Raw genomic sequence first — 53,655 nt, 5'->3', positions numbered from 1 at the left:
CGCTCCATTCATCCGGCCCTCCGCTGCGCTCCGGGTTCCCTCGCTCCGTTCTTGCTCCCGTGGGGACCGCGCTGTACGCCCCATCCTGGGGCGCAGCGCTCGACGGCCATCCATGGCCGTCGCCCCACTACGCAAGAACTACGCTCGGCCTCCTGAAGTCGCAATTTGTGTTGCCTGAACTACCGCGCGTTTAGAAGCAAGAGCAGAGCAAGAGCAAGAGCGCTTCGTTTTTAAGGCAGTTAATCCGCGCGGCCAACCGGCATATAGACACCCGGTGTAACCACCTGCCCCAAATCTATATGCCGAAAGTCCGGTTTCGCCCCCAACCGAGCATTGAAACGCACATTGAAGGTAAACGGGTCGTCCGTCGGCATATCCAGTGCCCGGCCATACAATGTGCTCACCGCTACACCGTCGTAGCCCATCAGCTTGAGCAGCGTGGGAAACAAGTTGTAATGGCTCGAGGCATTGCGGTTCTGCGCCAGGTGCGCCTGCCAGTCGAGGGTCTTCAGGCCCTGGCCCTGGATCACCACCAACGGCACCACGCCCTCTTCCGGCACCGGGTCGCTGTCACAGTGGGTGTTCAGCCCCGGGTTGCCGCGCTCATGCAAATCCTGACCATGATCAGAGGTATACAGCACCACGGCATGGCTGAGATCCGCCTGGGCAAACAACCGGCGGAAGAACTCACCGACATTCCACAGCAAGGTGTTCTGGTAGGCATTGCGATAGAGCACCCAATCCTGCGGGCTGCCAGCGAAGCCCTCGCGCGTGCCGGTGTCGGCAACATCCGCGAAGCGCCCACGAGGCAAGGCCGGCTTGAACGTCAGGAAATCGTCCGGGTACTTGTCATGCACCGGAAAGTGCGCGCCAACCTTGTTGATCACGATCAACTGCGGCTTGCCATCCCCCAGCAGCGCCACCAAACGTTCCAGCGCCGCCATGTCGCGCTGTACCACCGGCGTGTCGTCGAACTGAATGAACTGATCGATATCGCGCTTTTCGGCTTCAGTCATCAGGTTCTGCAAGTTGCCCCCAGTGCGCTGGCCGTCGATGTACACCGTGCCCAGCCCCGCCTGCTTGGCGTACTGCCAGATCGACGGCTGGGTGGTATTGATACGCAAATAGTCGTCACGCGTGCCGCCATAGCGCAGGGTCACATTGGTATCGGCACTGCAATTGGCAATCGAGGCGGCGTAGCCGAAATTGATGATATCCACGCCCGGCTGCGCCTGCGCCAAGTGGCTGGTGACCCCGGCCCGGGTGTTCAGGTCCAGGTAGTTGCCCGAGATGCTCTCGTCGATCAACAGCACGATATCGCGCGCCATGGGCGGCCCGACACGCGGCAGCGTCACCGGCTGACGTGGACCGACACGGTCGTGCACGGCCTCGTAGCCGAACAGCCCCAAATAAGCCAACGGTGTGTACATCACCGGCAGGCCCCGTGCGCCTTCCCCGGCGCGCACGAACAGAACGGCCATCAAGATCAGCACGCCCAGTACCGGTGCCAACGGTGGTATCGCGCGCGGTAAACGCGGCCAGTGTCCGGGACGCAGGCCAATACCCAGTAGCAGCAGCAACGCACGGCCAGCCGCCAAGGTTATGGCGTAGTGGTACTGCTGCACCGCCTCCTGGACGAAACCACCGGCATAGACCATGGACACGAACGCGCTATAGGTCAGGTACGAATCGGTAATCCGGTGATAAGCATCGAGGAACACCGCGCTCAGCGCCAGCGTCGCCGCCAGCAACCAGCGTAACCAGCCCGGGCGGGTCAACGCCGCCAGCAGCAATGCAACGACAAGGATTGCGAACATCCCCAGGAACAACACCAATGGCAGGCCAATACCCAAGGCTTCTATGCGCTCGCGGTAATAGGCCTGAAAGCTGGTCAGGTAAATGAGCAGCAGCAAAATCTTGATCCAGCTACGCATGTCCCGGTCACTCCCGTCATGGATTGCTCTTCAAACCGTAGCAGCTGTGAAACAAACCACAACGAGAAAAAGTCAATTTTCCGACGATATCCCGACGCCAGATTCTGGCACCCCTGAGTAGTCGCTGATGATTATCCCTATCGTCTACAGCCCGCTTATTCCGCTGCATCTAACCGTTCATCGGGACACGAAACGGCCAATTGCCAGCAGCTTTGTTCGCTAACACACGGATTGGAAAAGGGTTGGTGGCACATGGCCCGTTTACTTAGGGTCTGTAAATTAGACGAAACATGCCATTGCTTTGACGCAAATCCCCGGCGCTGAGCTATACCGAATTCACACCACTGTTTCATCTCCCTTACTCATCCATCGAGGCACAGCGCATGGACGTGAGCGTTTTTGGCACAGGTTATGTTGGACTGGTACAGGCTGCCGCCCTGGCGGACGTCGGCCACCGCGTGCTGTGCGTGGATGTCGATGCCCACAAGATCAACCAGTTGCGCCAGGGCGTGCCGCCGATCAGCGAGCCTGGCCTGTCGGATCTGCTCGAGGACAACATCAAGGAAGGCCGCCTGCTGTTCAGTACCCAGGCCAGCGACGCGGTCAGCCATGCCGGGCTGATTTTCATCGCCGTCGGCACCCCGCCCGACGAAGATGGCTCGGCCGACCTCAGCCATGTGCTCAACGTCACCCGGCAGATCGCCGCATTGATGGAGGCCGACCGCACCCTGATCATCAAGTCCACGGTGCCGGTGGGTACCGCCGACCAGGTCATGGCCCTGGCCCGCGACGAGCTGCAGCGCCTGGGCAAGAGCCAGTTGCAGGTGCGCGTGGTGTCCAACCCGGAGTTTCTCAAGGAAGGCAGCGCCCTGGCCGATTGCATGCGCCCTGACCGGATCATCGTCGGCACCCTCGACGAGTTGGCCCATGACCAGTTGGCCGAACTGTACGCGCCGTTCTGCCGCAACCACGAAAAACTGATGTTCATGGACAACCGCAGCGCCGAACTGACCAAGTACGCCGCCAACGCCATGCTCGCCACGCGCATCAGCTTCATGAACGAACTGGCCAACCTCAGCGAACACCTGGGCGCCGATATCGAGGCCGTGCGCCGCGGTATCGGTTCCGACCCGCGCATCGGCTACCACTTCATCTACCCCGGTTGCGGTTTCGGCGGCTCGTGCTTCCCCAAGGACATCAAGGCCCTGCTGCATACCGCCGCCCATAGCGGCATGCCGCTGCGCCTGCTGCAAAGCGTCAATGAGGTCAACGACCAGCAGCGGCGCATCCTGTTCGCCAAGCTCAAGCAACGCCTGGCGGGCCTGGCCGGCAAGTCCATCGCCCTGTGGGGGCTGGCCTTCAAGCCCAACACCGACGACATGCGCGAAGCCCCCAGTCGCTACCTGATGGAAGCGCTGTGGGCCGAAGGCGCCACGGTGCGCGCCTACGACCCCGAGGCGATGGATGAATGTCGGCGGCTGTACGGCTACCGCGACGACCTGCAACTGTGCGCCACCCGCGACGACACCCTGCAGGACGCCGATGCCCTGGTGATCTGCACCGAGTGGAAGAACTTCCGCGTGGTCGACTTCGCCCTGCTGGCCAGCAAGCTGCGCGCGCGGGTGATCGTCGATGGCCGCAACCTGTACAACCCCGAGCAAGTAGCCGCCCACGGCTTGCATTACAGCGGCATCGGCCTGCGCCAGGTCAGCCCGCAGGTGGATGCGCCATGAAGGTGCTGGTCACCGGCGCGGCCGGTTTCATCGGTGCCCATACCTGCCGCCGACTGCTGCTCGACGGCCACCAAGTGGTAGGGCTGGACAACTTCAACGACTATTACCCGCCGTCGCTCAAGCACGCCCGCGTGCACTGGGTCCGCCAGAGCGCCGGCGACTTCCCGCTGCACAGCCTGGACCTGGGCGAGCGCGATGGCATGGCCAGGCTGTTCGCCAGCGAGCGCCCCGAGGTGGTGGTGCACCTGGCCGCCCAGGCCGGGGTGCGCTATTCACTGCAGAACCCCCAGGCCTACCTGGACAGCAACCTCGCCGGTTTCCTCAACATTCTCGAAGGCTGCCGCCACCACCCGGTTCGCCACCTGCTGTACGCCTCGTCCAGCTCGGTCTATGGCGCGAACCAGCGAACCCCGTATCGGGTCGAGGATGCCGTGGACCATCCGCTGTCGCTGTACGCCGCCACCAAGAAGGCCAACGAGGCCATGGCCCATAGCTACAGCCACCTCTACGGCATCCCTTGCAGCGGCCTGCGCTTTTTTACCGTGTACGGCCCCTGGGGGCGTCCGGACATGTCGCCGATGCAGTTCGCCAGCGCGATCAGCGAAGGGCGACCGATCCAGCTGTTCAACCATGGCCGCCATCAGCGTGACTTCACCTACATCGACGACATCGTCGAGAGCCTGGTGCGACTGATCCCCAGGCCCCCGGTCGGCGACCCGCAGTGGGACCCGCTCAACCCCGACCCGGCCAGCAGCAACGCACCCTGGCGCCTGTACAACATCGGCGGGCAACGCCCGGTGGAGCTGCTCGACTACCTGGCGCTGCTGGAAAAACACCTGCGGCGCAAGGCAGTGATCGAGCTGCTGCCCCTGCAGCCGGGCGACGTGCTGGCCACCTGCGCCGATGCCAGCGCCCTGGCTCGGGTCACCGGATTCACCCCACAAATAGGCCTTGATGAAGGGCTCGGGCGCTTCGTCGCCTGGTTCAAGAGCTACTACTCGCCCGCCGCCAGCGAAGCGGCGCCCACGGGCGAGCAGCCAAATCAACGGAGGGCGATATGACAGGACAACCGAAAAGCGCGCAATTACAGGCGCTGTACCAGGACAAGCGCATGGACCCGGCGCACCGCCAGCGCATCGACGCGGCCATCCACATGCAGGGCCGCGGTTGGATCAGCGGCCGTGCCGGCGGTCGGCCCTGGACCTTGTCGCGGACCAACCGCGTGCTGTCGTGCCTGGCCGCGCTGGTCCTGCTGCTGCTGCTGTCGCCAGCGTTCCTGGTGCTGGCGGTGCTGATCAAGCGCTCCAGCCCGGGCCCAGTGTTCTTCGTGCAAAAGCGCACCGGCTACCGAGGCCGGCTGTTCGGCATGTACAAGTTCCGCACCATGGTGGCCAACGCCGAGGCGCTGAAGGACTCGGTACGTCACCTCAACAAGCACGGCGCCGACGCCATCGATTTCAAGATCGACAAGGACCCGCGCATCACCTCGGTGGGCGGCTGGCTACGCCGCAGCAGCCTCGACGAGCTGCCCAACCTGATCAACGTGGTCACCGGCGACATGCGCCTGGTCGGCCCGCGTCCCACTTCGTTCAACGCCTACCGCTACCACGACAACCACCTGGCGCGGCTGTCGATCTACCCCGGCATGACCGGCCTGTGGCAGATCTCCGGGCGCAGCGACATCGACTTCGACCAACGTGTAGAGCTCGATCTGAGCTACATCAACGAACAGAGCCTGATGCTGGACCTGAAGATCCTGCTCAAGACCCCGTTCAAAGTCTTCACTGGCCACGGAGCAAGCTGAGATGGACGGTTCATCCTCAAGAAGCCTGACAATCGCGACCCCAAGCGAGACCAACCTGACCGCCACCGTGCTCGACCTCGACCAGCGCACCCTGCTGCTGACCGCGGCCAACACCGGCAGTGGCACCAGCACCAGCGCCCTGGCCTTTGCCGGCCAACTGGCGGTGATGAGCGCCGGCAACGTGCTGCTGATCGACGCCAGCCTCAGTTCCGGCGGCCTCAGCCAGCAACTGGGCCTGGCCAAGTTGCGTGGCTACAGCGACCTGTTGTTCGACCAGGACACCCCACCCCTGGCTCAGGACTGCATCGTGCGCTTGTCCGACCAGCCGTTCGACCTGCTTCCGGCCGGTACCTGGAAGCGTGGCCGCGACCGCCTGGACCCTGAGCAACTGCGCGTGCTGCTGCACCAGCTGAGCAACCAGTACCGCTTCGTGGTGATCGACGGCGAGGCCATCTACGCCAGCGCCGACAGCCTGGTGATCGGCACCCTGGTCGACGGCGTGATTCTGGTGGTCAGCGCCGAGGAAACCCGCTGGGAAGTAGCCCAGGCCGCCGCCCAGCGCCTGACCCAGGCCGGCGCGCGGCTGATCGGCAGCGTGTTCAACAAGCGCAAGTACTACATGCCCAAGTGGCTGTACGAAAATCTTTGAGAGGCCGCACAGGATGAATGCCATGAGATACCCATCGATTGCCCTGTGCCTGCTGGCCGTGGCCGGCTGCGCCAGCCAGGACGACCGCGAGATGCCGGTGCAGATCCTCACCGCGCCGCCCGCCGAAAGCCAGGCCACCGAAGTTGCCCGCCGCGAGCAGGTGCTGCGTCCGCAGGACGTGCTGGAGGTGATCTTCCATGTCAGCAACCGCTCGGCCGGGGTGTACCGCATCCAGTCCGGCGACACTCTGGACCTGAACTTCATGGCCGCCAGCGGCCTGAACGGCAACCAGTTGGTGCAGCCCGACGGCAGCATCACCCTGCCCAGCACCAACGCCGCGGTACGTGTGGAAGGCATGACCCCCGCCGAGGCTGAAGGCGCGATCCGCCAGGCCTACCAGGACAAGCGGGTGTTCAAGCCCAACCGCGACCAGGTCACCGTGCGCGTGCTCAGCCCGATGACCGACGAGATCAACCTGAAGAACGCCCTGACCCACCCCGGTACCGGCATGAGCCGCGACATCACCGTGGGCAACGACGGCCGCGCCACCTTCCCGGAAATCGGCTCGGTGCCGCTGCAAGGCATGACCGTCAACCAGCTGCGCGACTATCTCAACCAGCGCTACGCCAGCCTCCCGGGGCGCATGAGCGTGGACGTACTGCTCAAGTCCACCGCCGCCAACGAGATCTATGTGCTCGGCGAGGTCGGCCAACCCGGCGCCTTCCAGATCCGCCGGCCGATCTCGGTGCTCGAGGCGCTGACCCTGGCCCGCGGCCCGACCCTCAAGGCCAAGCTCGGCTCGGTGGTGATCATGCGCCGCGAAGGCAACACCGTGCACGCCAAGCACTACGACGTCGACAAAGCGCTCTCCGGCGGTAGCCAACAACTGGCCTACCTGCAACCCGAAGACATGCTCTACGTGCCCAAGACCACCCTGGCCAGCGCCGCCGAGCTGTCCCGGCAACTGGCCGACGTGGTGCTGTTCCAGGGCTTTGGCTTCAGTTTCAGCTACCGCGTCGACAACAAAGAAAGCAACGACTGAGCGGGGGACGAACCATGATCACGCAACCGAAAGAAAACTATGTGCATGAGTTCTTCCGCATCTTCTTCGCCAATCGCCAGTTGGTGAAACGGGTGTTCCTGGTGTTCGCGCTGATCGCCGTGCTGCTGCCGCTGGTGCTCAAGCAGAGCTACGACGTCACCGCCGAAGTCATCGTGCAGTCGAAGAAACTCTCGCAGAGCGACACCTCCTCGGCCCTGTCGCAGCAGGCCGACCAGTTCATCCCGCCGTCGCTGGCCGATATGGAGACCGAAAGCAATATCCTGCGCTCGCCCACCCTGATCCGCCAGACCCTGGGTGAGCTGCGCAAGGAAGGCCACTACCCCGACGAGCCTGGGCTGCTGCGGCGCATGCTGCTCGACCCGCTGCGCCACAGCATCATCGAGCCGCTGCACCGGCTGTTCGGCAACGCCGTGGCCGATGACCGCGACACCCAGCTGGACGCCCTCACCGACCAGGCCGTGAAAGACCTCAAGGTCGAGACCCTACCCGGCTCCAACGTGATCTCGATCACCTACAGCGCCGCCGACCCCAAGCTTGGCACGCTGTTCGTCAGTCGCCTGCTGGAGAACTTCCTGACCAACCGCCAGGATCTGCAATCCAACGAGCTGCCCGAAACCTTCTACGAGCAGAAGAAGCTGCACTACCAGGCCCGCCTGGGTGACCTGGAAAGCCAGCGCCTGGGCCTGCTGACCGCCATCGGCTCGTCGGACCCGAAAGAGGAGATCACCTTCCGCCTCAACGCCATCAACACCGAGGAGCAGGCGCTCAACCTGCAACGTGACCGCCAGTTGCAGAACCAGAAGTGGCTGGACTACCTGCAAAGCAGCCTGGCCGCGGCCAACAAGGCGAAGCTGGCCGACTATGCGTTCCCCTACACCTTCACCACCACGGTCGACAACGTCGCCTTCGAGGACCGCGAGATCAAGCAGCTCGGCGAACAGCTGACCACCCAGCTGGCCCGCTACAACGGTGACGCCACGGTGTTCCAGCCAGGCTCAGACCAGATGGTCATGGCCCGCCAGCAGATCGCCCAGTTGCGCGCGCAGTTCCTCAAGATCGTCGAGAACCGCATCCGTGAACGCCAGCAGGACCTGGCCGTGACCCAACAGGTGATCGAGCAGAAGACCCAGCGCATCGCCGACTACAGCAAGCGCATCCTCCAGTTGCGCGAGACCCAGAGCAAGACCCGCCAGCTGGACACCGAGATCGATGCCCTGCACAAGGCCTTCTCCACCTACGCCCAGCGCTACGAGGAAAGCCGTGGCCAGGGCCTGCTCGACGGCAGCCAGTCCAACGCGCGCGTCCTCAGCGCCCCCTACGAGCCCACCGCGGCGAGCTTCCCGAAACCCGGCCTGATCATTCCATTCGGCCTGATCACCGGCTTGCTGCTGGCCATCGCCGTGGTCTATGTCAAGGAGTTCTTCGACCACCGCTTCAAGCATCCGGCGCAGATTGGTCACGAGTTGGGCTTGCCGGTGCTGCTGGTGATCAACGACCAGACCCCGGCCCTGTCCAACCCGCACAAGACCTGGTCGCTGCCACGCCTGTGGCACTGGGTGCGCAATTGAACGCGGCGCTGCGGGCCTGCGGGCGGCCGATCCTGCATCTGCTCAGCAGTGGCGGGTTCTACGGCGCCGAACGCATGCTCCTGGACCACTGCCAGGCCATGCCGGGCCAGCATCGGGTGCTGTTCCTCGATGCCCCGGCAGAGCTGGTGGCGCGTTTTCGCGAGGCTGGCGTTGCCTGCGAAACCTGCCATGGGCTACTGGCGGTGCTCAAGGTGCTGGGTGCGCAGCGCGGCCAGCGGCCGCTGGTCAACAGCCATAATTTCAAGGGCCAGCTGTTTGGCTGGGTCGGCGCCACCCTGTGGCGCCTGCCGATGGTCAGCACCCAGCACGGCTTCACCCCGCGCAGCCGCAAGCAACGCTTCTACACTTGGCTGAGCCTGCAGTTGTGCCGCACGCCGACGGTGGACACGGTGGTGTGCGTAGCCGAGAGCATTGCCCGTATCCACCGCGATGCCGGGGTGCCAGCGGCCAAGCTGCAGGTGATTCCCAACGGACTGCCTGAGATCTGTGAAGCGCAGGCAAAGGATGGCGTGGGCGCGGCACAGCCAGGCGCCGCTCCCTGGCTCGCCGCCTACGTTGGCCGACTGTCCAGCGAAAAAGGCCCCGACCTGTTCCTCGACACCCTGATCCCGGTGTGTCAGCGCCAACCGCGGGTCCACGCCGTGATGCTTGGCGAAGGCCCTGAGCGCGAAGCCCTGCAACAACGCATCGACGCTGCCGGCCTGGGCGAGCGCATTACCCTGCCGGGCTTCCAGCGCGACATGCGCGGCTGGATGAAACGCCTGGATGCCCTGGTCATCAGCTCGCGCACCGAAGGCACGCCGATGATCCTGCTCGAAGCCATGCAGGATGGTGTGCCGGTGGTGGCCTTCGGTGTCGGCGGCATCCCCGACGTGATCGAGCACGGCCACAACGGCTTGCTCGCCCGGCCCTTGGCCACGACCGAGCTGGGTGAACATCTCGAAGCGCTGCTGCAAGACCCCGAGCAGGCCGGCGAACTGGTCGCCCGGGCGCGCCAGACTCAACGTCAACGCTACCACCTGCCGACCCTGGCACAACGCTGGGCCCAGGTGTACCGGGGCACGGCCGAGGAGGTTGTCGCATGATCATTCCCCTGTCGCTGGTGGCCCTGGTGGCCTTGCTGAGCCTGGGTCTGCTGGCCAGCCCCTACCCGTTCCTGGCGCCCGGCGGCGTGATCGGCCTGGCCGGCGTGCTGGTGTTGTACCGCAAGCCGGCCTGGGGCCTGCTGGCGATCGCCACCCTGGTGCCGCTGGAAGGGCTGCTCAAGGACGGCCTGGTGTCCGGCGCCAAGCTGGTGGGCATCGGCCTGGTGCTGATCCTCAGCCTGCAACTGGCAGTGCGCCAACTCCCCGGCGAGCGCCTGCGCAGCAATCAATGGCGCCTGCTGCTGCCGTTCATGGCCCTGTACCTGCTGAGCCTGTGGGCCAGCGACGACCTGGCCCTGTCGGGCGGGCACCTGCGTGAGCTGCTGGTGGGCCTGGTGGTGTTCGTCATTACCTTGCTGGTCGGTCGCGACCTCAACCTACCGCTGCTGGCGCGGCTGATCACCGTCAGCGTATGCGTTACCTGTCTGTTCGCGATCTTCTCCACCAAGTACCAGGAGCAGGGCCGCGCCTCGGCCATGCTCGATCCCAACGCCTTCGCCCTGCTGATCACCATCGCCATGCCCTTGGGGCTGTGGCTGGCGATCAAGGCGCGGCAGATCCCGGTCAAGCTGTTCTGGGCCGGTTGCTGCCTGTTGCTGCTGGTGGGCATGACCAAGACCGAGTCGCGCTCGGGGCTGGTGGTGCTGCTGATCAGCCTGGGCATCGTGCTGCACAACTACCGCGAACAGCTGACGCGCATCCGCCCGCGCCACCTAGGCTTCGCCATGCTCGGCCTGGCCATCGTCCTGCCCCTGGGCATCGCCTTGATGCCCGCCGGCTACGCCGAGCGCATCCAGTCGCTGATGCTGCTCAAGTCTGGGGTCAACGCGCACCAGGACGAGTCGCTGGGACGGCGCGCCTCCTACCTGGTGGTGGGCAAGGAAATGATCAGCCACAGCCCGCTGCTCGGCACCGGGCCCGGCACCTTCCCGCTGCATTACGCAGATACCGGCTTCTCCAAGGCCTTCGCCCCGGTCAACAGCAAGACCACCGACCTCTACCGGCGGGCCCACAACACCTACCTGGAACTGTTCAGCGAAGTCGGCCTGCCGGCGGGGCTGCTGTTCGTCGGCATGATCGTGCTGGCCCTGCGCAATTTCTGGCAGGCGCGCGCCGCCTTCCGCGCGGCCGGCGACCCGGACCGCGCCGACCTGATGACCCACCTGACCATGAGCATGCTCGCCATCGGCCTGTTCCTGATGTTCCTCAGCGCGCCGAGCCACAAGTACCTGTGGCTGATGCTGGCGCTGTCCAGCGTGCTGCTTGGCCAGGCGCGTGAGCAGCAGCCGGTGGAGGTGGCCCGATGAGCCGGGTGAGTATCGTCATCCCGATGTTCAACGAAACCCGCCATATCGGCCGCACCCTCGACGCCGCCCGGTGCTCGGCCAGCGCGGCGGGGCTGGCGTGCGAGCTGATCGTGGTGGACAACGGCTCCAGCGACGACGGCCCGGCGATCGCCCGCGCTCACGGCGCCCAGGTGCTGAGCGTGCCGGGCGTGGCCATCGGCGCCCTGCGCAATGCCGGCGTAAACGCCAGCCAAGGCGACTGGCTGGCCTTCCTCGATGCCGACATCGAAGTCCCGGAGCACTGGCTGGACCTGCTGCTAGACCTGCAGCGCCGTGGCGAAGGCGATGTCTTCGCCCTGGACTGCGACACCCCACGCCATGCGCCGTGGTTCGCCCAGGCCTGGCAACGGCGCACCTTGCGCACCGGCCAGACGGTGCAGGACTGCACCTGGCTGCCCACCCCCAACCTGTTGATGCGGCGCAGTTGGTTCGAACAGGTTGGCGGCTTCGACGAACGCCTGCGCACCGGCGAGGACAAGGACTTCACCCTGCGCCTGCATGAAGCCGGCGCGCGCCTTCGCGTACTGCGCGAACCGGCGGTGCTGCACTGGGGCTATGAAGCCAACTGGCGCGAATGGCTGGGCAAGGAGATGTGGCGCCAGGGCAGCCACCTGCAATTGCTGCGCAGCCATGGCGTGAGCCTGCGCCTGCTGCGGTTCCCGATGCTCTCGGTGGGCGCCTGGGTACTGGACGCCATGGCCCTGTCGGCGCTGCTCGACGGTTTCCCGCATGTTGCCCTGTTCTTCCTGCTGGTCAGCGCCCTGCCCGCGCTGCTCCTGAGCCTGCGCCAGAGCCGCAGGCACCGCGACCCGCTGCTCACGCTGCAGCTCTGGGGCCTGCACTGGCTGCGCCTGCACCTGGCCGGCGCGGCCTTCATCCTCAGCCTGTTCAACCGCACCGCAAGGAGGCCCGCCCGTGGCTGAGTTCATTTTCTGGCTATGCCTGTTGCTGCCGCTATATGCCTGGGTCGGCTATCCCCTGCTGCTGACCCTGGCCGCGCCGTTCTTTGCCCGTCGCACGCATTCACCATTGCCGCCGCAGCGGGTGAGCGTGGTGATCGCCGCGCACAACGAAGAGCGGCATATCGAAGCCAAGCTTGCCAGCGTGCTCGGCCAGGACTATGCAGCCGCCGAGCTGCAGGTGGTGGTGGCCAGCGACGGCTCCAGCGATCGCACCGTGGCCTTGGCCCGCAGCCTGGGCGACCCACGGGTGCAGGTGCTGGACCTGCCACGCCTGGGCAAGGCCGGTGCGTTGAACAGCGCCGTGCAAGTGTGCACGGGTGACCTGCTGGTGTTCACCGACGCCGACAACCAGTGGTCGACCGACACCCTCGGCCTGCTGCTGGCGCCTTTCGCCGACGCCGATGTCGGCGGCAGCGCCGGGCATATGATCATCCCCGATCCGGGCAAGGGCCTGAGCATCGGCGACAGCCTGTACCGCCACTATGAGGCCTGGGTGCGCAAGGTGGAGAACCGAACCGGCTGCATGGTCTCGGCCGACGGCGCCCTGCTGGCCCTGCGCCGCGCGCTGTACCAGCCGATCCCGAAACAGGTCAACGACGACTTCTTCATCAGCACCTGCGCACCAGCCGCCGGCCTGCGCATCGTCTATGTACCCGAGGCGGTGGTGCTGGACCAGGGCGTGGACGAGGCCGACAAGCAGTTCCGCCGCCGCCAGCGCGTCACCGTCGGCGGCCTGTTGAGCCTGGCCGCCCGCCGCGAGCTGCTCAACCCGGCGCGCCACGGCCTGTACGCCATCGCCCTGATCAGCCACAAGCTGATCCGGCGCCTGGCCCCGGTGCTGCTGCTGCCGCTGCTGCTGGCCAACCTGTGGCTGGCCGCCGAACCCGGCTTCTACCGCCTGACCCTGGCCTTGCAACTGCTCGGCTACGCCGCCGCCATCGCCGGCCTGCTCGATGCCCAGCGACGCCTGCCGCGCCCGTTCCGCCTGGCCGCCTTCGTGCTGGTCACCCTCGCCGGCATGAGCGTGGGCCTGTGGCAATTCCTGCGCGGGCACAGCTACAGCCAATGGAACCCCGACCAGAATCGATGAGCGACGGACATGCCGATCAAGACCCATATCAAGCAGGCCAGCGGCTGGTTCTATTTCAACTCGCCACGCGGACGCGCCGAGCTGCGTGGCGCCGGGGTGATCCTCATGCTGCACCGGGTGCTGGCCGATGACGCCAGCGCCGCGCTGCCCCACCGCAACGAACTGTGCGTCGGCCCCCGGGCCTTCGAAGGCTTGCTGCGCTGGCTGCCCCGGCATTTCGATTGCGTCAGCCTCATGGACCTGCTGCAGAGCCACGAGGAGCCACGCGGCGACAGCCGCCCCAAGGTCGCCCTGACCTTCGACGACGGCTGGCGCGACAACGCCGTCAACGCCTTCCCCCTGCTGCAGCGCCACCAGGTGCCGGCGAGCATCTTCCTGTCCACCGACTACATCGGCAGCCGCCAGCGCTTCTGGTGGGAAAGCGTCGGCGAGACCTTGTGGGGCAGCCATGGCGAGGAGGCACGGCGGCAACTGATCGAACGCCTGCGCAAACTCGGCCGGCCGTTGCCGGCAGCCTACTTCATGCACGACCACAGCAAGGCCCGCAGCCTGGTACTGGCGCGCTACCTGCAGACCCTCAAGAGCCTCAGCCCCCAGGCCCTGCACGTACTGACCGACGCCTGCCCGACGGAATCGCTGCCCCAGGCCATGGACTGGCAGCAGGTGCGCGCCCTGGAGGACTCCGGCCTGGTGCGCTTCGGCCCGCATGGCGCCAGCCATGCCCTGCTGCCCTACCTGGACGACCATCGCCTCAAGGAAGAGCTGACCCGCAGCCATGCGGCACTCAACGAAGGCTGCCGCGCACCGCTGCCGGTGTACTGCTACCCCAACGGCGACCACGACGAACGCGTGCGCGCCCAGGTCGCCGCGCATCGCTACCCCTACGCCCTGAGCACCCGCCCGGGTATCTGCCAGGGCCATGACGACCCGCTGGCCCTGCCGCGCATCGGCGTCAGCCAGCGCAATGCCAGCCGGCCCTCGCTGCTGGCCTGGCGCATCAGTCGCGGAGACCGCTGATGAACCGCAACAGCTACCTGCGCCACCTGGCGCTGAGCATGGGCACCAAGCTTGCGATGATCGCCCTGCGCCTGCTGCGCAACGTGCTCCTGGCGCGCATCCTCGGCCCCAGCGAACGCGGGCTGTTCGCCCTGCTCAGCACCCTGCCCGACCTGATCAGCGCCGCCACCAGCGGCGGCCTGAACAGCGCGGTGGGCTACCAGGCGGCCAAGCAGCGCGACCTGGGCCTGCTGCTGACCCAGGTGCTGGTCTACGGCAGCCTGCTGGCCGGGCTGCTGACCCTGCTGTGTGTCGTGCTGGTGCGCCAGTTCGGAGCCGACCTGGCGGTGACCGTGCAACTGGGCCTGCTGGCCTGGCTGTTGCTGCTGGCGGTACCGATGACCGTGCTCAAGAGCGGCCTGCTGACCCTGCACAACGCCAGCGGCGGTGTCGGAGCCTTCAATGCCCTGCGCCTGGCCGAGTCGCTGGCGCCACTGCTGCTGTTCCTCGGGTTGTTCTGGATGTGGCGCGAGCAGGCCCTGGAAGCCGCGCTGATCAGTTGGCTGGTCGGCATCGCCCTGGTGGTGGTGCTGGGCCTGTGGTGGCTCGGCCGCCAGCATCGCCTGCGCCTGCGCTGGGACCGCGGCGGCCAGCGCGAGCTGTTGGCCTACAGCGCCAAGAGCCACCCGGACCTGTTGTTCCAGCAACTGATCCTGCGCTCGGACTACCTGTTCATCGGCGCCCTGCTCGGCAGCACCGCCCTGGGCCACTACGCCATGGCCAGCGCCGCCGCCGAGCTGCTGCTGATCGTCCCCGAGGCCGTCACCACGCCGCTGATGAAACGCCTGCTGCAACAGGATGCCGGCATGGAACGCCTGACCCCGCTGGCCCTGCGCCTGACCGCCACGGTGATGCTCGGCGCCTGCCTGGGCATGGCGCTGATCGGCCAATGGCTGATCGTCACCCTGTTCGGCGCCGACTACGCGCCGGCCTACCCGGCCTTGCTGGCCCTGCTGCCCGGGCTGCTGGGGCTGTGCTATGCGAGCATCCTGCGCCTGGACCTGCTGGGCAAGAACCGCCCCGGCACGGTGTCGCTGCTGATGGGTGCGGGGGCCGCCTTGAACCTGCTGCTCAATGTGCTGCTAATCCCGACCTGGGGCATCGTCGGCGCGGCGGCGGCTTCCTCGATCGCCTACCTGGCGGTGACCGTGGCCATGCTGGTGCTGTACTGCCGCCTGAGCGGCGTGCCAGCGGCGCACACGCTGATCATCCTGCCCAGCGACTTGGCGCCGCTACGCCAGATGCTGCAACGGAGGGCGGCATGAGGGCCCTGCTGCTGCTCGCCCTGCTGCTCTCGCCCGTGCTGCCGGCGGCGCCGCTGCAATGGGGGGAGATTCGCGATGGCAGCTTGTACCTGCTGCCAAGCCGCGACGACCAAGTGCGCATCCAGTGGCGCCCAGCCTGGCAGGCCGACGCCAACGCCGAGCGGCTGTTCCTGCTCGACGGCAAGGGCCGCCTGGTCGGCGAACGGCCCATCAGCGCCGAGGAAGTCCGCGGCGCGCAAAGCTGGCCACTGGCACCGGGGCTGGGCCCCTACCGCCTGGAAGTTCCCGGCTACAGCTTTCGCGACTACCGCATCCAGCACGCCGACAGCACCCGCGCGCTGTTCGCCCCGCCCAAGGTGCATTTCAGCGCCGAAGTCGGCCCCAGGGTAACCCTGTACTTCCGGGTCAAGGCTGGCGAACAGGCGATCCTGGCCGGCAAGCATCACGGCGGCGTGCATGGCCTGTTCGCCGAGCGACTGGGCGATGGTCGGCGCGTCCAGCTGGCGCTCAAGCCCTACCCTGCCTACTGGCGTTTCGACCAGCAGGCGCTGCCGACCAGCAACCACGACGAAACCTGGCGCCTGTCCTTGCAAGGCAGCGGCAAGGCGGCGTTCTGGCTCGATGGCAGCGCCAACCTGTTCACCCAGCGCGCCGAAGACCTCGGCGACCTGCCGCAGGCACCCGGCCAGGTGCGCCTGAAGCTGGCCAACAAAGTCCTCGGCCCCACGCCGAAGCTGGGGGTGGCCTTGCCCTACGTGCTGCCACCACCCTCAAGTTTCGCCGCCCTCGATGCGCTGCGCCCCCAGGCTGCCGGCTACTACAGCTTCGTCGATGTGCTGCAACGCCAGCCCGATTTCGAGAACGCCTGGCGCAAGCTCTATCAGCAACGCTTCGGCATCCGCCAGGACATCACCCTGCTGGCCGGCAGCGCCCGGGTGGCCGACCTGCGCAGCGACCGCACCAGCCACGACGCCCTCGGCGCCTGGCTGGAGGCGACCAAGGCCCTTGGCGGCCAGGGCCTGCACTACCTGGCCTTCGCCGACGAACCCAACCTCAACTACCGCGACTACGCCAGCTATCGGGATTTCTTCCAGGCCATGGCCAAGCGCGTGCGCGACTACCCCGGCGCCCACCAGGCCGGGGTACGCATCGCCATGCCCGCCTCGTCGCGCTTCACCGGCGGCCCCTTCGCCGAGGACGGCAAGCAACGCCGTGGCATCGACTGGGCGCGGCGCCTGCTCGCCGAGCAAGGCGCGCAGATCGACGCGCTGGCCTGGCACGAGTGGATGGTCCGCGACCTGCTCGCCACCCGCAGCTACCGCGACAGCGTGCGTCAGGCCGCCGCGCTGGTCGGCCTGGATGGCCAGGGCCGGCCGCGCAAGGCGCTGCTGCTGGACCAGACCAACCTGTCCAGCGGCTCGAGCCTGAGCCCTTACGAGCAGGACAGCCACTACGCCGGCCTGTGGTGGACCTCGGTGGTGATCAACGCCGCCAGCGACGGCCTGCTCGACATGCTCAACTGGTTCCACGTCGCCGACGAGCCCGAGTGGCCCAAGGGCATGCTGCGCGACACCGGCGGCCAGCGCTACGAACTCAAGCCGGTGGGCCTGGCCCAGCAGTTCATCCAGCGCCACTGGCTGGACCAGGTGCTGGCGCTGGACAACGATGCCTTCGAAGTCGACGCCCTGGCCATGGCCCGCCAACGCCAACGCAGCCTGCTGGGAGTGAACAAGGCCGAGCGCCTGCAGCAGGTCGCGCTCGCCCTGGGCAACTGCCCTGCCGGCCAGCTGGAACTGTTCGGCCCCGACAACCAGAGCCACCGCGGCCACTACGACTGCCGCGACGGCCAGCTAAGTTTTCAATTGCCAGGGCAGACCGTGTTTGCCCTGACCTGGAACGCGTCATGAGACGCATCTCGACCTGCCACGTACAGGAGGCACCATGAGTGCTTTGACCAAGCTCCAGGAGCGCATCAAGCGCAAAGGACTGCGCAATACCCTCGGTAGCGCCTGGCGGCACTACGTTTTCTACCACTGGCAACTGTTGTGGATGGAGCGCGACCTGGTCAGCCCGGTGCCGCCGCATCGCCTGAAACCCTACGGCGCGCTGCGTGTCGAGGCCATCAGCGTGCATAACACGCAGGCCTTTGCCCGGCATTTCGGCGATCGCGTCGAAACCATGCGCGAGCTGGCGGCCGAGGGCCATACCGGGCTGATGTTCCTCGACGACGACAACGATGCAGTGGCGTTCATCTGGGGCAGCAACCGCCACTACCATGATCGCCACTACTATGGTTGCTGGTTCCCGGTCGGGCCTGGCGAGTTCTTCGAGTTCGGTGGCGAGCTGATCCGCAAATATTGGGGCACCGAGCTGTCGGTGGACCTGCAACTGGCGCTGTGGAAAGCCATGGCCGCCCAGGGCTGCACCAAGGTGGTGGATGTCTGCGAACAGCACAACATCCCGGCGCTCAAGTTGCACCTGCGCATGGGTTACCAGGAACAAGGACGGATCATGAACGTGTATTGCCTGTTCGGTCGCTGGAAGTTCTTCCGCGAAAGCCGCTACAGCGAGTCGCGCCTGGAACCGTTGCGCAAGCCGGAGCCGCAAGCCTCTGCGGCCACCGCGAGTTGAGCCGGTGAGCCTGGTGCTGAAGTGGTGCGCGTCGTTGCGCAGCCACGACTTCCCCGCCGGCGAGTACGAGGCGCTGCGCAAGCGCCTGCCTGCCAGCACGCCGTTCAACCACCTCGGCTGGCTGCGCGCCGCCGAGGCCGCGCTGGCGCCCGCCCAGCAGCTGCAAGTGCTGCTCGGCTACCAGGATCAACGCCTGTGCCTGTGCCTGCCGCTGATTCGCTGCCGCGAACCCTTCGGCCCGCTGTTCGCCCCGGTGGTGCGCCACCTCGGCCACCCGCTGAGCGACCGCATCGCCCTGCTCATCGACCTGCCTGCGCTGTATGCCGAGCAGGTACTGCAGGCCATCCGCAAGCAGTTGCCGCATGCCCTGCTGCAACTGAGCGAAGTGCCGGACCACCCCGAGACCGATGGTTGGCTGCGCCAATGGGCTGCGGCCAGCTCCACCTGGCAGCAGCGCCTGAGCTGCCGTGTGCCGGTGCACCGCATCAACGAAGGCGATCGCCAGGAAATCGGCGGCGATCCGCGCTACAAACTGCGCCGCGCGCGCAAGCGCATCGGCGCCTGTGGTGCCCAGGTCCGACGGGTCATCGCCACGCCCGAGAGCATCGGCGCACTGCTCGACGCCATCAGCGCCGTCGAGGCGGCCAGTTGGAAAGGCGACGACGAGGTCGGTATCTTCTCGGGCGAGCTGCAGCGCCAATGGATGTACCAGGCGTTCACCGCCCTGGCCGCCGAGGGCCTGGTCTGCCTGGTACTGCTGGAACTGGACGGACGCTGCATCAGCTACCGCCTGGGCCTGCTCGAACGCGGCCGGGTGTACGACTACAACCTCGCCTTCGCGCCCGAACACCGCGACCTGGGCAGTGGCCGCGTGCTGCTCGAGGAGTGGATTCACTGGGGGCTGGACCAGGACTGGAAGTGGGTCGACGCCTCGCGGGTCAGCCTGAACAATTCCAGCCACCAGCTCCACGAACGCCAGACCGGCCACCTCGAACACTGGCGCCTGAGCAGCTACAGCTGGCGCCCCGACGGCCTGCTGCTGGGCCTGGCGCAACGCACCTGGCAGTGGCTCAAGCCGCGCCTGCGCAAGACCGCCAGTACACCGACCACCCTTGCCCCAACCCCACCACAGGAGCACCCCGATGCCGTCCCAGGTCATAGTCAACGCTGACGACTTCGGCCTCAGCGCCCACACCAACGCGGTGATCCTGCATGCCTTCCAGGCCGGGCTGATCAGCTCGGCCACGGCCATGGCCAACATGCCCGCGTTCGCCGCCGCCTGCGCGCTGGCCCAGCAGCCGGCGCTCAAGGGCCGGGTGGGGCTGCACTTCAACCTTACCTACGGCCGGCCGCTAAGCCGAGCCATCCTTGCCGAACCGCGGTTCTGCACGCCCCACGGCGAGTTCGACCTGCGCCTGAAACAGCGTACCCTGCGCCTGTCGCGGCGCGAGCGGGCCGCGGTCGAGCAGGAGCTGGAGGCGCAGTGGAAGCACTGCCTGGACCATGGCCTGATGCCCAGCCACCTGGATTCACACCAGCATGTGCACAATATCTGGCCGGTCGGCGAGGTGGTCGCCCGCTTCGCCCGCGACCAAGGCGTGCCAATCCGCCTGGCGCGCAACATCGGCCACAACATCGGTCCGCTGAAACGGCTGTTCAAGACCTTGCTCAACCGGCGCCTGCACCGATTGTGCGGGGTCACCGCCGACCATGTATGCACCCCGGCCGATGTGCGCGCGGGCCTGGCGCCGGCCCATGGCGTGCTGGAGGTGGTGGCCCACCCCAGTGCCCTGGGCAGCCAGGACTTCGGCGACGCCTACCTGGCCTGCGGAGAATCGCTCAAGGCGCTGATCGAGCAGCGCCTGGGCGACCGACCGCGGGTCAGCTATACCAGCCTGGTGCAGCGTGCGCCGGTGCTGTAGGGAAAGGACCGCATCAAGGCCACCAGGGGCCCGCCACGTCCCTTGCAGCGCCCTCGCCCTCGCTGCAAAAGTCAGCGCAGCGGATGCCGCTGGCGCTCCTGGTTTTCCCGCAACCAGCGCTGCAAGGCCTGCGCCGGCATCGGCCGGCCAAGCAGGAAGCCCTGCCCCTGGTCACACCCGGCGTTGCGCAGAAAGTCGTACTGCTCCTGGGTCTCGATGCCCTCACCGGTAATGCGAAAACCCAGGGCATGCCCCAGGTCGATGATCGCCCGGGCCACGGCGATCGCGTCGTCATCACCCGGCAGGTCCTTGATGAACGCGCGGTCGATCTTCAAGTGATCGATAGGCAACGCCCGCAGGTAGGCCAGCGACGAATAGCCGGTACCGAAGTCGTCCACCGCCGTGGCCACGCCCATCGCCCGCAACTGGGCCAGCACCGCGCAGGCCTGCTGCTGGCTCTCCATCAGCAGGCTTTCGGTGATTTCCACTTCCAGCAGGCTGGCCGCCAGGCCATGGCGCTCCAGTGCCGAGGCCAGGCTGGTGACATAGTCGCTGCGCTCGATCTGCAAGGCGGCGACGTTGATCGCCAGCGGCCCCGGCACTCCCTCGCCGTCGCGCCAGGCGGCCAACTGGGCGCAGGCCAACTCCAGCACCCGCTCGCCAAGGGGAATGATCAGCCCGGTGCGCTCGGCCAACGGGATGAACTCGCCTGGCGAAACCAGGCCATGTTCCGGATCACGCCAGCGCAGCAGCGCCTCGATGCCTTCCAGGCGGCCACTGAACAGGTCCACCTTGGGCTGGTACCACAGTTCGAACTCGTTGTGCTCCAGGGCCCGGCGCAGATTACGCTCCAGCTCCAGGCGCTGCTGCAGTCGCGCGGTCATGTCCGGGTGATAGGGCCGCCAGGCGTCCCGGCCGCTTTCCTTGGCCGCGTACATGGCCGTGTCGGCATGGCGCAGCAGGCTGTCGGGGTCTTCGCCATGCTGCGGACACCAGGCCAGGCCGATGCTGCCGGTGACCAGCGCGGCGTTGCCATTGAGGTCGAAGGGCCGCTGCAGACTGCGCAGCAAAGCACGGATCTGGTGGTTCACCTGGCCCTGGGTGCCCTGCAGCATGAACACGAACTCGTCGCCGCCCACGCGGCAGACCTGGTCCTGGCTATCCAGCTCCTGCAAGAAGCGCGCGGTGGCCTGCTGCAACAACAGATCGCCCATGGGGTGGCCAAGGCTGTCGTTGACCTGCTTGAAACCGTCGATATCCAGCATCAGCACGGCCAGGCCATGGCCGTGCCCGATCGCCTCGCCCAGTTGCTGCTGGAACAGCACGCGGTTGGGCAGCCCGGTGATGGTGTCGTAATGGGCCAGGCGCTCGAGCTGGGCCTGGTACTGGCGCAACTCGCGGTTGCGCTGCTCGAGCTGACGCTGCTTGCGATTGAGCTGGGCCACGAACAGGCTGAACAAGCCAGTGCTGGTCAGGGCGAACAGGAACAGCGGCGAACCGAACAGGTTCAGCTGCGCCCAGCCGCCATGTGGCGCGGCCACCAGTTGCCAGACGCCTCCCGGCACCTCGACATCGAGTGTCACCTGCGGGTCGTCGAACAACTGCGGGTCGCCCCAGATCAAGCTACCCTCGGCGCCCTTGCCATCGCTGCCGCGCACCGCCAGCTCGAAGCCAGTCTCCGGGCGCAGGCCGGCGGCCAGCAGCAGCCGGTCGATATCGGCGACGATCGAGATATTGCCCCAGTACAGCTTGACCCCACGCTTGGCGCTGATGAACACCGGGCGCCGGTACACCAGCGCCCGGCCCCCCTGGTACAGCTGCAGCGGCCCAGCCAGCACTGGCTGGCCACTGTCACGGGCAACGGCCAGCAACGGGAACTGGTCGGGCAGGCGGCGGTAGTTCAGGCCGATGATCTGCTCGTTGCCTTGCAGCGGGTAAACATCGCGGATCACATCGGCGGGTGCCAGGGCGATGTGGTGCATGTACGGCACCGAATCCAACGCATCGCGGGCCATGCCATGGAAGTGGTCGATGCTGATGCTGCCGTCGGTGCTGATCAGTTGGGCAATACCCTCGGCTTCGGCGAACGATGCCCGCAGCTGCGCCTCCAGCGCGCTGCGCAGCCCGGACAGCCGCGCGGCGAGGTTGGCGACCTGCTCGCTCTCGGCGCGCCGGGCGTCCAGGTGCCCAAGCACCACCGACAGGCCAATGCCGATCACCGCGAAACCTACCGGCAGCAAGCGATAGAGCGTACGACGCAACTTGCCCGGAGCGGGCGGCGGGTCATCGAAGGAAGAACGTTCGTTGCGGGTCATAGGCCTGAAGTCGGAAGCGATAGTTCCTGTATCGGCGCGGTCGTGACGATGTTGAGCCAGACTGGTGTTTTTCCGGCACTGGGTGCATGCTCCAGGGCTGAAGCGATTCACCTAGCCAAACAAAAGAGGTGCAGTACCCATGGACCGTCTGCTCGATTCGTTGTTTCCCACCCTTGAGGACATTCCCGCGCAATGGCGCCTGGGCGAGCCCCTGGAACAACGCGATTATCTGGTCGCCGGCGAACTGCGGCGCTGGGACGGCCCGTTGGCCACGGTACATAGCCCGGTGTGGCTCAAGGAGGGCGACAGCGAGCGCCAGGTGATCCTTGGCAGCGCGCCACTGCTCGACGCCGACACCGCGCTGACCGCCCTGGATGCCGCCGTGCAGGCCTACGACAAGGGCCGTGGTGCCTGGCCGACGATGCGCGTGGCCGAGCGTATCCAGCATGTCGAGACCTTCCTGGCGCGCATGCGCGAGCAGCGCGAGGCGGTGGTCAAGCTGCTGATGTGGGAGATCGGCAAGAACCTCAAGGACTCGGAGAAAGAGTTCGACCGCACCTGCGACTATATCGTCGACACCATCAATGCCCTGAAAGACCTCGATCGCCGCTCCAGCCGCTTCGAGCTGGAACAAGGTACCCTCGGCCAGATCCGTCGCGCGCCACTGGGCGTGGCGCTGTGCATGGGGCCCTACAACTACCCGCTGAACGAAACCTTCACCACCTTGATCCCGGCACTGATCATGGGCAACACCGTGGTGTTCAAGCCCGCCAAGTTCGGTGTGCTGCTGATCCGCCCGCTGCTCGAGGCCTTCCGCGACAGCTTCCCGGCCGGGGTGATCAATGTCATCTATGGCCGTGGCCGCGAAACCGTCAGCGCGCTGATGGCCAGCGGCAAGGTCGATGTGTTCGCCTTCATCGGCACCCACAAGGCCGCCAGCGACCTGAAAAAGCTCCACCCACGCCCGCACCGCCTGCGCGCCGCCCTTGGCCTGGACGCCAAGAACCCCGGTATCGTGCTGCCCCAGGTCGACCTTGACAACGCCGTCGAGGAAGCGGTCACCGGTGCCCTGTCGTTCAATGGCCAGCGCTGCACCGCGCTGAAGATCTTGTTCGTCCATGAAGACGTGGTCGAGGCCTTTCTCGACAAGTTCCAGCGCAAGCTGGCCGCGCTCAAGCCGGGCATGCCGTGGGAACCGGGCGTGGCGCTGACACCACTGCCGGAGCCAGGCAAGCTCGACTACCTCGATGGCCTGGTGGCCGACGCCACAGGCAAAGGCGCGCGGGTGCTCAACGCAGGCGGCGGGCTCAGCCGCGGTTCGTTCTTCTACCCAGCGCTGCTGTACCCGGTGAGCGCCGACATGCGCCTGTACCACGAGGAGCAGTTCGGCCCGCTGGTGCCGGTGGTGCCCTACCGCGACCTGCAGACGGTGGTCGACTATGTGCTCGACTCCGACTACGGCCAGCAACTGAGCCTGTTCGGCAACGACCCGGCGACCATCGGCGCGCTGGTCGACACCTTCGCCAACCAGGTGGGTCGTATCAACCTCAACGCCCAGTGCCAGCGTGGGCCGGACACCTACCCGTTCAACGGGCGCAAGAACAGCGCCGAGGGGACCTTGTCGGTGCATGACGCACTTCGGGTGTTCTCCATCCGCACCCTGGTGGCGACCAAGTTCCAGGAAGCGAACAAAGAACTGATCAGCGAGATCATCCGTAACCGCCAGTCGAGTTTCCTGACCACCGATTACATATTCTAAGGGCAGGCGCCTTGCTGGCGAACCGGGTGACACAGTGCCTTGCCGGTAAAAAGAAAGTTCGCCAGCAAAGCTGGCTCCTACACCAACCCCGCCCCGTAGGAGCCAGCGTTGCTGGCGAACCAGGCGACGCGGTGCCTGCGATATAGAGAATCGATATAAGACGATTGTCGATTTTCCACCCGCGTAAACGACTCTAATCACCTAGGTGTTGCCCCCACCCCACGTGAAAGGAGTTTGCGATCATGCCCGTCAAAGCCATTCCCGAAGGCCAGCACAGCCTCACGCCCTACCTCGGTATCAAGAACGCCACCCAGGCCATCGAGTTCTACAAGAAGGCCTTCGGCGCCATCGAGATGTTCCGCCTCGAAGGCCCCCGCGGTAGCGTCGGCCACGCCGAGCTGAAAATCGGCGATTGCTCGCTGATGCTCGGTTCACCCTGCGACATGGAGGGTGGCCTCAAACCCAGCGAGACCATCGAGGCCCCGGCTGTCGGCCTGCATCTATATGTCGAGGACTGCGACAAGGTCTACGCCCAGGCCATCGCCGCCGGCGCACGTCCGATCAGCGAGGTGAAGGATCAGTTCTACGGCGACCGCAGCGGTACCCTGCAAGATCCGTTCAACAACCTATGGTTCGTCTCCACCCACAAGGAAGACCTCACTCCCGATGAAATCCGCGCCCGCGCCGCCAAGCTGTATGGCGGTAGTTGAGCGGCACGCCTGGAGCTGCAAGCTTCAAGTTGAAAGCCGGCGCGCTTTGCTTGAAGCTTGAGGCTTGTAGCTTGGAGCTGCCTCTCAATGCGAATCATCGAAAAAACCGGCGCGCAGGTGCGCAGCCTGACCCTGGCCGAAGAGGAACTGCTGGCCGGTTTTGCCGCCGGCACCCTGGCCGGCCCCCGCCTGCTGCAGGCCAACCAATGGCTGATGAAAGTGCGCAGCGCCAACCAGTGGCTGGCCTGCGATTGCCGCCAGGATGCCTTGCCGGTGCTCAATGTGTCGCTCAACGGCAACACCGGCACCCTGTTCCTGCGTAACAACCCCGACACCCCCGAACACACCCCGGGTTGCCCGTTCAGCAAGGATGAGCGCGAGGCCGGCGCCGGCGCCCAGGAGCACACACCTCCCGCGGCCTGGCTGGCACCGGATGCCCCCTTGCGCCTGCTTGGCGACTATCGCCGTCCAGGCGACGGCGAAACCGTCGGCGGGCCGCGCGACGCCGGCGAACGCCGCGAGCAGCAGCGCCTGCTGTCGTTGCTGCTGACCTGGATCGAAGCCAGCGGCCTGAACGTCTATGCCACGCACCTGAAGAAGGACCTCACCGCCCAGTTCGCCGAGCTGCGCGGGGTTGCTGGCCGTTACCCGCTGCTGGAGCGGGTGCCGGCCAGCAACTACCTGGAAACGCGCCTGGACATGAAGCACATGATGATGCTCAAGGCCCGGCTACGTGAGGCCACGGTGTTCGGCAACCACCGCCGGCATGGCTTGCTGCTCGACTGCGTCGACCAGATCAAGGGCCGCAAGCTGTTCAACAACCGCAGCGAAGACGGCTTCGACTTCCAGGGCCATCACCAGTATTGGGGCGGCGGCCGCGCCAGCGGGCCACTGCTGGCCCTGGCCCTGTATTCGCCGGCCACCGCCGGCAGCCACTTCTACGAACTGATCCATGTCGCCAGCGTGCCGGTGCTGTCGCGCGGGCAGTTGTTCCCGGTGTACCGCGACGAAGAGCGCGAGCCGTTGAAGGCGCTGGTGTCGCTGATCGACTGGATGGCCAGCAAGGGCGTCAAAGTGCTGATGCGTCGCCCGGTGATCGGCGGCCAGGTGATGGACGAACTGGTATTGACCTCGGATCAGGACCGGGTGCTGTCGGTGTCGTTGCTCGAGCAACCGCTGGGGCCGGAGCCGGATGCCGAGAACTTCAAGCGCTATGCCGACTTCAAGAGCCTGGAGACCTTCCGCAAATACGTGGCGGGGTTCTTCATGCGCGAGCGTTAGCCAGCGAGCTTGCTGGCGAACCAGGCGACGCGATGAATGGCACCGGCTACGCCGGTGTTCGCCGGCAAGCCGGCTCCTACGCCGATTACGGCCTGCAACACCCGTAGGAGCCAGCTTGCTGGCGAACCAGGCGACGCGGTGGATGCCACCGGCCCGTAGGCGCCAGCCACTTACCACGCCGCTCTAGAACGCCGCCTTGAAGATCGCCTCGATCTCCACCTGGCTGGCCACCCGTGGGTTGGTCAACCCGCAGGCATCCTTCAACGCATTGGCCGCCAGCACCGGCACATCCTCGACCTTGGCCCCCAGCTCCGCCAGCCCGGCCGGGATGCCGATGGCCGCCGCCAGGTGCTCGATGGCCGAAATCGCCGCCCCGGCGCCCTGCTCGGCATCCAGCCCACACACCTTGACCCCCATGGCCTTGGCCACGTCACGCAGGCGCGCCGCGCTGACCTTGGCATTGAAACGCTGCACATGGGGCAGCAACACCGCGTTGCACACCCCATGGGGCAAGTCGTAGTAGCCGCCAAGCTGATGCGCCATGGCGTGCACATAACCCAGCGAGGCATTGTTGAACGCCATCCCCGCGAGGAACTGGGCATAGGCCATGTTCTCCCGCGCCTGCAGGTCGGCGCCGTCGGCAACCGCCTGGCGCAGGTTGTCGTTGATCAGGCTGATGGCCTTGAGCGCGCAGGCATCGGTGATTGGCGTGGCGGCGGTCGAGACATAGGCCTCGATGGCATGGGTCAGCGCATCCATGCCAGTGGCCGCGGTCAGCCCCTTGGGCATGCCGGCCATCAGCGCCGGGTCGTTGACCGAGAGAATTGGCGTGACGTTGCGGTCGACGATGGCCATTTTCACATGGCGCGCCTCGTCGGTGATGATGCAGAAGCGGGTCATCTCGCTGGCAGTGCCGGCGGTGGTGTTGATCGCGATCAGCGGCAACTGCGGCTTGCTCGAACGGTCGACGCCCTCGTAGTCGTTGATATGCCCACCGTTGGTGGCGCACAGGGCAATGCCCTTGGCGCAGTCGTGGGGCGAGCCGCCGCCCAGCGACACCACGCAATCGCAGCCCTCGCGGCGCAGCATGGCCAGCCCTGCCTCGACGTTGGCGATGCTCGGGTTGGGCTTGGCGCCGTCGAACACCCGCGCGTCGATGTCGCGCATCGCCAGCATGCCGGCGATCCGCTCGGCCACGCCGGCCTTGACCAGGCCCACGTCGGTGACGATCAACGCCTTGCGCAAGCCATAACCGGCGATGGCGGTCATCGCCTCCTCCAGGCAGTCGATGCCCATGATATTGACGGCGGGGATGAAGAACGTGCTGCTCATGGCCAGGTCCTCTCAAGCGAATGGTAGGGCTTGAGCATCTGCCTGAACGCGCCGTGCGGCGTTGATCCAGCGCAAGTCTTGCCGCGCAAGCACAGGGGCCTGGGTGAAATAGCCCGGGAGCGGGCGTGATGCCCTGCCGGCCCTTGCAATCAGCGAATTTTCCCACGCAGTACAAGGAAAATACTGGCAAGACGTTCGCTTTCCAGCCCTTTACGGTGCCCATGTCTTGCAACCGAACGCCTCTGTACGCACCGCGCGCCAGGTGCAACGCGACCACACCTTCATGGCTACCGTGGTCGGCCCGAAGGAGGAAGAAATCTATTGCGATGAATGGGGCCGGGTGAAGGTCAGCTTCCCCTGGGATCGCGAGAGCCAGGACAACGCGTTCAGTTCCTGCTGGGTACGCGTCTCCCAAAGCTGGGCCGGGGGCAGTTGGGGCTCCATGGCCATTCCGCGGATCGGCCAGGACGTGATCATCCAGTACGTCAATGGTGACCCTGACCAACCGATGATTACCGGGCGTACCTACTGTGGCGATCAGCTACCGCCGTACGACCTGCCCGAGCACAAGACCCGCATGACCACCAAGAGCCAGACCCACAAGGGCGATGGCTACAACGAGCTGCGCTTCGAGGATGAGCTGGGGCGCCAGGAAGTGTTCACCCGTTCTCTATCCGGTCACGGCAGAACTAAAAAGTTGTGTGACCGGCCATGCCCGGAGCTGAACTGGCGGGCCTCCTTCAGCCCATGAACAACCGATAGGCCGGATTGTCCGTCTCGTCCCAGTACGGGTAGCCCATGGCCTCCAGCGCCTGCGGCAACCCTGCCAGTTCCTCGTCCGGCACCTCCAGCCCGGCGAACACCCGTGCCTGGGCGGCGCCGTGGTTGCGGTAGTGGAACAGGCTGATGTTCCAGCGCTTGCCCAAGCGTTCGAGAAAGCCCAGCAAGGCCCCTGGGCGCTCGGCAAACTCGAAGCGCAGCACCCGTTCCTTGGCCCCTGGCGCCGCGTGTCCGCCCACGGTATGGCGCACGTGCAGCTTGGCCAGCTCGTTGTCGGTCATATCTAGCACCTGGTAACCCTGCTCGGCCAGGCTGGCCAGCAAGGCTTCGCGCGGGTCGTGCTGGGGATGGGTCCGCACGCCAACGAACAGGCGCGCCTCCTTGCCTGGGTGATAGCGATAGTTGAACTCGGTGATCTGGCGCTTGCCCAGCGCCAGGCAGAAAGCGCGGAAGCTCCCCGGGCGCTCGGGGATGGTCACGGCGACGACGGCCTCGCGCTGCTCGCCCAGCTCGGCGCGCTCGGCCACATGGCGCAGGCGGTCGAAATTGACGTTGGCGCCGGAATCGATGGCCACCAATGTCTGCCCCTGGGCGCCTGTGCGGGCCACGTACTTCTTGATCCCGGCCACGGCCAACGCGCCGGAGGGTTCGGTGATGGAGCGGGTGTCGTCGTAGATGTCCTTGATCGCCGCGCACAATTCATCGCTGTTGACCGTCACCACGTCATCGACGAAGTGCCGGCACAGCTCAAAACAGTGCGCGCCGATCTGCGCCACCGCCACGCCATCGGCGAAGGTGCCGACCTGCGCCAGCACAACCCGCTCGCCGGCGGCCATGGCCGCCTGCAGGCAGTTGGAGTCCTCGGGCTCCACGCCAATCACCTTGACCTCGGGGCGCAGGTACTTGACGTAGGCGGCGATGCCGGCGATCAGCCCGCCGCCGCCCACCGGCACGAAGATCGCGTCCAGCCGGCCCGGGTGCTGGCGCAGGATCTCCATGGCCACCGTGCCCTGGCCGGCGATCACATCAGGGTCGTCGAACGGCGGCACGAAGGTCGCGCCCTGGCTGTCGGCCAAGGCCAGGGCATGGGCCAGGGCATGGGGGAAGCTCTCACCATGCAACAGCACATTCCCACCTCGCGAACGCACGCCCTCGACCTTGAGCGAGGGCGTGGTGGTGGGCATGACGATGGTCGCCTTCAGCTCCAGGTGCGCGGCGGCCAGGGCCACGCCCTGGGCGTGGTTGCCGGCCGAGGCGGTGATCACCCCGCGGGCGCGCTGGGCGGGGTTCAGCCGCGACAGGCGGGTGTAGGCGCCACGGATCTTGAAGGAGAAGGTCGGTTGCAGGTCCTCGCGCTTGAGCAGCACCTGGTTGCCCAAGCTGGCCGACAGCGCCGGGGCGGCTTGCAACGGGGTTTCGATGGCCAGGTCGTACACTGGCGCCGAGAGAATCCGCCGCACCTGCTCGGACAACAGTTGCTGGGGCGTTGCGGGGGTACGCGAAGGAAGGCTGAGGCTGGTCATCGATGACTCCTGGTTTTTAATGGGCCCGGGAGTCAGAGAGAAAAAACCCGCCTCCAGGGCGGGTTCGGTGCGTGTACGCGCTAGCCCGCCAATCCGATAATGGCGGTAATAATGCTCAGGGCGCGGCACTGCGGGCGTGTGTTCATGGGTTGGGAAAGTAGCCTGAGGCCACTTGGCAAGTCAACACATGCAGGCCATTGCGTAAGACCTGAGCGCAAAATTCCCCATTGATGCCTAGCAAGCCAATCACCCGGTCCCCCTTTTCCCCAATCACCTCGGTATCGTGCGCGGCATCGAATCCTCCTTGAAAAGGTGCACCCATGAAGCTGTTCGAACCGTTGCAACTTGGCCCGCTGACCCTGCCCAACCGGGTGTTCATGGCGCCGCTGACCCGCCTGCGCAGCCTGGAGCCAGGCGACATCCCCACGCCGCTGATGGCTGAGTACTACCGCCAGCGCGCCAGTGCCGGGCTGATCATCAGCGAAGCCACGCAGATATCGTTCCAGGCCAAGGGCTATTCCGGCTCGCCGGGCATCCATACCGCCGAGCAGATCGCCGGCTGGCGCCGGGTCAACGCTGGCATCCACGCCGACGGCGGTCACAGTGCCGTGCAGGTGTGGCATACCGGCCGGGTTTCGCACACCCCGCTGCAGCCCGACGGCCAGGCACCGGTGGCGCCATCGGCGCTGCCGGCCAATGCCCGCACCACCCTGCGTGACGAAAACCACAACGTGATCCGGGTCGAGACCTCGACCCCGCGCGCCTTGAGCGAGGCAGAGATCGCCGGCATCGTCGCCGACTTCGGCCAGGCCGCGAGCAATGCTCGTGAAGCCGGTTTCGATTTCATCGAGCTGCACGCTGCCCACGGCTACCTGCTGCACCAATTCCTCACCCCCAGTGCCAACACCCGTGCAGACCGCTACGGCGGCAGTATCGAGAACCGCGCGCGCATCGTGCTGGAGGCGGTGGATGCCGCCATCGCCCAGTGGAGCGCGGACCGCGTGGGTATCCGCATCTTCCCGCTGGGTGGTTTCAACGGCATCGACAATGGCGAGGACCAGGAGGCTGCCGGGCTGTACCTGATCGGCGAACTGGCCAAGCGCAACCTGGCCTACCTGCACTTGTCCGAGCCGGACTGGGCCGGTGGCAAGCCGCTGCGCGACGAGTTCCGCGAGGCCATTCGCGCTGCCTATCCGGGGGTGATCGTCGCGGCCGGGGCCTATACCGTCGACAAGGCCGAAGACCTGCTGGCCCGTGGCCTGATCGATGCGGTGGCGTTCGGCCGCGCGTTCATTGCCAACCCGGACCTGGTCGAGCGCTTGCAGCAACAGGCACCGCTGAACCCGCATCGAGCGCAGTTCGACTACGCCAATGGGGCCGAGGGATACACAGACTATCCTTTCCTGCGCCAGGCTTGAGTGGTTGGCGGATTTGCTCATGTGGACGCCCGCCGTGCTGACCAAGCGAGCGACGCGGTGACTGGCACGGGCCTTGCCGGTGTTCGCAGGCTTTGCCGGCTCCTACGGGGTTACTCGACAGGGCCTGGGCCGCAGTTCAGATCTCCCATGGCACACCGCCCTCCCAACGCGCCACCAGCAGGTCGATGAAGCCACGCACCCGTGGCGACAGATGGCGCTTGCTGGGGTAAACGATGCGGATCGGGTCTGCCGGTGGCCGGTAAGCGTGCAGCACCTCGACCAAATCCCCCGCGCGCAAGTCGTCGCTGGTGATGTAGGTCGGCAGGTGAATCAGCCCGAATCCCGCCCGCGCGCCGGCGAGCATGGCCTCGGAGCTGTCGATGTTGAGCCGCCCCGGCTCCTCGCACAGGTGTAGTCCGGTGTCGGTGCGAAAGCGCCACGGCGCGGACTTCTCGCCGACCAGGAAGGCAATCTTGTCATGCCCATACAAGTCCGCCGGCGCCTGCGGCGTGCCGTGGCGCTCGAGGTAGCCGGGCGAGGCGCAGGTGACGAACTGCTGCCAGGCCACGGTGCGGGTCAACAGCTGCGAGTCTTCCTTCGGCGCGCCGATGCGCAGCGCCACGTCGACGCCCTCCTCGACCAGGTCGACACAACGGTCGGTGAAACGGATATCCGCGCGCAGCTCAGGCCACTGCTTGAGATAGGCGTCGAGGATCGGCAGCACATGACGCTGGCCGAACGACAACGGCGCGGTCAGGCGCAGGGTACCGGTGGGCTTGCCGCGACGCTGGGCCATGGTGGTCTCGACTTCGTCGAGGTCGTCGAGGATCTGCCGCCAGCGCTCGAAGGCCACCAGCCCCTCGTCGGTCAGGCTCAGCTTGCGCGTGGTGCGGTTGAGCAGGCGCACGCCCATGCGCGCCTCCAGGCGGGCGATACCCTTGCCCACCGCCGAGCGGGTCAGGCCCAGGCTCAGCGCCGCGGCCGTGAAACTACCGGCCTTCACGGCACTGACGAAGGCGGCGATATCGCCGAAGCGGTTGGGTTCCATGGTGTCGTTCCGAGTGAGCCAGGACCTGCTAGATGGGTGCGTGTTGGCCGATTGCAAGCCTCAGAACTGCACGCCACGGGTCAGGCCACCATCGACCAGCAGATTGGTGCCGGTGATGAAGCTTGCCGCAGGGCTGGCCAGGAACACCGCCGCCCGCGCCACTTCATCGGGCCGTGCCATGCGCCCCAGTGGGTTGGCGGCCAGGCTGCGGGCGAAGGCCTCGGGCTGTTCGCGCTCGATCTTGCCCCATACACCGTCGGCGAAATAGACATTGCCCGGCGACACGCAGTTGACCCGGATACCGTCACGGGCATGTCGTGCCGACAAGGTCTTGCCATAGTGGTTGAGGGCGGCCTTGAGCACCCCGTAAGGCTCGTCGAAGCTACTCAGCTCACGCCCCGAGACACTGGAAATCAGCACCACCGCCGCCCGCGTCGAAGCCTGCAACCACGGCAAGGCCGCCGTGACCAGGCCCACCGTGCCAAGCAGGTCGGTCTCGAACGCCTGGCGCCAGATCGCCGCCTCACGGCCATGGGCCAAAGCACTGACATTGGGCACGACGACATCGATACCACCCAGCCACTCGCCGGCCTGTTCAACCCAGCTGATAACCTGCCCGGCCTTGGTGATATCCACCGCCCACCCTCGGGCGTGCTCGCCCAGCTCGGCCTCGGCGGCCCGCACCCCGGCTTGCTCGCGAGCGCAGAACGCCACCCGTGCTCCTTCGGCGAGGAAGGTTTCGACAATCGCCCGGCCAATCCCGCGTGTGCCGCCACTGACCAATACCCGTGCGCCTTGCAGTTGCAGATCCATGAAACCTGTCCTCTGGCTGGTTGAAGTGGCGCGAGTCTAAGCGCCAAAGCCCGTCGAACCGCCTCGCGGGGCGAGAAAAGCCAAGCAGTTCGACATTGCCGAACAAACACGCCAGCAACCCTCGTCGATTGCGGGCACAATGGCCAGCCATAGCACAACCGGGACCGCGCCATGTCCACCAACAGCCGCCAGATCCAGTCCCTCGAGCGGGCCATGCACCTGCTCGAACTCATCCGCGCCGAGGGCGGGCGCGCGCGTCTGAACGATCTGGCAGAACGCAGCGGCCTGGGCAAGAGCACCGTGCATGGGCTGCTCGATACCCTGATGTCGCTGGGCTACGTCAGCCGCGATCAGCGCCATTACGCCCTGGGCCTGCGCCTGCGCCAGCTGGCACAACCGGTGAACGAGGCCGAACAGCGCCTGCGCCAGGCCTTCACCCCGGCCCTGCGCGCCTTCGCCGAGCTGAGCGGCGAAAGCTGTTTTCTCGCCGTGCCCGGCGGCACCCGCGCCTACCTCACCCTGGCGGCGCTCGACGGCCGTGGCCAGGCCCTGCAGCTGCCGGCGGACACCCGCCGCGATGGCCTGTGCACCTCGGCGATCGGCAAGGTGCTGCTGGCCCACGACCGCCAGCTGGCGCGGCAGCTGGCTCGCACCCAAGCGCTGCCCGACACCCTGGAACAGGAACTGCGCCAGGTCGCCAACCTGGGCTATGCCCTGGACCTGGCCGCCTCACGCCCTGGCCTGCATTGCTTCGCCTTGCCCTTGCGCCTGCGCGGCCAGGTGGTCGCCGCGCTGGGTGCCGGCGGCCCGGCCGAGCGCTTGCAAGCGCCGGTGATGCGGCGCATGGCGAGCCGAGCGATGCGCGCGATGTTCGACCTGGTGAAATGCTAGTGTCCTGTCTCGGAAGTACGTTCTATTCTGGCCACTGGCAACGTGCTCGGGCGCCCAAGACATCGGCGACAGTGAACAACTTGTTTGCGAAACGGGATACTAGCAGCAGCGTCCTGCCTGGCACTGGTCAAACACCGGGAACCGTCTTTAATTGCAGGTACAGCCCCAGCCCTCCGGTGCACGCCCATGAAGATCGTGGTCACCAGCATCCTCGTCGACGATCAGGCCAAGGCCCTGGCGTTCTACCACCATGTCCTGGGCTTCGAGCCCAAGCATGACATCCCTCTGGGCAAGCATCGCTGGCTGACCCTGACCTCACCCAACGACCCCAACGGTGTCGAGCTGCTGCTCGAGCCCGACGCCCATCCAGCGGCCAGGACCTACAAGGCCGCCCTGAAGCAGGACGGTATCCCCGCCACCTCGTTCGGGGTGCGCGATATCCACGCCGAATACCAGCGCCTGTGCAAGGCCGGCGTGCGGTTCACCCAAGCGCCCACCGACCTGGGGCCGGTCACCGTGGCGGTGTTCGACGATACTTGCGGCAACCTGATCCAGATTGCCCAACGGCATTAGGCTCTGTACAGAACGCCTTGATACTCGTTCATGCTGCGTTGAAAACAGCCTCGCCTGACCTTTGTCTCAAGACTTTTCATACAGAGCCTAGGAGTCATCAACCTCCAGGCGCAACCTCGCGCACAACCCGTGGGGTGCCAGATTGCGCAACTGCACCTGCCCCCCCAGACGGCTGACGACCGTACTGACGATCGACAAGCCAAGCCCTGCGCCGTTGGGCGCGTCCTTGCTGTAGAACCGCTCGAACACCCGCTCCAGCTCCGCCGCGGCAATCCCCGGCCCTTCATCCGCGACGTCCAGCACCAGCACCCGCGCTTCGCGGCGCAAGCTGACACGGATATGCCCGCCCGGTGGTGAATGGTCCACCGCGTTGGTCACCAGGTTCTGCAAGGCGATGCCTAGCGCGCCGGCGTCACTGACCATGTGGTAGTCGGCGCCCTCGGTGATGTCCAACGATGGCTCCTGGCCGCGCTCGAGAATCCACGGGGTCAGTTCTGCCAAGGTCTCGGTCACCAGTTGCGCCAGGTCCACCTCGGCCCAGTTGCGCTGCGCCAGCCTAGGCTCCAGGCGCGCCAGGGTCAGTAGCTGGTTGACCACCCGTGCCAGGCGATCCACGGCGCCCATCAGGTAGCCTAGCGCCTTGTCGCGCTCGGCCTCGCTGCTCGCGGCCTGGGCGTTCTGCGCATGCAGGCGCAGAATGGCCAGCGGCGTGCGCATCTCGTGGGCGGCGTCGGCAATGAAGCGGTGCTCGCGCCGCAGGAGTGCGTCGATCTGCGCCAGCAGGCGGTTGATCGCCGCCTGCATCGGCTCCAGTTCCTTGGGCAAGGGCACCAGTTGCAAAGGTTCCAGCGATTCGGCATGGCGCCCGCGAATGATTCGGGCCATGTTCTGCAATGGTCGCAGCCCCCAGCCGACACCCACCCAGACCAGCAGGGCCAGGGCCAGGCTGCCAAGCAGGAAAGGCATCAAGGTATGCCGGACGATCCGCTCGATCAGGTCGAAACGCACTTCGTTGCGCTCACCCACCCAGATCAGCCAATGCTTTTCTGGCACCGGCAACACGAAACTTCGCCAGCGTTGCCCCTGCAGCGTCAAGTCGGAAAAACCCGGGGCGCTCGGTGGCGTGGCGAACGTCGGCGCGCTAGGGGTATGCACCAACAGCTTGGCCTGGTCGTCCCACACCTGGAACGCCAACTTGCGCTCGTAGGGATGGCCGACCCGATGCCGACCAGCCTTGCCCAGTGCCTCGTCGAACGCCTGGTACAGCGCCTGGCGATGCGCCTCCTGCACCGGCAGGCTCATCACCCCTTGCAGGAGGCGGGCATTCTGCGCCAGGTGCGCATCGTAGACTTCGGTGATTTCATGGCGGCTGTCGTGGTAGTTGTAGAGCGCCAGCAGGCCACTGCCAGCCAGCAGCAAGAGCATGACCCGCCACAGGGTGCGTTGGCGCAACGAGCTCATACCTTGCCTTCCACCAGGTAGCCAATGCCACGCACCGTGCGGATCAGGCCGCTGCACAGTTTCTTGCGCAGTTGGTAGATGTTGACCTCGAGGGTGTTGCTCTCCGGCTCATCGTCCCAGCCGTACAGCAGTTGGGTCAGGCGCTCGCGGGTGAAGACCTTGCCCGGTTGTGCCAACAGTTCATGCAACAACAGGTACTCCTTGGGCGTGAGCACCACCGGCTGGCCATTGAAACGCACCTGACGGGTAGCCGGGTCGAGGCTGACGCCGGCATGTTCGATCAGTACCCGCGCGCGCCCGGCGCTGCGGCGCAACAAGGCGCGCAGGCGGGCCTTGAGTTCATTGAGGTCGAACGGCTTGACCAGGTAATCGTCGGCGCCGGCATCCAGCCCCGCGATGCGGTCATCAAGGGCGTCGCGGGCGGTAAGGATCAGCACCGGCACGGCGTCGCCACCCGCGCGCAGACGACGCAGCAGCTCCAGGCCATCCAGGCGCGGCAGGCCCAGGTCGAGTACCACCAGGTCGAACGTTTCGCCCTGCAGGGCATGCAAGGCTTGCTGCCCGTCCAGCAGCCAGTCGAGGGTGTAGCCCTCCAGGCGCAGGCCATCGCAGATACCCTCCCCCAGCGCGGCGTCATCTTCAACCAGCAGCAAGCGCATGCTCAGTCCTGTTTGTCCTTGATTGCCTTGAGTAAAGCATCGATTTCACCCCGTCGGCCCTGGTCGGCCAACGCCCGCCCCGGTCGCGGTGCGGCGTGGCGGGCCTTGTCCAGCGCGGCCAGGGCCTCGGTGTAACGACTCTGTCGGTACAGGTGGTCGGCCCAGAAATAGTTGCTGTCGAGACCGTCGGGGTTGATCGCCAGGGCCTGGCGTAACAACGCTTCGGCCTTGTCCGGGTCGCCGAAGCCCAGCGGCCAGCCCGGTACCCGGTCATACAAGGCGCCCAGGCTGGTATAGGCCGAGCCTTGCAAGGCGGTGGGGTCCAGCGCCAGGGCTTGCTCCAGGCTGTCGCGGGCGGCCTTGACCTTGCCCAACGCGCCCAGCCCGCCAGTGGCACCGGCCCAACTGCTGTTGACGATACCCTCCCAGATCAGCGGCTCGGCCGCGCCTGGGTACTGGCGCACGAACGCTGCCGTGTCCACTGCCAACGCCTCGAAGGCCTTGGCCCGCTGTGCTTCGGGCATCTGGTACTGGATTTGCGCCCAGCGCTGCTGCACATCGTTCAGGCGTTGGCTGCCGACTGGGTCCAAGGCCCACGCCAGGGAGGAGCACAGCAGCAAGCCGACCAGCATCGCACGCTTCATTTATTCGACTCCTTACCCGGATGGACGCTGTAGCGGCGGATCAGCGGCAGTTGCTTACGCAAGGCGCGGTCTATCACCCCCGGCAACATGCCGTTGACACGCACGAAAAGTTTTTCCGGCCAGCCCAGGTACAGCTCGCTGCGCTCGGCCTGCACGGCGGCGAGCACGGCGCGGGCGACGTCCTCGGGCTGATCCACGCCAACTTTCAGGGCCTGGTTGAGCGCCGTGGCGGCGCTGCTGTTCATGCCCGTGCGGGTCGCCCGGGGGGCGGCATAAAGCACATTCACCGGGGTATCGGCAAGCTCCCGGCGCAGGGCCTCGGAGAACCCGCGCAGGGCGAACTTGCTGGCGCAATAGGCGGCGTAGCCAGGGTAGCCGATCGAGCCATAGATGGAACCCACGTTGACCACCAGTGCCTGAGGCTGCTCGCGCAGCAGCGGCAAGCAGGCGCGGGTCAAGTGCATGGCAACCTTGAGGTTTATATCCAGCAACTCGTCCAGGGCGACTTCATCGAGCTGCTCGAGCAAGGCGAAGCGATTGATCCCGGCGGCATTGACCAGCACGTTGACCCCACCCATCGCCCGCGCCGCCGCCAGCACGTCCGCACGGCCCTCCCGGGTACGCAGGTCGGCGGCCTGCCAGCGCAGTTGCCGTGGATAGCGGTTCATCAATTGCGCCAGCTTGCCCAGGTGCCGACTGACCGCCAACACCCGCGCCCCGGCACCGCACAACTGCTCGCTCAGCGCCAGGCCGATGCCACCGTTGGCACCGGTGAGCACCACCACACAGTCAGGCAAGCGCATGGCGCACCCCGTTCTGGCCGGCGCGCGGCAGGCCTCGGAACATCTCGGTGTACAGGTGATATACCACCTGCGCTGCATGGATCACCGCCCGTTGGTCGTCGGCATCGTCCAGGCGATCCATCAGGCCTCGGTAAGTGGCCATATGGTCCTGGTCCAGGGCGCCGTGGGAGCTCAGGTAGCTGAACGCCGTGTGCGGCAGCCCCAGGCTGTCGCGGATAGTGCCCGCGGCCTGGGTCGCCAGGGCGATGCTGGTGCCTTCGAGCACGTTGACCATGCCGAACAACCCCACCGGGTTGCCCCGGGCGATCAGGTCGTAGAGATACGCCACCATCAACTCGGTGGGCAACGCCGGGCTACCATCGCGCACTGCCTGCCAGTCGCCACCGCAGGCCTTTATGTCGTCGAGGATCCAGCGCTCATGGCCGTACTCCTCCTCGATGTACTCGCACACTGCGCCGCGCAGCCATTCCAGACGCGCAGGCAGGCGCGCGCCACAGGCCATCATCAACGGCACGGTGTGCCGTACATGGTGGTAGGCCTGGCCGAGGAAAGCCTGATAGCCCTCCAGGCTGACCACGCCGGCCAGCGCCTCGCGGATCACCGGGACCGTGAACAGCGCTTCGCGCTCGGCGCTGGTCTGGGTTTGCAGGGTTTCGAAAAAGGACATGTCGAGCCTCACGAATGCTGGAGAGAGGAAAGAACCGCGTGGTACTGGCGCAGGATCGCCTCGCGGCGTAGCCGCCCATTGGCGGTCAGGGTGCCGGCGGCGGCACTGAACGGCTCGGGCAGGCGCTGCCAGGCATGTACCCGGGCATAGTCCGGCAGGCCACGGTTGCTGTATTGCACCGCCTGATCGATCTGCGCGTCGCTGAGCGACGGATCCACCGGCCAGAGCAGCGCCAGGTTGCCCGGCAGGCCTTCGCCGTGCACGAACGCCTGGCCGATCATTGCGCCTTGGGTCAGCTCGGCCTCGACCCACTCAGGGTTGACGTTGCGCCCGAAGCTGGTGATGAACTGGTGTTTCTTGCGCCCGGCCAAGTGCAGATATCCCTCGGCATCGAGGTAGCCAAGGTCGCCGGTGGGCCACCACCGCCCGCTAAATGGCGCTTCACCCAAGTAGCCCAGCAAGGCCGCGCCGGCCACCAGTACCTCGCCATCCTCGGCGATCCGTACCTGCACATGGGGCAAGGGTCGGCCGACACTGCCCAGGCGCGTGGCCCCTGGCCGGTTCAGGCAGACCACCGAGGCGCATTCCGACAGGCCATAACCCTGGTAAACCGGCAAACCCAATGCCTCTGCCCGTGCCAGCAGGCTGTCGGCCACCCGCGCGCCGCCCACCGCGACAAAACACAACGGGCCCCTGCGCATCAGCCCGCGCTCGATGGCCGTCACCAGCCCTAGCAGCAGTTGCGGCACCAGGATCAGGCTTTCGGCGCCGCTCAGGGCGATAGCACCGAGCAGGCGCTTGAAGTCCACCTGGCTGGCCCCGCCGATACCCAGTTGCGCCTGCGGATAAAGGATGACGCTGGCCCCCGCCAGCAAGGCGGCGTAGACCCCGAGGTTTTCCAGCAACACCGCCAGTGGTAGCACCGCCAGGTATTTGCCCGGTGCCGCGCTGCGGCTGGCGATCTCCAGCTCGCGGGCCACCCGCATCAGGGCCGCGGCGCCCAGGCACACCCCCTTGGGTGCCCCGGTACTGCCGGAGGTGTAGGTGATTTTCACGGTGCCCACGGGTAACGCTGCGTGGCCAGAGGGCGGCATGCTCCAGAAACGCGGGCCCTGAACGAAGCCGCAATCACGCAGCTCGGCGGCCAGGCTGTCCTCGGCCAACACCAGGGTCACCCCACTGTGCAGCAGGCAATGGCGGCGTTGATCTGCGCTGAAGAATGCCGGCAGCAGCACACACGGGCGTCCGGCCAGCAAGGCCGCCAAGTCCCAGAACAATGCCTCGGGGCCGTTATCGAGGAACAGGGCGAAGGTGCCAGGCGGCTGTTGGTTCAGCCAGTCGGCGCGCTGACTCACTTCATCCAGCAGCCGCGCGTAGCTGAAGCGACCCGCGACACCCTGCACCGCTGGCCACTCGCCACGCTGGTGGGCGTGCTCGTGCAAGGTCTGGAAGAAACTCAGATGCTCATGCGGCATGGCCAGTCTCCTGGGCGGATGCCGGCAAGCCAAGCCGCTGGTACAGGCCGCTGCCCGCCAAGGCAGCATGACCATGGTCAATATTGCCGATGAACACCTGTGGATGGTGCGCGTAATAGCTGCCCCAACTGCCCGGCTCGCCGACGAGTCGCGCAGGCTCGGCCAGGGCCACCGGGGTCGGCGCCAGGCCCAACCGATGGAAGCTGTTGACCAGCGTCGACGCGCCGGTGAATGCCACCCACTGCAAGCCACGCGCGGCCAGCAACCATGTCACGGCAATGATCATGATCCGCGCGCTGCCGGCGCTGAGGGACGCCAGATTACCCACCTCCACCAGCCGCTCCCGGGCCACCGGCCCACCCGCTTCGCGCGCCACGGCACATTCCAGCGGCACGTCCAGATAGCGTTCGAGGAACAATGGCCCGCTGTTGGCCAGGCGCACGCCAACGGCGGCGATCAAGCGCCCATGGCTGTCGTGCAAGGCCAGCAGCTGCGGCAAGTAGTGACGCACGTCGGCATGATGGACGCTGGCGAAGCGGTCATGGATGAACAACTGCGCCTCGTCACGGCCAGGATCGTCCTGGCGCAGCAGGCTAAGTTGCGCACGGTGTTCGGCATGGGTGCCGAGGGGCAACGGGAACAAGGCGTTCCAGGTCGGCTGGGTCATGGCAGTCCCCCGCAGGTGTCTGTGGGGGGTAGTATCACGGCTGAAGCTGAAGGCAGCCTGAAGTCTGTCGGGCGTGCTTGCCTTGCGCTACATTGCTGGCATCCCCCGGCGCAGCCACAACAAGGAAAACCCATGCGCTACGAGTTCAGCGAAGTCCTCAATGACCTGGTCGACTATTTCCTGCTCGGCGATATCCAGTTGCTCGAGCGGTTCAAGGAGGCCAACGACCTGCCCGACGACCTGGCCCGCGCCTTCACCACCGGCGACAGTGGCGACCAGGCGGTGCGCGAAGGGGTGATCCTGCCGCTGGCGGGCATCGACAACCTGCCCTATCGCATCCTGTTCACCCTTGACGCTGGCACCCCGGCGCTGCTCGAGCCCGGCAGCCGCCTGAAGCACCGCCGTGGCGGGCATCGGCTACGGGTCGAGCACCGCGGGCTGATGCTGTTTACCTGGCGCATTCTGCAGCACTTCACCAACAAGACACTCGGCGACCTGCTGGCGCGCTACCAGGAGCCGGGGCGGCCAATCATCGCCCTGGACAATGGCGAATATGACGTGGAGGTATTGGCGGGGGCGCTGGTGCGCGACGGCTTGTACGAGCCAGCCTTCGAGTTCGTGTTGCACAAGGCCCAGCGCCGCGATCCGGTTGCCGAGGTGGATATCAGCTATCGCTATACCCTGCGCGGCTACTTCGACTGATGTCGCCATCGCGGGGCAAGCGCGCAGGCTCGAAGCAGGGCCCCGCAATGGCCTGGCTCAGGCATGGTTGATATCGCGGTCCTTGGTCTCGGGCAGGAAGAAAATCCCCAGTAGCGCGGTCATCACCGCGATCACGATCGGGTACCACAGCCCGTAGTAGATATCCCCCGTGGCCGCGACCATGGCGAAGGCCACCGTCGGCAGGAAGCCGCCGAACCAGCCATTGCCGATATGGTATGGCAACGACATCGAGGTGTAGCGAATCCGCGCCGGGAACAGTTCCACCAACCAGGCGGCGATCGGCCCGTAGACCATGGTCACGTATATCACCAAAATCGTCAGCAACAGCAGCACCATGGGGTAATGGATCTTCGCCGGATCGGCCTTTTCCGGGTAGCCCGCCTCTTTCAGCGCAGTGCCCAGGGTCGCGGTGAAAGCGTCGTTCTGCGTCTTGAAGTCCGCCGCCGCCAGGCTGCGGCCGTCAAAGCTCGGCAATACCCGTTCGCCGATGCGCACCTGGGCCACGCTGCCGGGCTCACCGGCCTGGTTCTCGTAGGGGATGGCGCGCTTGGCCAACAGGCTCTTGGCGATGTCGCACGAGCTGGTGAAGCGCGCCTTGCCCACCGGATCGAACTGGAACGCGCACTGGGCCGGATCGGCGACCACCACCACCGGATTCTGCTCCTGGGCGACGAACACGTCCGGGTTGCCATACTCGGTGAGTCCCTTGAAGATCGGGAAGTAGGTCAGCGCGGCGATGATGCAGCCCGCCATGATGATCGGCTTGCGCCCGATACGGTCGGACAGGCTGCCGAACAGGATGAAGAACGGCGTGCCGATCAACAGGGAACCGGCGATCAGCAGGTTGGCGGTCTGCGGGTCGATCTTGAGCATCTGCAACAGGAAGAACAGCGCGTAGAACTGCCCGGTGTACCACACCACCGCCTGGCCGGCGGTGCCGCCGAGCAGCGCCATGATCACCACCTTGAGGTTGTCCCAGCGGGCGAACGACTCGGTCAGCGGCGCCTTGGACGCCTTGCCCTCGGCTTTCATCTTCATGAACACCGGCGACTCGTTCAGTTGCAGGCGGATGTACACCGAAATCGCCAGCAGCAGGATCGACAGCAGGAACGGCAACCGCCAGCCCCAGGCCTCGAACGCCTCGGTGCCCATGGCCGTGCGGCAGGCCAGGATCACCAGCAGCGACAGGAACAGGCCAAGGGTGGCGGTGGTCTGGATCCAGGCGGTGAAAAAGCCCCGCCGCCCCTTGGGCGCGTGTTCGGCCACGTAGGTCGCCGCGCCGCCGTACTCACCGCCCAGTGCCAGGCCTTGCAGCAGGCGCAGGGTGATGAGAATCACCGGCGCGGCCACGCCGATTGCCGCGTAGCCGGGCAGCAAGCCGACAATGGCGGTGGACAGGCCCATGATCACGATGGTGATGAGAAAGGTGTACTTGCGCCCGATCATGTCGCCCAGGCGGCCGAACACGATGGCGCCGAAGGGGCGCACGGCGAAGCCTGCGGCGAAGGCCAGCAAGGCGAAGATGAACGCGGTGGTTTCATTGACCCCGGCAAAGAAGTGCTTGGCGATGATCGCCGCCAGTGAACCGTAGAGGTAGAAGTCGTACCATTCGAACACCGTGCCCAGGGACGAGGCGAAGATGACCTTGCGCTCCTCCCGGGTGATGCCGCGTTGGGGCGCGCTACTGCCCGTGGATGCGCTGTCGAGGACCGCCATGGGTCGCCTCCGGGATGAACGGTGCGGGCCGGCGTATTGCCAACGCTCTCGAACGTGCATACCCAGGCCGCAGGGCTTTAAGGTTGCGCGAAGCACGACGAGGCGCGGCCTCGGATCGCGGCAAGGTAATCTGAAGCATAATCACCTTTGCGTGGATATCCACTCAGGTGCCATACAGGTAGACCAATGACGCGAATGAATCCCCCATGAAGGCAAGCCCCGACACCGCCTGGCACGGCGAGCTGTGGCTGGCCAACGACCATTGCCTGGTACTGGGCACTCCCGGGCGCACCTCGGCCCATGCTCACTACGCCCACCAGGTGCTGATCGCCGAACACGGTGAACTGTGCCTGGAGATCGCCGGCCAGCGTCAGTGCGGCGCCTTGCTGGCGGTGCCGTCGCTGCAAGCCCATGCCGTGGTCGCGCCTCAAGGGCGCTGCATCACTGTATTCGCCGAGCCGCTGGCGTTCGACTTCGATACCCTGGTTGCACTGTGCCGCCAGGCCCAAGGCGATGCCCAGGCCTTGGCCGAACGCCTGCGCGATTGTCCGCGTCGCCCGCTCGACCCACGCCTGGCCAGCGCCCTGGCGCGCCTGCGCGCGCTGGACGAACAGCCCTTGCCGGCGCACGCCCTGGCCCAGGCCGCGTGCCTGTCGTTGAGCCAGCTGGAACGGCTGTTCAGCGCCCGCCTGGGGCAGTCGGTGCGACGCCTGGTACTGTGGCAGCGCCTGCGCCTGGCTTTGCAGCGGGCGCTAGCCGGCGACAACCTGACGGTCGCGGCCATGGCCGCCGGCTTCGCCGACTCGGCGCACCTGTCGCGCAGCCTGCGCCAGCAGTTCGGCATCCGCGCCAGCGAGGCGCTGCGGCATTTGCGTTCAGGCGCCCTCGCCTAACGCCGCGCGCAAGGCCGCGGGCACGCTGGCCGCTGGCTGCGGGGCGCGCCCACGGCACCAGGGTTCGCGCAGTTGGGCCAGGTACCCGGCCGGGTAGTCCGGTCGGTCGCCAATGCCCATGTCGTCGTCGGCCAGGGCATAGCCCGGCAGGTGCAGCGCGGTGCCCAGCAGGCGGTCCCACAACGGCAGGAACAAGGCGAAATTGACATCGCCCACGCGGCCGTACTTCAGGTGATGCAGACGATGCACCGGCGCCCAGGCGAACACATGGCGCAGCCAGCCGATGCGCATGTCGACATTGCTGTGCTGCAGCAGTAACTGGATGGCGATACTGAACGCCAGCAAGGCCGCGACATCCTGCGGCAGGCCCAGCAATACCAGCGGCAAAACACCGCCCAGGGCCTCGGCAAGCTGGTGCAGCGGGTGTTTCATCAGGCCATTGAAGCCGTACAGCCGGGTCACGCTGTGGTGCACCGCGTGCAGGCGCCAGAGCAGCGCGTTGCGGTGGCTGGCGTAATGCACCAGGGTGATGCCCAGGTCCGCCAGCGGGATCGCCAGCAGCAGTTGCCAGTGCAAGGCCCAGTGGCTGGGCCAGCAATCGCCGGTCGGCAGCCAGCCGGGCAGCAACGCGATGGCGGCTATGCTGAGGCTGTTGAGGCTCTCGTTGACCAGGGCATGCAGAAAGTCGCGCGGTCCTTCGCCGGCACCCGAGGCCCAGGCGTGTTTGTAGGGGTACAGGGCCTCGCAGCAGAACGACAACAGGATGGCCACGACCAGCAGCGGCAGCAGCCAGGCGATGCTGGCGCCAAGGTGAATCAGATAGAGCGCGGTGCCGATGAAGCCGAAGAACAGGCAGGGGGCGTAGAGAATGCGCATGGCGGGGTCGTCTCTGGTTAGGGAGGCGCCAGTATTGATTGGGGTGCAGGTGTCGGGCTTGAACCAATGGCGCATGTTGGGGGCATGGGCCCTCCCAGGCCCTGGCCCCTCCCCCAGCTCCAATCCCCGTTCCTACTGCCCCGTGGCCACCGCCGGCGGCGCCTCGTTGATCACCCGCAAAATCCCCCACAACCCCGACGTATTCCCATACGCCGCGTAATCCCGGTACAGGTAATCCCCCGGCACCGCATTCGCGCCCCCGGCACTGGGCAGCATGAAGCTGAAGTGCGCCGCCGGCAGCACGCTTTCCTGGGCGCCGACATACATCGCCATCGGGTTGTAGCCAAAGCGCACCGAGCCAATCCCTGGCAGCCCCATCGGATAGCCCTCGACGTCATTCTTCTCGGCCTGGAAGTTGTGCAACGGCCAGACATGCCCATCCAGCTGGTAGGTCATGCCGCGGCTCCCGCCGCTGGGCATGACGATATGGTTGCGCACTGGCTGCCCGGGCTTGGCATACAGCACCGGGGTCTGCGGGTCACCGCCAACCAGGGCGTTGCTATAGGCCATGTGCGCGTTGGGGATATCGGCAAAGCCCAGCCCGCCGGCATGGCCGAACGGCGAGTCCGGAGCCATGCCAAAGCGCAGCCACAACGGCTCGGTCTTGTAGTTCACCGCCATGTTGCCGTTGTCCTGCGGGTCACCTGCCGCGCCGTTACCCTCGGTGTTGATCCCCGCCACCGGGGCGCCGTCGGCCCAGCGCATGTTCAGCGCCCGCTGCCACACGGTGACGAAGTCGCGGTAGTCGGCCTGGCCGGTGATTTTCACCGTGGCCTGGGCGCGGCTGGCGCTGTCCTCGGTCCAGGTGGCGCCCTGCGGCAGAATGCTCATGGCGCCCACCAGGCCTTTCTGCGGTTGCTTGATCACATCCGCCGGGGTCAGGTTGAGGCCGCCGAACTCGATGGCGGTGGTGTTGATGTTGTCCACTGTACGGCCCAGTTGCAGGCTCGGCTTGCCTTCGCGCTCCAGATGCCCGGCGTAGTACTGGTACACCTTGCTCGGGTAGGCGCCGCTGCTGCCGGTGCGGGGCGGCACGGTCTGCACCGGGTTGAGCCCCACGTTGACGCCATCGGACTTGGTGATGTCGTAGGCCAGCAGTTGCGCGTGCAGGCCAACCTGGCTGGACGGACGCATCAGGTTGTTGGCGAAGGCCGTGGCGCCCTCGCTGTCGAAGCGGTCACGCTTGACCACGTTGTGCATCACCGCGGTGCTGGGCAGGTCCGGCATCATCAGTGGCAGGCGGTTTTCCAGGGTGACGCTGATGCAGTCGCCGGCATTGGCGCGCAGGATCAGCGGCTCCACCGGCACGCCGGGCTTGAGCTTGCCGGTGCCTGGGTCGAGGTCGGCCTTGCGCACATAAAGGATTGCCGTCGGGTCGTGCAGCGGCGCGCTGTGGCCACCGATGGTAAAGGTCTCGCCATCCTCGGGGTCGACCCCGCTAACCAGCGGGATGCTGGTGCGCCGGCTGTTGAACACCAGGGTGCCGCCGTTGGCCTTGAGCGGGCCGCCGACATGTTGGCCAACGCCGTTGGGGTCGTTGATCGCCACGTTGGCGCTGTTGGCCAGTATGTCGTTGGCCAGCGCGGCGACCACTTCATAGCTGCGCTTGACCGTTGGCCGGGTGCCGATGCCATTGGCATTGGCCGTGGTTTTCGGGCAGATGCCGTCGAAGTTCACGGTGTTGCGCATGGCCACCGGCTGCGGGTTGTTGGGCAGCGGGAACAGATCGGCGCGCTGCACGGTGTAGTTGCGCATGATGCCCCAGATACCGTTCCAGTAGCCCTCCAGCGCCGCATCCAGCGAGTACAGGTAGTCGCCGTTGGTGGCGGCTGCGCTTGAGATCATCGACACCGGCGCCATGAAGCCCAGTTGCTCGGAGATGCCGATCATCTGCGAGGACTTCCACCCCGAGTTGGAGCTGTTGCCGAAACCCGAACCGTTCTGCAGCCACTTCACCCCGTGCAGGGTGACGTTGTGTTCCTCCTCGTGGCCACCGGCATGCATGCGCAAGCGCACGTTGTCGCCTGAATAGGTGCGCAGCATCGGCGTGAACGGGTCGCCCGGCTCGCTGCCAGCCTTGTTGATATGCGGCGGGAACAACGTGGTGCCGCCAGTGGGGCCGACCGCCTGGGTGATTACCGAGGGCGCCAGGTTCATCGCCGGGATGGCGCGGTCGGTGCGGGTCTGCAGGGCGTAGCCAAGGTCGCCGCCAGGCCCGTCGGCCTGCATGCCACGCTTGCCGTCGGGCCCGACCTTGTTCGGGTCGAACACCCGCAAGGCCAGGGGCTCGTTGCGGTAGTTGACGACGAACATGCCGGGGTCGTCCACCGAGATGGCTTGCGGGCAAGGCCGGGTCGGGCAACCGGGGTTGATGCCGCCGCGCTCCTCGACGATGGCTTCGAGCAGGTTGGAGGCCTTGCCGCGCACGGGCGGGTTGATCGCATAGCGGAAACTGTCGGCGGTGGCCGGGTAGGCCTGGCCGTCCGGCACGCCGTTAGGGCCGGCGCCAACGTACACGCCGGCTTCATAGGCGTGCTGGAAGTCGCTGTATTCGAGGAAGAACTCGCGGTAGCTGTCGTTTTTGCCATCACCGTCGTGATCGCCGGTCTGGATCACCGCCTGCCACGAGGTCGGGCCGCCGTCCTGGCGGGTGGCCGGGTTGTACAGCTGCTCGCCGGTCTCGGCGTGGTACCAGGTGGAGCCGGCGGGTTCGGCCAGCACGGTGGCGTACAAGCCCAACTGCTGATGGGTCGATGGGCCGAGGTGGTCATGGGTGAAGATCGTGCCCAGGCCACGGTCGACGTTGTGCACGTTCACCAGTGGGTCGGCGAACCAGCGTTGCATGGCGGTGCGCGCACCGAGCCAGTCGGCCCGGCCAAAACGCCCGAAGTACGGGTGCTGCTTGGCTTTCGGGCAGGCCGCGGTGCCGTCGCGGGCGTCGCCGTCGCTGCACTGGTTGAAGCTGCGGATGGCATGCACGCGCTCGACCACGCTACCAGGCGAGAGAATGCCGTCCTCGTAGTTCCAGCCGTTGGCCGAACCGTCGGCGGCAGTCAGGTCCCACTTGGGCAGGTGGATATGCTGGCCAATCACGTCGGTCGGAGTGCGCACCTGGTAGTCATCCATCTCGTAGAACGACGGAATCAGGTTGGTGTGCACATACTGGGTGCAGTCGAAGGTGTTCATGCGCATCACCAGCGGCTCTGGTGGACGCTGCTTGGTGATCACCGGCCAAGCGTCCTCCCACAGGGCCAGGATGCGCGCCTGCGGGAAGTGGTAGCCGACCTTGTTGTACACCGCGTCGAACTGGATATTGGCCGCCTTGTAGATGCGGGGCCGGTCGGCGGTGAAGCTGGAGGCACCACGAAAGCTCATGCCGATGAGGCTCTCGCCGCTGAAGAACTCGCCCGCCCCGGATGCCTGGGTCAGGCGTTTGCCACGGTCATCCATGCACGGCTCATAGAACGGCGCGCCGGCTGTGGGCAAGGCGCCGTTGGTGCGAAAAGCCTTGGCCACCGGCTGGCTGCCGGGGATCAGGGCGAAGCTTGGGTGCTCGGCCTTGGCGTGAAACTGCATGGCCGCCTGCTCGACCTCGGTGCCCTCCTCGGGCAGGTAGATCGGCTTGGCCTTGTGCACCACCTTGGAAAAGTCCAGCTTGGTGGTGGTGGTCAGCGCCTCGCCGCCGGCCGACACGCCGTCCAGCACATGGCGACCGAGGCCGCCGTCCCAGCCATCGACCTGGTTGGGGTCAAGGTTGGCCCACAGCGCCTTGCCGCTGTCCTTGAGCTGGCGGGCCAGGGCCGGGTCGAGCATGTCCAGCGGCGGCGTCGGCGGGCGTTGGCCGACACTGCTTTCCATGCCGCCGATCCAGAACGGATAGCCGGGGTTCTTCAGGCTGCCATCGGCGTTGCGGTTGCTCTCGCCGCGATCGACCAGCGCGAGGGAGCCGACCGCGCGCGGTGCTGCGGGTTCGTCCGGATGATCGTCACCCTCCTCCTCGTCATGCCCGGCGAGCAGGGTCTCGGAGAGCTTGGGCACCACCGTGACCTTGCCCGGCATCGGCGCCATGGCCTTGCCTGGCAGTGGCACGATGGCCGGGATCGGCGTGCCGGCGACGATCTCGCCATCGGGCAAGGCCCGTGCGCCCAGTGCCGGCTTGCCACTGCGCAGGGCGAACGGCGTGGTATGGAAACCGTTCTCGCCCTCGCCGCTGACCGCCAACCGAGTGCCCGGCTCGAACACATCGTGCACCCGCCACATGGCCCACATGCCCTGGGCGAAGTGCGGATAGAAATGGCAGTGGTAGATGGCGTCGCCCGCCACCCGGTTGCGGTTGCCCGAGCCACCGTTGGCGATTTCGTAGGTGTAGCCCACGCCCGGGCCGATGCCCTGGGCATCGATGTAGTCGGAGTTGTCGTCGTTGGGGTTGAACAGCCACTGGTGCCCGTGCAGGTGGAAAATGTGCTGCTCGTGGCCATTGTGGGTGTTGCGAAACTTGGTGAAGTCACCGATGTAGCTGTGGTGCACGTTGGCCGGCTCGGCCGGGTACAAGGCCATGCTCGCCTTCACCCCGGTGGCGCTGGCCGGCGGTACTTCGCCTGGGCGGATATGCTCGAGGCCGACGTTGGCTGGGATGTCCACCAGGGTGCCGATGTCACCGACGGTATGGGCGCTGAGGAAGAACTCCTCGTAGGCGCACGACAGGCAGTCATGCATCGGCCCCACCCCCAGGCGGTTGGCCACCACCTCGGCGCCCATGCCGCCGGAGCCGTAGTTGATCATGAACGAGTCGCGGGTCGGCTCCAGCACGTGGCCCATCACCGGGTCCGCCCAGTAGCCGGGGAAGGCCTGGGTGCCGGCCACCTCGTCGGCGAACTGCGAGGCGAAGTCGCGGAACGCCTCCAGCCGGTTGGGCAACGCCGGGTTGCGCTTGCCGACGCTTTCCAGCGGGTAGGTGCTCTTGGGGAAGCTGCCGTCGGGGTTGGGGCCCATGACGATGGCATCAGTCTCGCTGTTGATGATCTCGTTGCCGTCGACCATGGCGATGATCGGCTTGCCGGCCTTGCCTTCGGCGATCCACGGTTGGCTTTGCGGATAGCGCGCCGCGTAGTCGATCACCGGCTGGCCGGTGGCGGTGCGGCCAGTGGTGGCCAGGCGCATTTCCTCCTCGGTCAGGGTATTGCGATAGGTACGCCCGGCCTTGGGCACCACCACCACCTGGCCGAACAGGCCGTTGGCGACGTTGCCGGCATTGCCTTCGCCACCGAATGACGCGCCGCGACTGGAAGCGGCGAAGGCGCCTTCACGCTCGGCATACAGGGTGTAGCTGCGGCTGCTGCCCGGGGCCACCAGGAAGTTGCCGTTGCGCCCGGTGTTGGCGGCAATATCGGCGATGCTGTTGACCGCCTGCATGCCATTGACCTGGAAGCCCACATGGCGGTCGCTGACCTGTTCGTCGGCGATGAAGTGCTCGCCCCCCTCGCCGTCCGGCAACTCGCCCTCCTCGCCCTCCTCGCCTTCTGGCTCCTCAGGCTCGATGCCGTGCTTGTTGGGGTTGGCCTGGTAGGCCAGCAGGTTGGTCAGGTTGACCGTCAGGCAATCACCGGCGGCCACCCGCAGCACGATCGGCCGCGGGCGCTTGTCCGGACGCAGGGTGACCTTGCCCGGCACCGCGGCGCCACCGTTGTTCAACGGCACCTGGCGCTCGTCCACCACATCCTGGCGCAGGGCGAACAGCATGCCGTTGGCATTTTGCGCGCCCAGGCGGTTGAACATCAGTGGCTGGTCCAGGGCCACCACGTTGGCCACCAGCGTGCGCTGGCACTGCACGGCCGCCTCGCTGCTCGCCTGCCAGGCGAGTAGCGCCAGCAGCAATGAGGACAAGGCCGGGCCTTTGCGGGGAGTCGACATGGGGCACCTCCGGGACGCAGGGATTCTGCGGGTAGCAGGAGCAAGGCCCGTGCCAGGAAATTTATGAATATTTTTCAGGTAGTTAAGATTAAGCGGTCACGACCCAGGGGAACTTGCCCCACTACCAGCAACCGAAAGTGGGGATCCGCTGGCACCGGCTGCGCCGGTGTTCGCCGGCAAGGCCGGCTCCTGCAACGCTATCTGCGCACCCCTGCCCCCGTAGGAGCCAGCCCTGCTGGCGAACCAGGCAACACGGTTCCCCACAAGGCCCAATCACCCCGATAGCATTTAATGATTGAACGCCCACACGCAGGTGCAGTAAGCTCGGCCTCAATCACTGGAGAGCAACATGTCGAAACAATCCTGCAACCACGCCAACACCACCGGTCGCGCCGCGCACCGCGTGCTGGCCGTTGCCGGTCGTAACGCCGTTGCCTCGTTTTATTTTGGGTATTGGTTTAGCCACTAGGCGCCGATTCCCACCCGGCGCCCACCTTCGAGGGGCCGCCGAACATGAGAATACTCAAACCCCCGGTCGGCTCCCCGACCGGGGGTTTTGTTTTTCCGGGCCTTCACACACCGATTCAGCTTGAGGACAGATTCATGAACTACACCACCTATTACCGCACTTTCGCCTGGCGATTTAGCCAGTTCCGTTCGGGCCAGCCTGCCGCCTCCGTTCGGTCGATTTCCGGTGGCATTGCCGCACAAACACCCCTTTTGACGATCTGTCGAACACCTCGATAGGGCCGACCGCGCGGGCCTGAACCCGCTGTCCGCCCAAGGAAGAACACGCCATGCAAGCCACCAACCTCTCCCTGCCCCTGACCCAGCCGCAAGCGGCCAACACCACCGTCAGCCAGCGCCTGCCCAGCCCGCACCTGCTTAAACAGCAGATGCCGCTGTCCAGCGAACTCAGCCAGCAAGTCCAGGCCCAGCGCCAGGCGATCCGCGCCATTCTCGAAGGCCGCGACGAGCGCCTGCTGGTAGTGGTCGGTCCCTGCTCGCTGCACGACCCGCGCTCGGCCCTGGAGTACGCCGACCGCCTTGCCGCCCTCAGCCACGAAGTCGACGACCGACTACTGCTGGTGATGCGCGCCTACGTGGAAAAACCGCGCACCACCGTGGGCTGGAAAGGCCTGGCCTACGACCCGCACCTCGATGGCAGCGACGACATGCATGCTGGCATCGCCCTGTCCCGCGGGCTGATGCTGGGCATGCTCGAACGCGGCCTGCCGGTCGCCACCGAACTGCTGCAACCGATGGCCGCTGGCTACTTCGACGACCTGCTGGGTTGGGCCGCCATCGGCGCGCGCACCACCGAGTCGCAGATCCACCGCGAGATGGTCAGCGGCCTGGAGCTGCCGGTAGGCTTCAAGAACGGCACCGATGGCGGCGTCGGCATTGCCTGCGACGCCATGCGCAGCGCCGCGCACCCGCACCGCCACTTCGGCATGGATGCGCAGGGCTACCCGGCGATCATCGAGACTCTGGGCAACCCGGACACTCACCTGGTGTTGCGCGGCGGGCACCAAGGCCCGAACTACGATGCGCAGAGCATCGCCCAGGCGCGCCAGGGGCTGGCCAAGGCCGGGCTGCCGGCGCGGATCATGGTCGACTGCAGCCACGCCAACAGCGGCAAGGACCCGGCGCGCCAGCCGGCGGTTTTCCAGGAGGTACTGGCGCAACGGCTGGCCGGGGATCGCTCGATCGTCGGGATGATGATCGAGGGGCATCTGTTCGAAGGGTGCCAGGCGTTGGGCAAAGGGGCGCTGAAGTATGGAGTGTCGATTACTGATGGATGTCTGGGATGGGCATCGACAGAGGCACTGCTACGCAGGGCAAGTGCACATCTGTAATGTGCTCACAGCTACGCTTTAGGTGTGCCCCACAATGTCAATGTGGGGCACATTCGAAGCACATCAGCGATTACGTAAACGCACGTAGGCAGGTGGGTATCCATAGTTCTGTCGTGGCTGGTAGTGCCGAGGCCCATTAAGGCCTGCGTCCCAGAAATGGGTCCCTTCGCCATTACCAGGGGTATATCCAACCCAAGTGTTCTGGGTAAAGCACCGGGTATAAACACGTCTCATGTCAATCCAATGGGGCCAGTGTGTGTAAACACCCCGGTTGTTATTGACCCACTGGACGTATTGATCTGGGTTATAAAACCCGCCAGTCTGGACAAACTCATACACATTACTCACTTGAACAGTGTATTGGACGACCTGGTTTCTATTATCTCTCACCGTAATGATCGTACTACCATTTCTCTCACCGACAACCTTACCTTGAGCGTTCACCGAGGCGATGAGCGTATCACCTGAGCTATAGCGATAGGGCGGTTCCCCACCTGTTGCCACTCGCACTGCTGTATTACCAATCGAGTCCAGTCCTGTTCGTGGCCAATTCATCTTGATCGAAAGGCCATTGAGCACCAGGGTACTTCGGTCCACGCTCAGTACCGGA

The 53,655-nt window shown here is 66.1% G+C and carries 41 protein-coding genes and 1 pseudogene; 26 read left to right on the top strand and 16 right to left on the bottom strand.

Going from position 1 to position 53,655, the window contains the following annotated elements; translation table 11 throughout:
• Nucleotides 1-239 precede the first annotated feature (239 nt).
• On the bottom strand, nt 240-1,934 hold the full coding sequence (locus E3U47_RS19810; protein ID WP_134693349.1) for a sulfatase-like hydrolase/transferase: 1,695 nt from the start codon (nt 1,932-1,934) through the stop codon (nt 240-242).
• A gap of 383 nt (nt 1,935-2,317) precedes the next feature.
• Between E3U47_RS19810 and E3U47_RS19805 the strand changes: the two genes are divergently transcribed.
• The 16 genes from E3U47_RS19805 to E3U47_RS19730 are packed head-to-tail and all read left to right on the top strand — an operon-like array spanning nt 2,318 to nt 20,189.
• Entirely contained in the window at nt 2,318-3,667 is a 1,350-nt protein-coding gene (locus tag E3U47_RS19805; RefSeq protein WP_134693348.1) for a UDP-glucose/GDP-mannose dehydrogenase family protein, read from the top strand.
• Nucleotides 3,664-4,728, top strand: coding sequence for an NAD-dependent epimerase (locus tag E3U47_RS19800; protein WP_134693347.1), 1,065 nt, complete (start codon nt 3,664-3,666; stop codon nt 4,726-4,728). Before E3U47_RS19805 ends, E3U47_RS19800 begins: the two co-directional genes overlap by 4 nt.
• The gene (locus E3U47_RS19795; protein WP_134693346.1) at nt 4,725-5,471 is read left to right on the top strand and encodes a sugar transferase; all 747 of its coding nucleotides are present in this window, start codon (nt 4,725-4,727) and stop codon (nt 5,469-5,471) included. The genes E3U47_RS19800 and E3U47_RS19795 overlap by 4 nt, the downstream gene beginning before the upstream one ends.
• Before the next feature lies 1 nt (nt 5,472).
• Nucleotides 5,473-6,120 carry a CpsD/CapB family tyrosine-protein kinase gene (locus tag E3U47_RS19790; protein ID WP_134693345.1) on the top strand — a complete coding sequence of 216 codons (648 nt, stop codon included), beginning with the start codon at nt 5,473-5,475 and terminating at the stop codon, nt 6,118-6,120.
• A 22-nt stretch (nt 6,121-6,142) separates the two neighbouring features.
• The gene (locus E3U47_RS19785) at nt 6,143-7,162 is read left to right on the top strand and encodes a polysaccharide biosynthesis/export family protein (protein ID WP_134693344.1); all 1,020 of its coding nucleotides are present in this window, start codon (nt 6,143-6,145) and stop codon (nt 7,160-7,162) included.
• Nucleotides 7,163-7,176: 14 nt separating this feature from the next.
• On the top strand, nt 7,177-8,751 hold the full coding sequence (locus tag E3U47_RS19780; protein ID WP_134693343.1) for a Wzz/FepE/Etk N-terminal domain-containing protein: 1,575 nt from the start codon (nt 7,177-7,179) through the stop codon (nt 8,749-8,751).
• Nucleotides 8,748-9,857 (top strand): glycosyltransferase family 4 protein, encoded by a 1,110-nt coding sequence (locus E3U47_RS19775; protein ID WP_372239532.1) that lies wholly within the window; start codon nt 8,748-8,750, stop codon nt 9,855-9,857. The genes E3U47_RS19780 and E3U47_RS19775 overlap by 4 nt, the downstream gene beginning before the upstream one ends.
• Nucleotides 9,854-11,224 (top strand): O-antigen ligase, encoded by a 1,371-nt coding sequence (locus E3U47_RS19770; protein ID WP_134693342.1) that lies wholly within the window; start codon nt 9,854-9,856, stop codon nt 11,222-11,224. The genes E3U47_RS19775 and E3U47_RS19770 overlap by 4 nt, the downstream gene beginning before the upstream one ends.
• Nucleotides 11,221-12,186, top strand: a complete 966-nt coding sequence (locus E3U47_RS19765; RefSeq protein WP_134693341.1) for a glycosyltransferase family 2 protein — start codon at nt 11,221-11,223, stop codon at nt 12,184-12,186. The genes E3U47_RS19770 and E3U47_RS19765 overlap by 4 nt, the downstream gene beginning before the upstream one ends.
• A complete protein-coding gene (locus E3U47_RS19760; RefSeq protein ID WP_134693340.1) occupies nt 12,179-13,315 on the top strand; it encodes a glycosyltransferase in 1,137 nt (378 codons plus the stop codon). The genes E3U47_RS19765 and E3U47_RS19760 overlap by 8 nt, the downstream gene beginning before the upstream one ends.
• A 9-nt stretch (nt 13,316-13,324) precedes the next feature.
• A complete protein-coding gene (locus tag E3U47_RS19755; protein WP_046855789.1) occupies nt 13,325-14,332 on the top strand; it encodes a polysaccharide deacetylase family protein in 1,008 nt (335 codons plus the stop codon).
• Complete coding sequence (locus E3U47_RS19750; protein WP_134693339.1) at nt 14,332-15,636, top strand: oligosaccharide flippase family protein; 1,305 nt, start codon at nt 14,332-14,334, stop codon at nt 15,634-15,636. Before E3U47_RS19755 ends, E3U47_RS19750 begins: the two co-directional genes overlap by 1 nt.
• A complete protein-coding gene (locus E3U47_RS19745; RefSeq protein ID WP_134693338.1) occupies nt 15,633-17,543 on the top strand; it encodes a hypothetical protein in 1,911 nt (636 codons plus the stop codon). Before E3U47_RS19750 ends, E3U47_RS19745 begins: the two co-directional genes overlap by 4 nt.
• Nucleotides 17,544-17,577: 34 nt before the next feature.
• Nucleotides 17,578-18,267: a GNAT family N-acetyltransferase gene (locus E3U47_RS19740; protein WP_134693337.1), complete on the top strand. Its 690-nt coding sequence runs from the start codon at nt 17,578-17,580 to the stop codon at nt 18,265-18,267.
• A 4-nt stretch (nt 18,268-18,271) separates the two neighbouring features.
• On the top strand, nt 18,272-19,438 hold the full coding sequence (locus E3U47_RS19735; RefSeq protein ID WP_134693336.1) for a GNAT family N-acetyltransferase: 1,167 nt from the start codon (nt 18,272-18,274) through the stop codon (nt 19,436-19,438).
• Nucleotides 19,410-20,189 carry a ChbG/HpnK family deacetylase gene (locus E3U47_RS19730; RefSeq protein ID WP_134693335.1) on the top strand — a complete coding sequence of 260 codons (780 nt, stop codon included), beginning with the start codon at nt 19,410-19,412 and terminating at the stop codon, nt 20,187-20,189. The genes E3U47_RS19735 and E3U47_RS19730 overlap by 29 nt, the downstream gene beginning before the upstream one ends.
• Before the next feature lie 71 nt (nt 20,190-20,260).
• Here the strand turns inward: E3U47_RS19730 and E3U47_RS19725 are convergent, their stop codons facing one another.
• Nucleotides 20,261-22,504 (bottom strand): bifunctional diguanylate cyclase/phosphodiesterase, encoded by a 2,244-nt coding sequence (locus E3U47_RS19725; protein ID WP_134693334.1) that lies wholly within the window; start codon nt 22,502-22,504, stop codon nt 20,261-20,263.
• Between the two features lie 139 nt (nt 22,505-22,643).
• On the opposite strand from E3U47_RS19725, the gene E3U47_RS19720 reads away from it, so the two are divergent.
• From E3U47_RS19720 to E3U47_RS19710, 3 genes are all read left to right on the top strand, one after another.
• Nucleotides 22,644-24,263, top strand: coding sequence for an NADP-dependent glyceraldehyde-3-phosphate dehydrogenase (locus E3U47_RS19720; RefSeq protein WP_134693333.1), 1,620 nt, complete (start codon nt 22,644-22,646; stop codon nt 24,261-24,263).
• A 242-nt stretch (nt 24,264-24,505) separates the two neighbouring features.
• Entirely contained in the window at nt 24,506-24,973 is a 468-nt protein-coding gene (locus E3U47_RS19715; RefSeq protein WP_134693332.1) for a VOC family protein, read from the top strand.
• 87 nt (nt 24,974-25,060) lie between these two features.
• Nucleotides 25,061-26,254, top strand: coding sequence for a hypothetical protein (locus tag E3U47_RS19710; RefSeq protein ID WP_134693331.1), 1,194 nt, complete (start codon nt 25,061-25,063; stop codon nt 26,252-26,254).
• Nucleotides 26,255-26,437: 183 nt separating this feature from the next.
• On the opposite strand, the gene yiaY is transcribed toward E3U47_RS19710, so the two are convergent.
• A complete protein-coding gene (gene yiaY, locus E3U47_RS19705; RefSeq protein ID WP_134693330.1) occupies nt 26,438-27,586 on the bottom strand; it encodes an L-threonine dehydrogenase in 1,149 nt (382 codons plus the stop codon).
• 133 nt (nt 27,587-27,719) lie between these two features.
• Here yiaY and tssI point away from each other — a divergent pair.
• Nucleotides 27,720-28,247 (top strand): annotated as a pseudogene (gene tssI, locus E3U47_RS19700) (type VI secretion system tip protein TssI/VgrG); the annotation flags it as partial.
• 79 nt (nt 28,248-28,326) lie between these two features.
• On the opposite strand, the gene ilvA reads toward tssI, so the two are convergent.
• Nucleotides 28,327-29,889: a threonine ammonia-lyase, biosynthetic gene (ilvA, locus tag E3U47_RS19695; protein WP_134693329.1), complete on the bottom strand. Its 1,563-nt coding sequence runs from the start codon at nt 29,887-29,889 to the stop codon at nt 28,327-28,329.
• A gap of 320 nt (nt 29,890-30,209) precedes the next feature.
• Here ilvA and E3U47_RS19690 point away from each other — a divergent pair, with 320 nt between their 5' ends.
• Complete coding sequence (locus tag E3U47_RS19690; protein ID WP_134693328.1) at nt 30,210-31,307, top strand: alkene reductase; 1,098 nt, start codon at nt 30,210-30,212, stop codon at nt 31,305-31,307.
• A 136-nt stretch (nt 31,308-31,443) separates the two neighbouring features.
• Here the strand turns inward: E3U47_RS19690 and E3U47_RS19685 are convergent, their stop codons facing one another.
• The gene (locus tag E3U47_RS19685; RefSeq protein ID WP_134693327.1) at nt 31,444-32,355 is read right to left on the bottom strand and encodes a LysR family transcriptional regulator; all 912 of its coding nucleotides are present in this window, start codon (nt 32,353-32,355) and stop codon (nt 31,444-31,446) included.
• Nucleotides 32,356-32,415: 60 nt separating this feature from the next.
• Nucleotides 32,416-33,168 (bottom strand): SDR family NAD(P)-dependent oxidoreductase, encoded by a 753-nt coding sequence (locus tag E3U47_RS19680; protein ID WP_134693326.1) that lies wholly within the window; start codon nt 33,166-33,168, stop codon nt 32,416-32,418.
• Nucleotides 33,169-33,339: 171 nt separating this feature from the next.
• Here E3U47_RS19680 and E3U47_RS19675 point away from each other — a divergent pair, with 171 nt between their 5' ends.
• Both E3U47_RS19675 and E3U47_RS19670 read left to right on the top strand, forming a co-directional pair.
• Nucleotides 33,340-34,059: an IclR family transcriptional regulator gene (locus tag E3U47_RS19675; protein ID WP_134693325.1), complete on the top strand. Its 720-nt coding sequence runs from the start codon at nt 33,340-33,342 to the stop codon at nt 34,057-34,059.
• Nucleotides 34,060-34,245: 186 nt separating this feature from the next.
• Nucleotides 34,246-34,632 (top strand): VOC family protein, encoded by a 387-nt coding sequence (locus E3U47_RS19670; protein WP_134693324.1) that lies wholly within the window; start codon nt 34,246-34,248, stop codon nt 34,630-34,632.
• A gap of 87 nt (nt 34,633-34,719) precedes the next feature.
• Here the strand turns inward: E3U47_RS19670 and E3U47_RS19665 are convergent, their stop codons facing one another.
• From E3U47_RS19665 to E3U47_RS19635, 7 genes are read right to left on the bottom strand one after another with little or no spacing between them, the layout of a single operon-like run.
• Nucleotides 34,720-36,093 (bottom strand): sensor histidine kinase, encoded by a 1,374-nt coding sequence (locus E3U47_RS19665; protein WP_134693323.1) that lies wholly within the window; start codon nt 36,091-36,093, stop codon nt 34,720-34,722.
• A complete protein-coding gene (locus E3U47_RS19660; RefSeq protein WP_134693322.1) occupies nt 36,090-36,752 on the bottom strand; it encodes a response regulator in 663 nt (220 codons plus the stop codon). The genes E3U47_RS19665 and E3U47_RS19660 overlap by 4 nt, the downstream gene beginning before the upstream one ends.
• A 2-nt stretch (nt 36,753-36,754) precedes the next feature.
• On the bottom strand, nt 36,755-37,396 hold the full coding sequence (locus E3U47_RS19655; protein ID WP_134693321.1) for a tetratricopeptide repeat protein: 642 nt from the start codon (nt 37,394-37,396) through the stop codon (nt 36,755-36,757).
• Nucleotides 37,393-38,199 (bottom strand): SDR family oxidoreductase, encoded by an 807-nt coding sequence (locus E3U47_RS19650; RefSeq protein ID WP_134693320.1) that lies wholly within the window; start codon nt 38,197-38,199, stop codon nt 37,393-37,395. Before E3U47_RS19650 ends, E3U47_RS19655 begins: the two co-directional genes overlap by 4 nt.
• On the bottom strand, nt 38,186-38,866 hold the full coding sequence (locus tag E3U47_RS19645; protein WP_134693319.1) for a TenA family transcriptional regulator: 681 nt from the start codon (nt 38,864-38,866) through the stop codon (nt 38,186-38,188). Before E3U47_RS19645 ends, E3U47_RS19650 begins: the two co-directional genes overlap by 14 nt.
• An 8-nt stretch (nt 38,867-38,874) precedes the next feature.
• Nucleotides 38,875-40,341 carry an AMP-binding protein gene (locus E3U47_RS19640; protein ID WP_134693318.1) on the bottom strand — a complete coding sequence of 489 codons (1,467 nt, stop codon included), beginning with the start codon at nt 40,339-40,341 and terminating at the stop codon, nt 38,875-38,877.
• Nucleotides 40,331-41,008, bottom strand: a complete 678-nt coding sequence (locus tag E3U47_RS19635) for a thermostable hemolysin (RefSeq protein ID WP_134693317.1) — start codon at nt 41,006-41,008, stop codon at nt 40,331-40,333. Before E3U47_RS19635 ends, E3U47_RS19640 begins: the two co-directional genes overlap by 11 nt.
• A 132-nt stretch (nt 41,009-41,140) precedes the next feature.
• Here E3U47_RS19635 and E3U47_RS19630 point away from each other — a divergent pair, with 132 nt between their 5' ends.
• Nucleotides 41,141-41,710 carry a hypothetical protein gene (locus E3U47_RS19630; protein ID WP_134693316.1) on the top strand — a complete coding sequence of 190 codons (570 nt, stop codon included), beginning with the start codon at nt 41,141-41,143 and terminating at the stop codon, nt 41,708-41,710.
• Nucleotides 41,711-41,767: 57 nt separating this feature from the next.
• Here the strand turns inward: E3U47_RS19630 and E3U47_RS19625 are convergent, their stop codons facing one another.
• The gene (locus tag E3U47_RS19625; RefSeq protein ID WP_134693315.1) at nt 41,768-43,447 is read right to left on the bottom strand and encodes an MFS transporter; all 1,680 of its coding nucleotides are present in this window, start codon (nt 43,445-43,447) and stop codon (nt 41,768-41,770) included.
• Between the two features lie 206 nt (nt 43,448-43,653).
• Here E3U47_RS19625 and E3U47_RS19620 point away from each other — a divergent pair, with 206 nt between their 5' ends.
• Complete coding sequence (locus E3U47_RS19620) at nt 43,654-44,340, top strand: helix-turn-helix domain-containing protein (RefSeq protein ID WP_134693314.1); 687 nt, start codon at nt 43,654-43,656, stop codon at nt 44,338-44,340.
• Here E3U47_RS19620 and E3U47_RS19615 read toward each other — a convergent pair.
• Entirely contained in the window at nt 44,323-45,216 is an 894-nt protein-coding gene (locus E3U47_RS19615) for a sterol desaturase family protein (RefSeq protein ID WP_134693313.1), read from the bottom strand. The genes E3U47_RS19620 and E3U47_RS19615 overlap by 18 nt on opposite strands.
• A 132-nt stretch (nt 45,217-45,348) precedes the next feature.
• Entirely contained in the window at nt 45,349-51,186 is a 5,838-nt protein-coding gene (gene mnxG / locus E3U47_RS19610) for a manganese-oxidizing multicopper oxidase MnxG (protein WP_134693312.1), read from the bottom strand.
• 797 nt (nt 51,187-51,983) lie between these two features.
• Here mnxG and E3U47_RS19605 point away from each other — a divergent pair.
• A complete protein-coding gene (locus tag E3U47_RS19605) occupies nt 51,984-53,045 on the top strand; it encodes a 3-deoxy-7-phosphoheptulonate synthase (RefSeq protein ID WP_134693311.1) in 1,062 nt (353 codons plus the stop codon).
• The last annotated feature ends 610 nt before the right edge of the window (nt 53,046-53,655 follow it).

Origin of the sequence: Pseudomonas sp. RIT623, assembly GCF_004519305.1 — a bacterium.
In the GTDB taxonomy this organism is placed as follows: domain Bacteria; phylum Pseudomonadota; class Gammaproteobacteria; order Pseudomonadales; family Pseudomonadaceae; genus Aquipseudomonas.
Note: the sequence above shows the minus strand (reverse complement) of the source record. Positions and strands in the feature narration are given on the sequence as shown.

What these genes read in the sequence shown, in the direction of transcription:
- E3U47_RS19690 (WP_134693328.1), top strand. Translation starts at nt 30,210, where the DNA reads ATGAAGCTGTTCGAACCGTTGCAACTTGGCCCGCTGACCCTGCCCAAC.
- E3U47_RS19630 (WP_134693316.1), top strand. Translation starts at nt 41,141, where the DNA reads ATGCGCTACGAGTTCAGCGAAGTCCTCAATGACCTGGTCGACTATTTC.
- E3U47_RS19655 (WP_134693321.1), bottom strand. Translation starts at nt 37,396, where the DNA reads ATGAAGCGTGCGATGCTGGTCGGCTTGCTGCTGTGCTCCTCCCTGGCG.
- E3U47_RS19620 (WP_134693314.1), top strand. Translation starts at nt 43,654, where the DNA reads ATGAAGGCAAGCCCCGACACCGCCTGGCACGGCGAGCTGTGGCTGGCC.
- E3U47_RS19675 (WP_134693325.1), top strand. Translation starts at nt 33,340, where the DNA reads ATGTCCACCAACAGCCGCCAGATCCAGTCCCTCGAGCGGGCCATGCAC.
- E3U47_RS19800 (WP_134693347.1), top strand. Translation starts at nt 3,664, where the DNA reads ATGAAGGTGCTGGTCACCGGCGCGGCCGGTTTCATCGGTGCCCATACC.
- E3U47_RS19605 (WP_134693311.1), top strand. Translation starts at nt 51,984, where the DNA reads ATGCAAGCCACCAACCTCTCCCTGCCCCTGACCCAGCCGCAAGCGGCC.
- E3U47_RS19635 (WP_134693317.1), bottom strand. Translation starts at nt 41,008, where the DNA reads ATGACCCAGCCGACCTGGAACGCCTTGTTCCCGTTGCCCCTCGGCACC.
- E3U47_RS19650 (WP_134693320.1), bottom strand. Translation starts at nt 38,199, where the DNA reads ATGCGCTTGCCTGACTGTGTGGTGGTGCTCACCGGTGCCAACGGTGGC.
- ilvA (WP_134693329.1), bottom strand. Translation starts at nt 29,889, where the DNA reads ATGACCAGCCTCAGCCTTCCTTCGCGTACCCCCGCAACGCCCCAGCAA.
- yiaY (WP_134693330.1), bottom strand. Translation starts at nt 27,586, where the DNA reads ATGAGCAGCACGTTCTTCATCCCCGCCGTCAATATCATGGGCATCGAC.
- E3U47_RS19810 (WP_134693349.1), bottom strand. Translation starts at nt 1,934, where the DNA reads ATGCGTAGCTGGATCAAGATTTTGCTGCTGCTCATTTACCTGACCAGC.
- E3U47_RS19660 (WP_134693322.1), bottom strand. Translation starts at nt 36,752, where the DNA reads ATGCGCTTGCTGCTGGTTGAAGATGACGCCGCGCTGGGGGAGGGTATC.
- E3U47_RS19730 (WP_134693335.1), top strand. Translation starts at nt 19,410, where the DNA reads ATGCCGTCCCAGGTCATAGTCAACGCTGACGACTTCGGCCTCAGCGCC.
- E3U47_RS19790 (WP_134693345.1), top strand. Translation starts at nt 5,473, where the DNA reads ATGGACGGTTCATCCTCAAGAAGCCTGACAATCGCGACCCCAAGCGAG.
- E3U47_RS19785 (WP_134693344.1), top strand. Translation starts at nt 6,143, where the DNA reads ATGAGATACCCATCGATTGCCCTGTGCCTGCTGGCCGTGGCCGGCTGC.
- E3U47_RS19795 (WP_134693346.1), top strand. Translation starts at nt 4,725, where the DNA reads ATGACAGGACAACCGAAAAGCGCGCAATTACAGGCGCTGTACCAGGAC.
- E3U47_RS19715 (WP_134693332.1), top strand. Translation starts at nt 24,506, where the DNA reads ATGCCCGTCAAAGCCATTCCCGAAGGCCAGCACAGCCTCACGCCCTAC.
- E3U47_RS19805 (WP_134693348.1), top strand. Translation starts at nt 2,318, where the DNA reads ATGGACGTGAGCGTTTTTGGCACAGGTTATGTTGGACTGGTACAGGCT.
- E3U47_RS19745 (WP_134693338.1), top strand. Translation starts at nt 15,633, where the DNA reads ATGAGGGCCCTGCTGCTGCTCGCCCTGCTGCTCTCGCCCGTGCTGCCG.
- E3U47_RS19780 (WP_134693343.1), top strand. Translation starts at nt 7,177, where the DNA reads ATGATCACGCAACCGAAAGAAAACTATGTGCATGAGTTCTTCCGCATC.
- E3U47_RS19720 (WP_134693333.1), top strand. Translation starts at nt 22,644, where the DNA reads ATGGACCGTCTGCTCGATTCGTTGTTTCCCACCCTTGAGGACATTCCC.
- E3U47_RS19625 (WP_134693315.1), bottom strand. Translation starts at nt 43,447, where the DNA reads ATGGCGGTCCTCGACAGCGCATCCACGGGCAGTAGCGCGCCCCAACGC.
- E3U47_RS19615 (WP_134693313.1), bottom strand. Translation starts at nt 45,216, where the DNA reads ATGCGCATTCTCTACGCCCCCTGCCTGTTCTTCGGCTTCATCGGCACC.
- E3U47_RS19750 (WP_134693339.1), top strand. Translation starts at nt 14,332, where the DNA reads ATGAACCGCAACAGCTACCTGCGCCACCTGGCGCTGAGCATGGGCACC.
- E3U47_RS19765 (WP_134693341.1), top strand. Translation starts at nt 11,221, where the DNA reads ATGAGCCGGGTGAGTATCGTCATCCCGATGTTCAACGAAACCCGCCAT.
- E3U47_RS19770 (WP_134693342.1), top strand. Translation starts at nt 9,854, where the DNA reads ATGATCATTCCCCTGTCGCTGGTGGCCCTGGTGGCCTTGCTGAGCCTG.
- E3U47_RS19725 (WP_134693334.1), bottom strand. Translation starts at nt 22,504, where the DNA reads ATGACCCGCAACGAACGTTCTTCCTTCGATGACCCGCCGCCCGCTCCG.
- E3U47_RS19685 (WP_134693327.1), bottom strand. Translation starts at nt 32,355, where the DNA reads ATGGAACCCAACCGCTTCGGCGATATCGCCGCCTTCGTCAGTGCCGTG.
- mnxG (WP_134693312.1), bottom strand. Translation starts at nt 51,186, where the DNA reads ATGTCGACTCCCCGCAAAGGCCCGGCCTTGTCCTCATTGCTGCTGGCG.
- E3U47_RS19645 (WP_134693319.1), bottom strand. Translation starts at nt 38,866, where the DNA reads ATGTCCTTTTTCGAAACCCTGCAAACCCAGACCAGCGCCGAGCGCGAA.
- E3U47_RS19740 (WP_134693337.1), top strand. Translation starts at nt 17,578, where the DNA reads ATGAGTGCTTTGACCAAGCTCCAGGAGCGCATCAAGCGCAAAGGACTG.
- E3U47_RS19710 (WP_134693331.1), top strand. Translation starts at nt 25,061, where the DNA reads ATGCGAATCATCGAAAAAACCGGCGCGCAGGTGCGCAGCCTGACCCTG.
- E3U47_RS19670 (WP_134693324.1), top strand. Translation starts at nt 34,246, where the DNA reads ATGAAGATCGTGGTCACCAGCATCCTCGTCGACGATCAGGCCAAGGCC.
- E3U47_RS19665 (WP_134693323.1), bottom strand. Translation starts at nt 36,093, where the DNA reads ATGAGCTCGTTGCGCCAACGCACCCTGTGGCGGGTCATGCTCTTGCTG.
- E3U47_RS19680 (WP_134693326.1), bottom strand. Translation starts at nt 33,168, where the DNA reads ATGGATCTGCAACTGCAAGGCGCACGGGTATTGGTCAGTGGCGGCACA.
- E3U47_RS19755 (WP_046855789.1), top strand. Translation starts at nt 13,325, where the DNA reads ATGCCGATCAAGACCCATATCAAGCAGGCCAGCGGCTGGTTCTATTTC.
- E3U47_RS19640 (WP_134693318.1), bottom strand. Translation starts at nt 40,341, where the DNA reads ATGCCGCATGAGCATCTGAGTTTCTTCCAGACCTTGCACGAGCACGCC.